The organism is Streptomyces panaciradicis (assembly GCF_023516615.1).
In the GTDB taxonomy this organism is placed as follows: Bacteria; Actinomycetota; Actinomycetes; order Streptomycetales; family Streptomycetaceae; genus Streptomyces; species Streptomyces panaciradicis.
In genome coordinates, this window is record NZ_JAMGBF010000013.1 from 54,879 (window position 1) to 109,788 (window position 54,910).

Here is a 54,910-nt window from a genome sequence, read left to right on the forward strand (position 1 = left end):
GCCAATGAGGAGTAGGCCCTGCGCAAAGCCGGAGCTCAATCGGAGAGCGGAGGCCATAAGCCAGATGACCGCGCCGCGAAGGTGGAGTGTCGCGAGATAGCTCTCGGGGGTCCTGTTCATACCGGGTGGCGAGGTCGCGCCACGCCTTCAACTTGTTGATCACACGCTCCGCCATGGTGCGCTCCCGGTAGAGCACGGCGTCGTGGGCCATAGGCCGCCCGCCGTAACGCCCCCTCTTCCTGCGGTTGGCTACCTGATCAGCTTTCTCCGGGATGACCCCGGCTGTCGGCGGCGTGCCCGGAGGCAAGCACGAAGGACTGCCCACGTCAAAGCCATCTCGCAGAAGCCTGATCGCGGCCAGCGCACTTGGAACCGTCCGGTCGGCTGGCGGCTCGCCCCGAGGCCAGACGAGCTGCCCACCGATCCACACCGTGCGCAGCCCGGCAGCCCGGCAGCCCGGCCCCCTGCAATGTCGTGCTCGGGATCGTCGCCGACCATCCAGCCACCAGCGCCAAGAGCCGTCCCGCACCGTTCGGCGGCCAGTTGGAGAATCCGGACATCCGGCTTGCGGACACCGACTTCACCGGAGACGCAGCAGGCGTCCACCCGCTCACCCAGACCCGAGCGCTGGATCTTCGCCAGCTGGTGGTCAGCCATCCCATTGCTCACCATGCCCACCCGCCAGCCCGAAGCCCGCAGTTGAGACAGACCCTCCAGCACCTCCGGCTCGCATCGAACCAGGTCCGGCATCCGGGCACGGAACCCGGCCCACAACTCCCCAGCGCACTGCGCCAGCCCGAAGTGTTCCCGCACCTCACGAAAGAACTGATCACGAGCCCTGAGGCCCTGCCCGTCCGCGGCGATCAGCCAGCGCACCGCCTCGCGCCCGAGCCCTCGGTCGTCGGCGAACTCCATTGCCCACGCCGATAACGCAAGCTGGCGATCAACCAGAGTGTTGTCAAGATCAAAAAGCGCCAGCCGCTGCACAGATGCCCCCAGAGCCCGCCCGATCAGGCCCTGTCCGTTCGGCGCGAGGTGGGGCCAATTGCCGCTGCCAGATCATGGCATGGAGATCGCCAACTGTGGTCAACTCGCGCTGTCATCCGGGCCACCGAAAGTTGCTGAAGCCAGGTCATAGGGAGCGGTGGGAATCAGAACTCGGGACGCTCGTGCGGGAGGCGCGAGGTGAGGTCGCGGTCGGCGGGGGCTCAAGCCCAGATCCAGTCGGCCGTGTCGTCCTGACCGTCGTCGGGAAGTCCCACGTAGTGGCGCAGGGCCGCCCGGGTGTCGGGCAGCCGGCGGCTTCGAAGGCCTTCTTCGAACTTCTTCCCATACGCGTTCCAGACCTCGGCCTTCGCCAGTGCTTGGAGGAGGCGTTGTTGCCCCTCGGTGAGCTCGACGAAGGGGGGAGTTCTGTCGCGGAAGCTCTCCTTGACGGCCACGGCCAGGGCGGTCCGCGCCGTCCAATCCGTGTGGTGGCGCGGCATCGCCGGCAGGCAGTCGGCCACGCCGCGGATCACGGTCTCCCGGCCGTGATCCGCGAGTGACAGAAGAGAGCGACTGGTGTACCCGGGGAGGTCGCCTTCGTTGAAGTCGACGTCCGGCTTCGGGGGATCGGCCGCGGCCGCAGAGAGTTCACTGATCACACGCCCGGTCAGATCTCTGCCGAGTCCGGTGGTGTCCTCCGCGCTCCCGATACGCGCTAGTGCGGTCGCTGCCGCCCAGCGGATCAAGGGGGCAGAGGCGTCCAGGTGAGGGCCGAGTCGGGCCCTGAGGGTGATGTCGCCGAGCAGGCCGACCGCCACCAGGGTTGTTGCCGTCACCGTCACGGAATCCTCGACCCGTAGGCGGTCAAGGAGACGGGGCAGCACGGCAGCCGCTTCTTCGGGGAACCAGGCCGACAGATAGGCGGCCCGGGTCCTGATGACAGGGTCGGGATCATCCAGGAGGGAGAGGAGGCTGGACAGTTCTGCCCGGACGGCGTCGTAGGAAAGCAGGGCGCTGGCTCGTGAGTCCATCAGGCGCCCGGCGGCCCACTCCGCTCGGATGTTCCTGATCCTGTTGCGCTTCCCCTCGTCCGGTTCGGCGGCTATCTGCTCGTCGTAGAAGGCCAGCGCCTCGTCCAGGCTCACTGCGGCGACCGCCGTGCGCCAGGCCTCGACGTCGATGCCGGCAGGAAGGTCGTATTCGTCGTGCCAGTCGATCGCGAGTCGGGTCAGCAGCGTCAGGACCCTGTCCCGGACCGTGTGGGGTCCCGCCAGGGCGATACGAGCCAGGAATGGCACCGCATGTGGTGACGCGGAGTATCGCGTGCCCTGGTGAAAGATGTTGCCGAACAGGGACGTCATGGCACCTTCGCGGGCGACCTCGTCGTCACCGCACAGTTCGGTGAGCTGTTCGGGGACGTCCTGTGCTCTCCCGTATGCGTGTCCCAGCTCAGCCCAGTCCACCTCGTGCAGGCCTTCCAACAGGCCCCTCTCACTGCTGATCACGCGCCGACTGTCGCACACGCCACTGACATTGAGCTGCTCAGCCCCGGGCCGTCCTCTCACCCGGTCGGCCCTCGCCACGGCCGCAACCCTCGCTGGCTGAGCGTGAGAGATCCCTGCAGTTCTCGGCAGGCTGCGCCTCACTGGTCCTGCGGATCACCCGCTGCCACCCCGAACAGCCCGGCCGCATTCAGGCAGCGGCATCCTCTGCACCGCGGAGGCAACTGGATGGCGCACAGCCTTCCCCTCGATCCCTTCATCTTCGAGACCTCCGAGCATGCCGTCGCCTGATCTCCCTCTCCCACTAGGCCATCTCTTCACCGGGGCCATCGACACCCGAGCCGTCGACACCCGAGCCGTCGACTTCATCCGGCCCAGCGACGCCGACCGGTCGAGCTCGTCCTCGACGATCGAAGGCGGCTCTGACCTGAGCGGACGTAGGCCGGGGCTCTCGGCGGCGGCTCGAGTGCTGTCGGCGACGCACCGATCGCGTTGGCCGGCCGCGAGGCCGTTCCATCGCTCTGGTTGCCCGTTCCCTGGTTGGCTCTATGCGGTCCATCTCCTGCGTCCGGCCTGTTCGGTGAACGCTGTGGCGAGGGGCGGCCGAGTGCCCGGCGCAGGTGTCACGCGTCGCGCAGGGCGGGGCTCCCGAGCAGTGCCGAGGCGACCTGGAGGGGGGTGAGGGTTCTTGGAGCCTGGGGTGCGGCGGCCTCGGGACGGCGGTGGCAGGTGAAGCCGAGGTGGGTCATGGCGCGGGTCACCTCGCCGCCGGTGAAGTCGCGGCGGTCCTGCCGGGTGATCACCTCACCCACCTGCATCACGGGATAGCGACGGCGGCCGATGGTCACGGAGTCGCCGCTGACCGGTTCGGGCCGGACCCCGGCCATGGCGGCCAGCACTCCGTTCCTGGTCAGTTCGAACGGGTACCGGGCGATGACGCAGCGCATGGTGCCTCACAGGGAGAAGGCGGAAGGGGGGACGGCGACCGGGCGCGGAGCGCCGAGGACGTCACGGAGGCGGACGCGGTCGGTGTAGGCCAAGCTGTCGCGGTGCGCGACGAGTTCGGCCCGGGAGACCGAGCCGGTGCGCTCGTCGTCCGCGTCGCACAGGAGCAGGCGCGCCACCCCGGCGCTGACCATGACGGACAGGGCCACCTCGACGGTCATGTCGTCACCGACCCGCAGCTCGGTCGAGTCGAGGTGGTGGGCCCTGGTCGCGGGACCGGAAGCGGGAGCGGTGTGGCTGGGACGGGTCTGAACGGGTGTCACGGCTGCCTCCTGCGGCACGAGTGGATGTGGGGCATGGGATGGCTCCGATCCGGCGGTCGGCGCCGGCCGAGTGGCGGGCCGCCTACCCGTCACGCTGCGCGTCGTGTTCCCGTGGACCGGCCTGGGGCCGACGCCGAGGTGCCCGCCGCGGTCCGGCGGGTGGGTTTCACGGCCGGCGCGGCGATGACAACCGGCACGCCCGACGGGGCCTGGGCGCCCGTGATGCGGCTGAGCGCCGCCTCACCCGAACGCACCGCGGTGATCGTCGGTTTGATGCCGGCCGTCGCCATCATCCGGGCCACTCCCCGGCGTTGGCCGGCGGTGACGAGGGTGACGACACTGCCGGACGCGCCGGCCCGGGCCGTACGGCCGCCGCGGTGCAGGTAGTCCTTGTGGTCACCCGGCGGGTCCACGTTGACGACCAGGTCGACGTCGTCGACGTGGATGCCGCGCGCCGCGACGTTGGTGGCCACCAGCACCGTGACCTGACCGTCCTTGAACTGGGCCAGTGTGCGGGTGAGTTGCGGCTGGGACCTGCCGCCGTGCAGGGCGGCGGCATGAACGCCGTTGCCGAGGAGGTGCTCGGTCAGCTTGTCCACCGCGTGCTTGGTGTCGAGGAACATGATCACTCGGCCGTCTCGCGCCGCGATCTCGGTGGTCGTGCGGTGCTTGTCCGCCTCGTGCACATGGAGGACGTGGTGCTCCATCGTGGTGACGGCGCCCGCCGAGGGGTCGACCGAATGGACCACCGGGTCACTCAGGTAGCGGCGCACGAGCAGGTCGACGTCGCGGTCCAGGGTGGCGGAGAAGAGCATGCGCTGACCGCCGGGACGCACCTGGTCGAGGAGGGCGGAGACCTGGGGCATGAACCCCCTGTCGGTCATCTGGTCCGCTTCGTCCAGGACGGTGACGGCGACGTCGTGCAGGCGGCAGTCACCCCGCTCGATGAGGTCCTTGAGCCGCCCCGGTGTCGCGACGACGACCTCCGCCCCGTCCCGCAGCGCACGCGCCTGCCGGTCGATCGACATCCCGCCGACCACCGTGGCCAGCCGCAGCCGCATGGCGCGGGCGCACGGGGTGAGCGCGTCGGTGACCTGCTGCGCGAGCTCGCGGGTGGGCACGAGAACGAGGGCCAGCGGCTGCCGCGGCTCGGCGCGCCGGCCCGCGGTACGTGCCAGCAGGGGCAGGCCGAAGGCGAGGGTCTTTCCCGAGCCGGTACGGCCACGGCCGAGGATGTCACGGCCGGCCAGGGAGTTCGGCAGAGTGGCCGCCTGGATCGGGAAGGGCACGGTCATGCCCTGGTGGCGGAGCGCGGCCAGCAGGGTTGCAGGCATGGCGAGTTCCGCGAACACCTCGACCGGGGGAAGCGCCGGTTCGATCGTCTTCGGAGGCTCGAACTCGGCGTGTGCAGCGGGAGATGGGACTCCGCGGCCCTGGGGACGGATGCGGGTGTGGGTGCGGCCCGCCGTCGGGTTCACGGAGCGGTCGTACGAAAACGGGGTGCGGGCGGCGAGTGATGAGCGAGCTCGGTTCATGCGGAACCTTCCTCGATGCGGGCGCGTATCAAGGAATTCCCGCAGCACGTTGAACGGTGCAGAGAATCGCCGGAACGTGCCGAAGGCAACGGGGGTGAATCCCCCGTGAAAAAGCAGCGAGCTGGGGCCCGCACCCCAAGGTGCGGGCCCCAGCTGCGAAAGATGCGTCAGAGCCGGTGTCAGGCCGGGACGATATTCTCGGCGGTCGGGCCCTTCTGGCCCTGAGCCACGTCGAACGAGACCGTCTGGCCTTCCTGAAGCTCACGGAAGCCCTGAGTGGCGATGTTCGAGTAGTGCGCGAAGACGTCGGCGCCGCCGCCGTCCTGCGCGATGAAACCGAAGCCCTTTTCGGCGTTGAACCACTTCACAGTGCCGGTGGCCATGTCATTTCTCCTTCGGAAACGGTGCCCGGAGGGGCCTGTGCGCCCTCCGTGTCGCCGTGATGATCAACCCGTCAGAGAATGAACCCTTTTGGCACACCACAACTGCAACTCTGAATCGACAGTAGCACGGCGTGCCCGATCATGGGGTCGGGAATAATTTCGTGAATTTCGTGTTTGAGCGCCGATTTACCGTCCTGCCCCGGCCAAAAGTCGGGCGGCCGTGCCGGCGGGCTCCCTGGGCGGTACGACAAGAAGCACCCAGCGTCCCACGGTCTCGCAGTCCAGGCTGATCAAGCCCGTGTCGTGGACGGCATCGGTCGACTCCACGGTGATCACGCGGCCGGGCGCCATCACGGTGCGGGGTGCGTGCGGCCATTGCGAGGCGTCCACCGTCACCCGCACCGTCGTGCCCCACTCGGGCTCCAACAGGGCCACGAGCGACGGCAGTTCGAGCTCCAGCGCATCGCAGCGCGGCCACCAGTCCCCGTCCAGCGGGCCATGGCCGACGTCCTGTGCGAGAACCAGGCGGGGCAGAGGCATGCGATAGGTGTGGGCGTCGTTCGTGGACATGGCCACGTACGCGGTGCGGCTGGATTCCGTCGTGCGGTCCCGTCCCCGAAGCCGAGTACGGCTGCCCGTCGCGTCACTCGCCGGGAACGGCACCGCATGTCGCGCTGCGCGAAGAGCCCTCGGTGCCCACAGGCTACCCCCGGTGTCCGGAGAAGGCAGCCGAGGAGACCGTCGCCGTGTTCCCGCGTCCGACCGAGTGCCGAGACATGCCGCGACACCCGTTACGACGTCTCGATGATGTGTCGATGTGTCGAACGCATCGGGACGAGCGGGCAGTTCGGCCGACCGGTCTTCGGAACGGGTGCAGGGGACCCCGACACCGCGCGCCTGCCTTCGCCGGGGGGCGCTCAGGCTCGCAGCAGGCGACCGGCGAGCTCCCGGTACTCGCGCAGGGCGAGGCGACATTCGGTGGACTGGGCCTCGGGGTCCAGGTCCGCCCAGCTCGCGCGGAGGGCTCGGCGCCGCTCGGCGAGAGCGTCGACCAACTGGGCCGTGGCTTCGTCGAACGCGCCCTCCGCCTCCTCCAGAGCCGCACGCGGGTTGTCCGCGAAGGCGTTGACGGCGTGACCGAGGCGGCGCACGATCTCTTCCCGCCCGTTCGGGGGGAGCAGCGGCTCCGGGCCCGTGGCACGGCGTCCACTGGGAGCCGAGGCCCCGTCCGCGGGCTGCTGGGCGCGTGTCTGGTCGTACATGGTCGTGTGTACCGCTTCCCTGGAAGTTGGGGCACCGTCCGAAGACGCCGTTCGCCTTCTCGACAGTTCGCTGCAGGCTTGAGGAGACTCTGTCGACGCAGCCCCTCCGGGCCCTGCGCCGTCCGGCCAGTCAACGTGCGACGACCACAGGTGTCAACGTGACGTCCGCCCGGAGGCGCGCCTGCCCAGGGCGCTCATCAGGAACACTGCGGTCTTACCCGCACGGGGAGTAGGGTGGGGACGGTAAAGGTGCGTGTGTCTACCCGACAGGTCGTCCCGAGCACACCACCATCCTCGGCGGCAGTCCGTGACCTCGGCCGCATCTCCGTTCCAGTGGCCTGGCCCGGGCAGGGCCGTTTCCGTGTCAACCAGCCCCAGACCTACGACGGCACCTTTCTCCTCCGCCGGACGGCCCGGCTTCCGCGCGTGAGGGCGGAGAGTGGCGGTGCCACGCCGGGTCGCGACTCACCACGCCCGACCTCGGCCTCTCATTCGTGCAAAGGCAGTTGGCAGGAGCCGTCATGAACACCGCACAACCACCCCCGCCTCCCTTCCCTGCCCCCTTGCGTCTGCGCCTGGTGCCCCAGGGTGCCCTGCCCAGGCCCATCGACGGAGCCTGGTGGCCCCGTTCGTACGACCTGCTCGCCGAACTTCCCAGCCTGCTCGCCGGATTGCCGCGGACGTGGGGTCACGTCACCAGCGTCACCGTCAACGGCGCGGTCTGGCCCACGACGGCGGGCCGGATGCTCGTGTCCAACCAGGTCGTACAACTGCACAGGACGCTTGCCGCGTCCGCCCCGCACACTGTCGTTCTGCTCGCCCCGGGCCAGGGACGCTGGGACCTGCTGGTCGTGCCTCCGGACACGACCGCGGAGGCCGCGGAACCGCTGATGGCGGCCGCGGCGGGCTCACCCACGGGAGGCTGACCATGGACACCGGCCAACGCTCTTCGCAGGCGCCCCAACTCGCGCCGCACGTCCACGGCCATGTGAAACCCGGTACGGCCGTCGTACGTCTGGCAACGACGGATGATCGGCAGGGCGTGCTCGACGGGGCGTGGTGGCCGCGCTCCCACGATTTCGCGGCCGAACTCCCCTCCCTGGTCTCCGCGCTGACCGCGCACCTGGGGCCGGTCACACGGATCGGCCTGGACGCGGCGGCCTGGGAGGAACTGCCGACGCGGCTGATCGTCGACGATCGTGTCGTTCGCGTCGACTCCTTCCCGGTCGGCGACGACACCGTCCTCGTCACCCGGGGCGAGGCGGACTATTTCTCTCTCCTCGTGATCCCGCCGGACGCCACGCCCGAATCGGCGCGTGCCGCCATGGCCGAAGCGGTCCGCGCCGACAATGCCACCCCGGCCGCGCAGATCCTCATCGACACCGGCGTCGGGATGTAAGAGCGGCCAGCCGCCGTGGGCCGGCCCACGGCGACCACCGAATCACACACCCCCGGCGGTCACAGTCGTCACCGTCGCCGTCCCGGTGTCGATGTCGGTGCCCGCCCGTAGCCTGGCGGGTATGTACGAGACCCGGCTCACACGGCACCTCAACGCCTCGCGTACGGCGGTCTACCGTGCGCTCACCGACCCCGAGGCGCTCGCGAAGTGGCGGGTGCCCGACAACATGACCAGCACGGTTCATGAGTTCGAGGCACGAGAAGGTGGTGCGTTTCGGATCTCGCTCACCTACACGACTCCCGGTGACACGGGCAAGTCGTCCGAGCACACCGACACCTACCACGGCCACTTTCGCAGACTCGTCCCGGACGAGATGGTGGTGGAGGTCTTCGCGTTCGAGACGGCCGATCCCGCGCTCTCCGGCGAGATGACGCTGACGACAACGCTCGCGGACGCGCCGGGCGGCGGCACGGAGGTGACCATCCATCACGAAGGCGTCCCGGACGCGGTGCCGCCCGCGGACAACGAACTGGGGCAGCGCATGGCGCTGGACAACCTGGCGAAGCTGGTGGAGAAGCCGGCCTCCTGAGGCCGGCACCGGCCCCTTGGGGCGAGCGAAACGTGGATGCGTCGGCTCAAGGAGCCGGGCAGCATCGCGGGGTGGCCGACCTGCTGTGGGATGACATGAGGTGTTTCTTCGACCCGGACCTGATGGGGTCGCTGCCGGACGTGCGTGTTCCGGGTGCGTCGACCTGCGGGAGCTGCAGGGGCAGGAGCGACTCGATGTGTTCTGCGACCTTCTTCGACAGATCGGGCGGCGGTTGGGCAAGCCGGTGCTGATGGATCCGGAGGGTGGTTACGGGCATCCGGTGCTCGGCTTCGATGTCGCGGCTGACCGCGTCGTTTGCCTCGCGGAGCCACTGGCGACGTGCGCGTCCCGCGCCGACGCCGACCCGTGACCAGGGGCCGGTGGTCAGGAGCTGACGGTCACCCTTCGGCCCGTGTGAACGGGGCCGTGCCAGTCCAGGCACAGGGTGGTGGCGTCGTCTCGTACGAACCCGTCGCAGGCCTCGCTGACCTCGGTCACCAGGGTGCGCACGACCTCGCGCGGGTGCTCGGAGGCGGTGGAACGGATGAGCTCATGCAGGTCGACCTTCGCCGCTTCGCGTTCCTGCATGCCGTCGGTGTAGAGCACCAGGCGGTCACCGGGGCGCAGGTCGAGGTCCTGCACCTGGTACGGGCCCTGCCAACGGACGCCGAACGGCAGGTTGACGGTCAGGCGCAGTTCCTCGACCTGGCCGTTGCGCAGCCGTAGCGGCCATGGATGCCCGGCGTTGACGAGCTGCGCGCGGGTGCCGTCGAGGGCGATGCGCAGGAACTGGCCGGTGGCGAAGGTCCGGCGGCCGTGGTCCAGAAGGGCCTGGTGGGTCAGGCGGGCCTGTTCGGCCAGGTCGACGCCGGAGCGGCGGGCACCCCGAGAGGCGTTGACCAGCAGGGTGGCCATGAGTGAGGCGTCGACGTCGTGGCCCATGGCGTCGGTGATGGACAGGTGCAGGGTGTCCTGGTCGAGGGAGTAGTCGTAAGTGTCACCGGCGATGTCGGAGGCCGGGACGAGAGCGCCCGCGAGCGCGAACTGGGCGGCTTCACAGGACGGGGCCGACGGCAGGAGCTGGCGCTGGATCTCGGCGGCCAGGCTCACCGAGGTGGTGCGGTTGCCCCAGTGGTAGAGGTCGGTGAAGCGGCGATCGGTGACGATGATGTAGGCCAGCGCGTGCCCGGCCTCTTCCACCTGCTTCAGCACGTCCTCCGTGACCTCGGGGAGGAACAGCTCCAGTACGCCGATGGCGTCGCCGCGGTTGGTGACGGGGGCGAGTACACGTTGTCCCTGCTCGCCCTCGGGCGCCAGCACCAGCTTCTGGGTGCGCAGGACCTCGTCGTACACCCCGCTGCCGCTGAGGGGGACCTGATCGGTGCGCTGCCCCAGCCGGGTTTCCGCCTCGTCGCTGACCCGCAGCAGGCGCCGGCCCACGACGTCGACGAACAGGAAGGACACGTACCGCGCGTCGAACCGGTCGCGCAGATTGCGTGCCACGACATCCAGGGAGCCCACCGGCGCGGCGTCTTCCGCCGCCGTGAGCACCTCGGCCAGTCCGATCCGATCGCTTGCCACTCCAGCCTCCCTGGGTCGGTAGTTCTTCTTCCCGCTGAGACGCCGGTATTGCATCCGAGCTGCGGATGAGGACTTCGTCCAGGGCGGTACGGGGCTACGACGCCGTTGGTGACCCCCGGTCCGCTGCCATCGGCCGCCGAGCAGGCCCGCACGCGCGACACTCCCTACGGTGGTCAATCACTGGGTGACCGAGAACTGCCGGAGGCGGATGTGACAGTCAAGCGACTCGGCCTGGTCGTCCACGGTGGGCGTCCCGAGGCCGTGGAGGCGGCCGGCGTGGTCCGTGCGTGGTGCGAGGAGCACTCCGTGCGGTGCGCGGACATCGACGTGTGGCACGACGGCGGGCGGCGCGGCGCCCGTGAGGAGGTCGCGGCCGCGGGCGATCCCGAGCTCGTCGTCACCCTCGGCGGGGACGGCACCTTCCTGCGCGGTGCCCGGCTGGCGGCGAAGAACGACGCCCTCGTCCTGGGGGTCGACCTGGGCCGGGTGGGCTTCCTGACGGAGGTGTCGGCCGCCGGGGTGCGGGAGGCACTGGACGCGGTGCGCGAGGAGCGGATCGGGATCGACAGCCGCATGCTGCTCGCCCTGCGGGCCTCCCGCCGCCTGGAGGTGCCGGAGCACATGGCGCCGTGGGTGCGGTACGGCCGCGGCCCGCTGCTGCCGCCGCCTCAGGTGCGCACCGACTGTGACGTGGATGCCGACTGGGGCATCCCGCTGGACGTCACGGCCCTCAATGACATCGTCCTGGAGAAGCTGGCCAGGGACCGCCAGGTCTCCGTCGGCGTCTACGTCTCCGGCCGCCTCCTGGCCTCCTACTCCGCCGACGCCCTGCTCGTGGCCACCCCGACCGGCTCCACCGCCTACAGCTTCGCCGCGGGCGGCCCCGTCGTCTCGCCCCGTGCCGAGGCCCTGATCTTCACACCGGTCGCCCCGCACATGGCCTTCAACCGCTCCATCGTCACCGCCCCCGACGAGCCGATCGGACTGCGCGTGCTGGAACGTTCGGGACCGGCGGCGGTCAGCATCGACGGCCAGCTGCGGGGCGTACTGGACCCGGGGGACTGGATCGGGGTGTACGCCGCCCCGCGGCGTCTGCGAGCGGTGCGGCTGGGTCCGATGGACTTCTACGGCCGCCTGCGCGAGCGCATGAACCTCACGGACGCCCCGGCCGCGGTGGCCGACGGGTCCCCGCCGCCGCTGTGGTCCGTGACGACGCCTCCGCCCGCGGACCTCGCCCATCTGGCCCTGCTGACCACCCCGGACGGCTCCTCACCGCTGTGGTGAGCGCCGCCACCACCGTTCCCCGTCCGGGTAGGACACCGGGGTGACGGTGACCTCCTTCATGCCCGGCCCCACCGAGACCGACTCCTTCCGGCGGGCCGACATGGAGGAGGACACCCGGATCGGTGCCATGGACAAGGACGACCCCGCCGACGTCGCACGCCAGGTCTTCGAGGCGCTGATGAAGGGCCGCAAGAAGGCCGGCCGTCACCGGATCGCTGAAGACCAAGGCCCAGGGCCTGCCCGACCGTCCCCGCCGGCCGGCGGATCAGCAGGGGAAGGTGCCGCTGTAGAGGGCGTGTCCGTAGGAGGAGCTTCCCGGGCCGAAGCCGTAGCTGCCGTCGTCGCTCCAGACCGCCTCCCGTGACCCGTTGGCGCAGGTCGACGCGGGTGCGATCGCGAAGCCCTCCAGGTTGTCGGTCGGCATGACGGCCGGATTGGTGTAGGTCACGTCCGGCACGATGGCGCCGGAGGCGTCCACCTTCAGGAAGGTGTGGGTCTCGCCGCAGGTGTTGTCGCAGGTCGCGACGATCCGCTGGGTTCCGGCGTCGAAGGTCACATCCATCACTGACGCCTTTCCGGTCGAGATCGTGCCGAACGTGGTGGACGTGCCGTCGGAGTTGAGGCCGTAGACGTGCAGCGTGCCGTCCCATTCCAGGCCGGCGAAGAACAGGCCCGAACCGTGCAGCGGGTAGTCCGCCGGGTCGTAGGCGGCGCCGGTGAGCGGGTCGATCCAGCCGCTGGCGGTGAGCCAGCTGTCCGGCACGTAGCCGACGCCCTCGAAGCCCAGGTTGGCGTCGTCCTTGCTGCCCGTGTCGAGCTGCGGGAACTGCGAGGTCATGTCCCACTGGTGGACCGGCGTCAGCGTCGATCCGGTCGCGGCCGGATCGAACTCCATGATCGTGTCCTTGGGGACGGTGTTGTCGGCGTTGTCCCGCTCGGAGGTCACGTAGAGGTGGCCGTTGGCCCCGACGGTCAGCCCCTCGGAGTCCGGCTGGCCGCTGCCGCCGGCGAAATGGATCTGCTTGCCGGCCGCGCTCCACGACGGGTCAGGGATCCACTTGCCGTTGCTCTTGACCAGCTTGAACAGCCAGTTCTTGTTCTTGGCGGCCCACAGTACCGACGGGTGCGCCGGGTCGAAGGCCAGCCCGCTCAGGTCACGGCCCTCGGGGCCGGTGGACGTGGTGAACGCGCAGACGTCGTCGGCGATCGTGACGTCGAGCCCGCCCGGCCAGGCCAGGGTGCCCGCCGGGGTGGAACCCGTACCGGAGGGCGCCTCGGGCGTGCAGCCGCTGGTCAGCGAGCCGCCGCCTCCCAGCAGGTGACCGCCGGTCCCGCCGCCACCGGTGCCGCCCGAGCAGGAGTTGGCGCTGCCGAGCGTGGCGGTCGTGGAGGTGGTGAACCAGCCGGTGCCGTTGGCGCAGCGCTCGTCCGACGGCTTGGCGCCGTCGGTCGCCCAGGTCACCGAGTCGACGGTGGTGCCGTTGCCGTCGAGGAGGAAGAGCGAGTCGCTCGCGCCCAGACCGAGGGCGGAGTCGAACGTGGCGTAGCCGCCCGCGGGGATGCTGGTCGTGCTCGGCGAGGAGGACGAGATCAGGGCGGGGGAGTGCGCGGTGTCACTGTCGACGTACTTCCAGGACCCGATGCTGACCGCGCTCGTTCCGCCGTTGTACAGCTCCACGGTGTCCGCGCCGTCCGAGGTGACCTCGTTGATCCGTATGCGGCTCGCCGCGGGGGCCGAGGCCGGGCAGCCCGTGGCGTTGGGGGCGCCGAAGGTGGTCACCGTGGTCGTGGTCACCCACGCCCCGGTGCCGTCGCCCCCGCAGCGCGCCATCGCCGGCTTCGCCCTGCCGGTGGCCCAGTCGACGCGGTCGACCACCGTGCCGTCGGCCGTGTAGATCACCAGTTTGTCCGCATCGCCGAGGCCCTTGGGCGAGTTGAACGTGATGAACCCGCCGGGCGCGATGGTACTGGAGGACGGCGAGAACGACTGCGGTGAGAAGCCGTCGTCGGACGTCTTCCAGCCGCTGACACTCACCGCGATCGCACCGGTGTTGTACAGCTCCACCGTGTCGTTGTTCGAGGAGGTGACCTCGTTGATGCGGACGTTCTGGTAGCCCGCCGGGTCCGCGGCGGCCGCGGGCTGAGCGGCCATCAGTCCGGTGGCGAGCAGTCCTGAGAACGTCAGAGCCGCGGCGCACACCGAGGCGGCGCCGACGCGTGAGGGTGAAGTAGGCACGAGGCGGAACTCTGGTGAAACGACGTTGAAACGGCGTGTACTCCGGCTGAATGCCGCCTGCTGGCCGTCGGAACGCCAGGCGATCGCGCCGGCCCCGCCGAACACGGCCACCGGCTGCCGTGAACGCCCGGCGGTGCATGTGGCCTCACCCCGCGCCTGCCTGACGGGCGCGAGCCGGCGTCCCTTCGGCCCGTCGCTGGAAGCCCGGGCCGTACCTGCCCTCCGCGATTCCCTGTACGACGCCGTCCACGGCCGTCCGCCGGGCCGCGTCGTCGGCCAGGGAGAGGGCCTGGTCGAGGTCGTCGCGCAGCCGCCGGGGCGCGTCCCGTTCCGGGCCGCTGGTGGTACGGCGCCACGTCGGCCTGCGCAGCCTGCCTCCCATGCCGTGCCTCCTCGTCTGTCCGTGAGCACGAGCATGACGGGGTGTCATGAGGCGGATGTCAGGGGAGTGTTCAGTGCGTGTAAGGGGCGTCGGGGCGTGACGGGAGCCGAACGGTGAAGCAGGCGCCGCCCTCGGGGGCCCGGCCCGAGGCGGTGATGGTGCCACCGAGCCGGGTGGCCAGACGGTGGGCGATGGCCAGGCCCAGACCGCTGCCGACGGGCCGCACCCCGCGGTAGCGGTCGGTGAGCGCGCCGCGTTCGAAGGCGACCGCGATGTCGGCGTCGGTGAGGCCGGGCCCGCCGTCGCGCACCTCCAGCACAGCGCCCAGTTCCTCCGCCCGAACGGCGAGGACGAGGGGCTTTCCGGCCGGGGTGACGCGCAGGGCGTTCCCGGCGAGACCGTCCACGAGTTGCCGTACCCGGAAACCGTCGGTGATCAGCGGCAGCGGGTGCGCCGGGCGTTCGACGCGGAAGTCCACGGCGTGCTGCGCGCAGCGCACCGACCATGCCTGCGCGGCCTCCGCCACCAGCGCGTCGAGGTCGACCTCGTCGTTGTCGAGCCGGAAGTCGTCGGCCTCCAGGCGGGCCAGGGCCAGCAGGTCGCCGACGAAGCGTTCGAGACGCTCGATCTCGCCGCGCAGGATACGGCCGGCCTCGGGCACCTCGTCGCCGGTGACGACCTCGTCGGCGAGGGCCTCGGCGTAGCCGCGTGCCGTGGTCAGCGGGGTACGGATCTCGTGGGACACGGAGAGCAGGAATTCCCGCTGCCGGTCCTCGCTGTGGGTCAGCGCCGCGTCCAGCAGGTTCAGCGCACCGGCCAGCTCCGCCACCTCCGCCGGGCCCTCGGCCGGCACGGTCAGCCCGCGCTCGCCCTGCGACAGGCGGTGCGCGGTGCGAGCGGCCGACACGAGCGGGCGGGCCAGGCGGCGGGCCAGCAGCGCACCGGCGAGGGCCGCGCCGGTCAGGCCCACGACGAACGGCAGGACGAGGCTGCCGCGCATGCGGTCGGTGGCCTCGTCGACGGCGCTCATCGGCTGGGTGAGGACCAGGCCGCCGCCGGTGGGCGTCGGCGCTCCCTCCACCAGCACCTCGCGGCCGTCGAGCCGTGCCGTCGCGGACAGTTCCTCCCCGGCCAGCAGCGCCTTGCGGCTCTTGGCGTCGACCGCGGCCGCCGCGGGCCCGTCCACCGCACCGGAGGGCCGGACCAGAGCGAGCCGGATGTCGTCGGCGCCGGCGATGCGCTCCTGCCGGTCGAGCATCCAGGCGGCGAGCGGGGGAGTACGGGCGAGGACCTCGGCCTGCCGGGAGAGCTGCCGGCGTTCCTGGGTCTCCGCGTTCGTGCGGATGACGCGCCAGGCGAACAGCCCGGTCAGCACGACGGCCACGGCTGCCACTGCGGTGGTGAGCAGCACGATGCTGCCGGTCAGGGAGCCGCGGCGGCCGGGTCGGCGCAGGGTGATCATCGGCCGTCGGCGTCCGTGACGCTGTAGCCGACCCCGCGGACGGTGCGCAGGGGGCTGGCGGAACCGAGCTTGGCGCGCAGCTGCGAGACGTAGACGTCCATCACGCGCGTGTCCCGGTAGCCGGCGTACCCCCACACCTGGGCGAGCAGCTGCTCGCGGGTGAAGACCTGGCCGGGGTGCCGCATCAGGAAGGCGAGCAGGTTGAACTCGGTCGTCGTCAGCTCCACCGGCCGGCCGTCGACGTGCAGGGTACGGCGGCCGGCGTCCAGCGCGAGACGTCCCACCCGGCGCACCGGGTGCTGCGGCGGTCCGGCGGCACGCCGCAGCAGGGTCTTGACGCGGGCCACCAGCTCCTGCGGCGAGAACGGCTTGGTGAGGTAGTCGTCGCCGCCCAGTTCCAGGCCGAGGATGCGGTCGGTCACCTCGTCCCGGGCCGTCACGAACAGCACGGGCGTCCAGTCGCCCTCCTCGCGCAGCCGTCGGCAGACCTCCATGCCGTCCATGCCGGGCAGTGCGATGTCCAGGACGACCGCGACCGGGCGCATGCGGCGGACGGCGGCCAGAGCGGCGTCACCGGTGCTCTCGACGTGCACGCCGAAGCCTTCCCGGCTGAGGTAGCGCCGCTGGAGGTCGGCGATGTTGCGCTCGTCCTCGACGACCAGGACGAGCCCCTTGCTCTCCGGCATGTGCCTCTCTTTCCGCAGCCCGGCCACCGATGCTAGCCACCTCCGGCCGGCCCGAGCGTCCGCGCGAACGGCCCTTACACACCCCGAACATGCGCCGAACCTCCGGCTCGTACGCCCCGGCCACGCTGGGACCGCCGATCAAGAGACGGCCGGAGGGCGGCCCGCTCGCCGGGCGGCCACGGACCACCGGCAGGGTGTACCCCACCGGTGCGCCACGACCGGGGACAAGGCCGCCGGCGCAGCACCCCGCCCGCACCCGACACCACCACTGACCACCCCCCACACCACCCGACCCAGAGCCATCAGACGTGGCCCGAGAAGGAACGACTGCATGACCGACGCGTCCGCCACCTCCCAGCGACCCGACCACCCGGAAGCGCCCGAACGCGCCGACCGGCTCCACCGGCTCGGCCGGTGGTGCGCACGGCGACCGTGGTGGGTGATCTCCGCCTGGCTGCTGGTGCTGCTCACCGCGCTGGCCGCCGACCGCGCCTGGGGCGGCAGTTACGACGACGATTTCGCCCTCCCCGGCACCTCCGTGCAGACCGGCTCCGATCTGCTGGACGCGCACGGCCCCGCCAGCGTCCGCGGCACCGCCGCCCAGATCGTGCTGCACACCGGCACCGGCTCTCTCGCCGCCCACAGCAGCGCCGTCGACACCGCGGTCACCGAGTTGAAGAAGCTGCCCGAGGTGATCGCGGTGACCGATCCGCTGAGCACGCCCGGCACGGTCTCCACCGATGGCGCCACCGGCATCCTGACGGTCCGCTTCACCGAGAACCCCGCCCGCTTCGCCCCCTCCTACCTGCACGGCGTCGACGACGCGGTGCACGGCCTGCGCGCCGACCGCGTCCAGGTCGAATACGGTGGCCCACTGGGCCAGTTGGCCCGCCCCAAGGCCGCCGACCGGCTGTCGGAGGTGATCGGCCTCGTCACCGCCGTGGTCGTGCTGCTCGCCGGATTCGGCAGCGTGGCCGCCGCCGGACTGCCGCTGCTGACAGCGGTCGTCGGGCTGCTGACCGGGATCTCACTGCTCGGGCTGCTGGCAGCGGCGTTCACCTTCGGCAACGCCGCACCCACGCTGGCCACGATGATGGGCCTGGGCGTCGGCATCGACTACGCCCTGTTCCTGATCACCCGGCACCGCCGGCTGCTGCGCGACGTCGACGATCCGGCGCAGGCCGCCGGCCGGGCCGTCGCCACCAGCGGCCGGGCCGTGATCGTCGCGGCGGCCACCGTCGCCCTCGCCCTCGGCGGCCTGTACGTGTCCGGCGTGACCTTCATCGGCACCCTCGGTGTCGCCGCCGGTCTGACCGTCCTGATCGCCGCCGTCGCGGCGCTCACCCTCGGACCCGCCTTCCTGGGGGTGGCGGGCCGCCGCATCGACCGGTGGCGGGTGCGCACGCCCGTCGACGAGCCGACCGGCACCGGCGACACCTGGCACCGCTGGGCCGCCACCGTGGGCCGCCGTCCCTGGCTGTTCCTCGCCGTCGGCGCACTCGTGCTGGCCGTCCTCGCGATACCGGCCGCCTCCATGCGCCTGGGGCACGTCGACAACGGCGCCGACCCGGCCGACTACACCGACCGCCGCGCCTACGACCTGATCGCCGACGGCTTCGGACCGGGCACCAACGGCCAGTTCACGATCGTCGCCGACCTCACGGACACGCACGTCGACGACGCCACGCTGTCCCGGACCCTGCACGACGCCCTGGCCGCGACCCCCGGCGTCGCCCGCGTCACCACACCTGCCGCCGTCGACACGAGCCTGCTCGTCGCCACGGTCACACCCGACACCGGCCCACAGGAGCGGGGCACCTCCGACCTGATGCACCGCCTCGAGGACCACACGCTCCCCGACGCCCTCGCCGGCTCCGGCGCCCGCGGCTACGTCACCGGCGTCACCGCGGCCCAACTCACCTTCCGCGACGTGGTCCTGGACCGTCTGCCGGTCATCGTCGCGGTGGTGGTCGCGGCGGCCTTCCTGCTCCTGCTCACCGTCTTCCGCAGCCTCCTGGTCGCCTTCAAGGCCGCCCTGCTCAACCTGCTGTCGATCGGGGCCGCCTACGGAGTCGTCGTCGCGGTCTTCCAATGGGGCTGGGGCGGCTCGCTGCTCGGCGTGGACGAACCCGTCCCCGTGGAGTCGTACGTACCGATGATGATGTTCGCGATCGTCTTCGGCCTGTCCATGGACTACGAGGTCTTCCTGCTCTCCCGCATCCGCGAGTCCTGGCTGCACACGAAGGACAACCACGTGAGCGTCGCCGCCGGGCTGGCCGGCACCGCCCGCGTCATCACCTGCGCCGCGCTCATCATGACCAGCGTCTTCCTCGCCTTCCTGCTCTCCACCAACGTGGTGATCAAGATGCTGGCGCTCGGCCTGGGCGTGAGCGTGATCCTCGACGCCACCGTGGTGCGGCTCGTCCTGGTGCCCTCCAGCATGTACCTGCTCGGGCGGGCTAACTGGTGGCTGCCGCGGTGGCTGGACCGGCTTCTGCCCCACCTGGACCCCGAAGGCCCCGCGCCCGCCCAGGTACCGGCCGGCCACACCCTGCCGGCCGTGACGACGGGAGACAACGGATGATCCGCGCCGCGTTCCGGCGACACCGGGCGGCGTCCGTCACCGCCCTCGCCCTGGCCCTCGTCCTGCTGACCGTCACCGCGGCCGAAGCCGCCGCCCGCACGATGCTGCGGGATCGCCTGGCCGCGGCGGCCGGCCGGGCCCTCGGCCAGGACAGCACCGTCGACATCGACGGCGGCCCGGCCCTGCTCGCCCTGCTCGACCGGCACCTCGACGCCGTGACCATCAGCAACGACCACGCCACCCTCGGCCGTATCCCCGACGTGTCCGTCCGCGCCCGCCTTCAGGACGTACGCCTGACCGGGGACCGCTCGGGCACCGTCTCCGCCGTCCACGCCGACGTCGACGTACCCGCGGCGTCCCTGCGGAGCATGACCGGCGCGAACGGGGGCCGGCTGCCCGTCACCGGCGTGCGCCTCGACGAGAAGAGGGGCACCGTCGTCCTGGACCTCGGCCAGGGCGGCCTCGGGCAGGCGACCGTGCGACCTGCCCTCCAGGACGGTCATGTGACGCTGCGTCTTCAGGAGGCCGAGATCCTCGGCCGTCCCGCGCCCAGCCGCCTGGTCGGCCGTATCCAGGACGCACTGACCGCGCGGACCGACGCCGACTACCCCCTGGGACTGAAAGCCACCAGCCTCGACGTCACGGCCTCAGGTCTGTCGATCGGCCTCGAAGCGGGCCGCACCCGGCTGCCGGCGCGGACGAAGACATGACCAAGCAACGCTCGCGTCCGTACCTCGTCAACCGGCGCTGAAAAGATCGCGCATGAATTCGGATGTGCGCTCCCGTGTGACAAGGGCTTTCCAAGATCGTCCGGCTGCTAGCTTCCCGTTTCATGATCCATTCAGCCACCCCCGACGACGACCCCTGTGCGGGCCTGGAACCGACGCGCACGCCGCAGGACACCTACCGGCCTCTGCTCCTCAACCTCATGGAGGCCGAGGGGAGAGCGGCTTTGACGGCACTGCTGGAGTCGGGGGCCGTACGAGAAGTGCACGACCGCATCGACGATCAGCTCGAGGAGCTGGTGCGCTGCCTGCGGCCGGGGGAGTCGCCGGACGCCCGGGCCCTGGCTGCCGCCGCCACCGAGCTGTGCGCCGGGGTGCCGCGTCGGCGCTACGGCACCTGGATCTGGTACCCGTGGTCGGGGCGGCTGGTCCACCTGCTGCCGGCCGAGGAGTTCCGCCTGGTCCGCACCGACCGCAACAGAGACAAGATCACCCGGGTGCAACAGCAGGCACTGCTCGGCCGCCGCATCGGCGTGCTCGGCCTGTCCGTGGGCAACAGCGCGGCGCTGACCTGTGCCATGGAGGGCGTAGGAGGATCGTTCCGCCTGGCGGACTTCGACCGCTTGGGCCTGTCCAACCTCAACCGGTTGCGCGCCGGCGTCCATGACCTGGGGGTGGAGAAGACGGTGCTGTGCGCGCGCCAGATGTACGAGATCGACCCCTATCTCGACATCGAGATCTACCGCGAGGGCGTGTCACCGGAGACCGTCGAGGCGTTCTTCGGCGCCGGTCCCGGCGCGGGACTGGACCTGCTGATCGAGGAATGCGACACCCTGTGGGCCAAGTTCGCGGCCCGGGAGCACGCACGTGACCGCCGTATCCCGGTCCTGATGGACGCCAACGACCGCGGCCTGCTGGATGTGGAACGCTTCGACCTGGAGCCGGACCGGCCCCTCTTCCACGGCCGGGCGGGCGAAAGCACCGCACAGGACGTCCGCGCGCTCGACGCGGCCCAGTCCCTCGACCTCCTCCTGCGGATCGTGGACGCGGACCGGCTCAGCCCGGCCATGACCGACGCCATCGGCAGGATCGGCCGCACCCTGTCCAGCTGGCCGCAGCTGGCGAGCGGCATCATGCTCGGCGCGGCCCTCGTCACCGACACCGCCCGTCGCATCCTGCTGGGAGCCCCGCTTCCCTCAGGACGCCACTACGCGGACCTCGAAGCCCTCGTCCCCGCCGACCACGCCCCCCTCCTCGGAACCGCGCCATGACCCACATCCCCGAACTGCACGGCGATCACCTCTGGCTGCGCGAGCTGCGGGCCACCGACCTCGCGGCCTTCGAACGCATCCACACCCACCGTCTGCTGACCCGCTTCCTCGGCGTCGACCGCATGGACGCCCGCCAGGCACAGGACGCCTTCGCCCAGTGCCTCGCCCAGCCCTACGCCCACCCGCGCCGCAGACACACCCTCGCCATCTGCGCACCCGGTGACGACACCATGGTCGGCAGCATGGGGCTGCTGGTCGAGGACTACGGCAGCAACGCCATGCTCACCGGGCTGGTCCTGCTGCCCGACGCACCCGTGCGCGGCCATGGCCACGAGGCCGGCCGGCTTCTGATGGCCCACGGTTTCGGCCCGCTCGGCCTGCACCGCATCTGGGCCGGGCACCGAGCCGACCACACGCGCATGCGGGACGTCATGCTCGCCGCCGGCCTGCGGCCCGAGGCGACGCTGCGCGAACTGTTCCACACGCAGGGCCTGTGGCACGACGTCACCACCTACGCCGCGCTGGCCCACGAGTGGCGGCGTTCCGCGACCCCCGCGGAACAGGCCGTCCTCACCGGTGACCACACGCTTCAAGCGGTCTGAACGGGCGCCTGCACAGCGGCACACCGCTCTGCAGGCAGCTGGAGCCGGACATCGGCCGGGCGGGAAGTCATCGGAGGCTTCACCCCGACCGCTGAACGCACCGGGCAAGGTGGCCCGTGCGCCGACGAACCGGGAAGTGCCAGAGGTGCGGGTATGGTCCTGGCCCTTCCCGGCCGTCGCCCACATGATCGAGGGTGCGCCCCCCGGTCCCGATAGGGCCGAACAGTCCCTGCGTGAGCCTGTCCATAGGGGCCAACGGCCCTATTTTTGCCAGCGGTTGAGACGTACCAGCGGCTATTGGTCCGCGGGGCCTTCCGGCAGGGGCCGCCCCCCTCATCGGCTTGACGAATTCATTACGAACCCAAGAGGTTTTCCGGGCCTCGGCATACGTATCCCTGGGCGTGCGGGTATCGAATCAGAAGCAGGAGAGACGGTGCTCGTTTCACGGAAAGCGGCGGGAACCCTGTTCGTGGGTGGTGCGCTCGCCACCACCTTGGGGGCCCTCCTCTACCCCAGCATGCTCGGAGTCCAAAGGGTCAGCAGCGAACCAGAACTGGTCATCGCCCACCCGGCTACCGGGCCGCTGACCCAAGCCGACCGGGACTTCGTGGTCAAGGTGCGCTCCGCCGGCCTCTGGGAGTACCCCGTCGGTCAGATGGCGCTGAAGAAGGGTACGACGAAGCCGGTCAAGGCGGTCGCGGAGCAGCTGATCGCCGGTGATGCCACGTTGGACGCCGCGGATCGCAAGGCCGCCGCTCAGCTGGGCATCACGCTGCCCAACCAGCCCTCGCCGCAGCAGCAGGGCTTCGTGACCCGGTTGAACGGGGACAGCGGCAAGCAGTTCGACACCGACCTGGCCACCATCCTGCGGGCGACGAACGGCCAGATGCTCGCCACGATCGCGAGTGTCCGCACCACCACCAGGAACTCACTGGTCCGTGACCTGGCCGACCTGGCGAACGGCACGGTCCTGGACCACCTCACGACCGTGGAGAAGACCGGCCTGGTCGACTTCGACCAGGCCCTGTCCCTGCAGAGCACCGCACCCCAGACCCCGCCGCCCCCGGCGGCGGGCCAGCCCCAGGTCGTCCTCACCCCGCCGGCGCGCAGAACGGTCTCTCCCAGTCCGACGGTGAGGTGAGGCCGCAGGCCGAGCCGCCCACGCCGGCCGTGTTCGGCGCGGGCAGGCGGTCGGCGCACGCTGACGCTCGTGCGCCGACCGCCGTCACGGCTCACGGCGTCCGGAACCCCCGGAAGGTCACCTGTGTGCGGCTTTCGAAGCCGAGCCGGTCGTAGAGGGCGATCGCGGCGGTGTTCGTCTCGGCGACGTGCAGAAAGGGACGTTCGTTCCGGGACAGGACGCCGGAGACCAGTGCGCGCACCAACCGGGCGGCGTGGCCCCGCCCGCGCGCCTCTGGTGCCGTACACACGGCGCTGATCTCGGTCCATCCGGGCGGCCGGAGCCGTTCGCCCGCCATGGCCACCAGGTTTCCGCCCGCACGGATGCCCAGATAGGTGCCGAGTTCGTGGGTGCGCGGCCAGAACGGTCCGGGCTGCGTCCGTGCGGCGAGGTCGAGCATCTCGGGCACGTCGGTCGCGCTCAGCTCGACCAGGTCGCCGCTCGCGGCGCGGGGCTCGACAGGGCGGTCGCCGGTCCAGATCATCTGCCGTCCGTCCAGGGCGAAGACCGGCTCCCAGTCCGGCGGCGGGGTCGCCCGGCAGCTGAACAGGTCCGCGAAGCCGTCCCGGCCGAGCAGCCGGGCGAGGTCGGCCCAGTCCGTCGCGTCCGGATCGCGGGGCACGGCGCAGAAGGTCGCGACTCCTGGCAGGTAGGTGTCGGCCCGGCCGAGCCGACGGGCGAGCGCGGTGTGGTGGCACCGCAGCGACCCGCCCACCGGATCGTCGAGTACGGCGGCGTCCTCGCTCCTCATCGCGCTGCCTTTCTCGGACCGTCACACCCATGCCACGCACCGGGAACCGCCCGAGACGTTCACTGGAATGATGCGGACAGACACCCTATCCCCGTAGCGGTGGACCGCCCCCTCGGGCGTGTACCGGCAGGCTGCACCGGGCCCCCGCGTCCCTGACCACGAAAGAGGCGAAAGCATGCTCCCGGTAGACGCACTGCTGCGCGAGTACGACCGAGCCCGTGCCTACACCGACGATCTGTGGAAGGACCTCACCCCGGACGAGGTGACGTGGCGCCCGCACGAGAACTCCAGCGCCATCGGCTGGCACCTGGGCCACCAGGCCCACGTCGCCCACTTCATGATCCGCAACCTCACCGCGGCCGAGCCCAGCCCCGACCCCGAGCTGGACGCCCTGATGGACTCGGCGAACCCGGAGAAGTTCCGCGGCACGCTGCCCACGGTCGAACGGCTCACCCGGTTCCGCGAGACCGTCGCCGAACGCGTCCACGCCCGCATCGGCGACATCGCCGCCGGCCGCGTCGGTGCCCCCACCCAACTCACCATCGTCGCAACACACTTGATCACCGCGTTGATCAATCACGAATACCAGCACGACCAGTGGATCAGCGAGGTCCGCGCCGACAACCTCGGCCACGCACTCCCGCCCGACCCCGACAGCGAGCACCTGCGCCGCATCGACGGCTATCTCGTCCTGGACCTCCTGCAGCCATAGGGAGACCCGACCCGCCAGCTCCTCAGTAAAGCCGGCCTCGCGGTCAGGAGCAGTCGTAGGTGAAGCGGGCGCTGCTCTCCCGGTGGGTGGGGGAGAGGATGCGCAGTTCGGCCCGGGCCGTGCGATGCCCCTTGCCCCGGTAGGTCCATCGCAGGTGGAGACGCGCGTGCTTCTGGCCCCGGACCATCACTTCGTGGAGCACACCGGAGGCGGTGCCGTCGCTGCGGACCCAGCGATAGGAGAGTGTGCCCGCACGGCCGTTCGTGGTCACCAGACCGACGACATCCGCCGTGCCGTCACACCCCAGAACCGCCGGCCGTGAGGTGACGGCAACTCCGCTGACCTGCACGGACGGTGCTGAGCGCTGCCACAGCAGAAAGGCGAGCACGGCAAGCACCACCAGCGCCGGGAACGCGTGCCTGCGCAGCCTCCGACGCCGGGGCACAGGTGGGGGCGACAGGGGCGCGGCGGCCAGCGTCTGCTGATGACGGTGCTCGACGACGGCGGTCACGCCCGGACCGAACCGCAGCACAGTGCCGTCGATGCGGTCAGGGCGCACCGATGGAGCACTGGTGGGCGACTCCTCCGGCTCCTCCGACTCCTCCGGCTCCTCTGACTCCTCCGACTCCTCGACGAGGGTCCGGTCGAGCTCGGGCCGCTGAATCCAGTGGCTGGCCAGCACAGTGGCGCTGTAGCCGTCGTCCGCGTCGGCGGGAGTGTCGCCCGGGGTTCCGCCGTCGGTGACGTCGAGGTGGACGGTGGCGGCCTGAGCGTCGGCGGGAACGAGCCTTCGGGTCGCCTCTTCTTCCTCCGCGGGCGGGGGAGTGACGTCGTCGTGAGTGGTCATCGAAGCTCGCACTGTCTGGTCAGGATCTGCTGGGAGGAACTGCCGGAGGCGGCTGCCGGGGTCGTCGTGGCCTGTACCGCCCAGTAGCAGCCGGCGTTCTGGAAGGTGTGCTGGACGGCGAGCGTGTAGTGGGTGGCTCCGCTTCGCTCGAAGGTCTGTGACGCGCCGTCCGGGGAGCCGAGCGGGCCGGCGAGGTTGCCCGTGAACCAGGAGACGGTGAGGGTGAGCGGCCCGGTCCCGTCGGTGGTGATGTCGACGGTTGCCGCCGCGGTGGAGGGGCCCGTCTGCTGGAGCGCCGACACGGCGACGTTCTTGACGGCGGCAGCGGCGGGCGAGGTGGGGGAGGACGCCGTCGGTGTGGCCGGCGCGGTCGTCGCGCCGGTCGTCGTGTCCGAGGTGGGTGCGGAGGTGGTGGACGCGGTGGGGTCCGGGGTGCCGGTGCTCGCCGAAGCCGAGGGGGAGAGAGTGGGGGAGGGCGACGCGTCGTCCGACGGGGACGGTGACGTGGGCGGGGCGGTGTCTCCCGGTGACGCGGCTCCGGTGTGGGCGCTGGTGGTGGCCAGTGCCTGGGCGGACCGCTGCGCGGCGGCTCCCGGGGCGGCGTGGATGCCGTAGGTGAGAAGGACGCCCAGGAGCACGGCGGAGCCCGACACGAGCATCCCGGGGCGGCCGGGCAGCCATGCCCGCGCCCCGCCGAGGTGCGGCTTCTGGCTCAAAATCGTGCGCGCGGTGTCGGTGGTGGTCCGGGGAGCGCGGGCCGACGGCAGCAGCATCGCCAGCAGGGCCACCAGGGCGGCGAGGCGGGCGCGGCCGCGTTCCTCCCAGTCGGGGCCGTAGGCGGTGAGGGCGGCCGTCTCCAGTTCCGCGACGAAGGCATCGGCCTGGGACGGCCGTTCGTCCGGTTCCTTGGCCAGACCGCGGCGGACCAGTTCACGTACCGCCTCGGGGACCTCGTCGACCGGGATGGGGGCGTCGACGTGCTGCAGGGCGAGTTCGGCGAGGTTCTCGCCCGTGTACGGCTTGTGGCCCGTCAGGCACTCGAAGAAGGTGGCCGTGGCCGCGTACACGTCCGTGGCGCAGGAGGCGGGTTCACCGGTCCACTGCTCGGGGGCCATGTAGGAGGGGGTTCCGGCCACGCCGGCGCTGGTTCCGGCGTCCACCGCGATGCCGAAGTCGACGAGCTTGGACGATCCGTCCGATGCGACCAGGACGTTCTCGGGCTTGTAGTCGCGGTGGACGACGCCGATGCCGTGCGCGTCGGCCAGGCCGAGCAGCGATCCCTTGAGAAGGACGAGCGCGGCCTCGGGTTCGAGTGGACCCTGGCGTTTCAGCAGGGTCCGCAACGAGACCCCGTCGACCAGTTCCATCACGATGGCGGCGCCGTGCGGGCTCTCCACGTACTCGTAGAAGCCGGTCACGTGCAGGCTTTCCAGGCCGCCCAGGAGGCGTGCCTCGGCCCGGAACTCGTGTACGAAGCCCGGGCGCTCGCGCAGGGTCTCGCTGAGGTACTTGACCGCGACGGGAACGCCCGTGTCCCCGTGCACGGCCGATACGACGCGTCCGCTCGCCCCTGAGCCGAGTTCGTGCGACTCGGTGTATCCGGGCACCACCCAGGTGTTCACATCTTCCCCCCGATCGTCCTGCTGCCGTGCACGGCCACCTCCGAAGCGGCTGCACCACGCGTTGAGAGACACATTTTCAGCCACAGCGGTTGCGGCGCAGCACCCCAGCGGCCTTCCGTCCGTGCGCTGCGCCTCATCGCTCCCGTAAGCCTGGGCTCACGGGGTGAACTCCTCGTCCAGCCGGTCGATCGCCCCGTCGGCGCCCAGGTGGTACTTGAACACCAGCCCGCTGTTCGGGTGCGCTTCCAGCCAGTCGAGGAACTCCTGGACACCGATGTGCTGGTTCTCGGTGCTCTCCACGACGGGGTTGGTGACGGTGATGTACGCCGCCTGGTCCATGGGCATGTACGTCTCCTTGCCCACGGTTTCGAAGGGTGCGCCGTCGGAGTCCGCCGGGGCGCAGCCCCAGTTGCCGTACTTGACGATGAGGCTCAGGGAGCCGCCTTCGGGGGTGTAGCGGTAGACCGCCACCTCGTCGGGGGAGATGGGCATCTTGTGGTCGCAGCCGTCGTCGCCGGCCGTGCCGGAGGCGAGCGGTTTGGCCGGAGCGGGCGCCGAGGGGGCGGGCTTGGTGGCGGCGGACGACGATGCGCCGCTGCCTGCGCCCGTGGGCTCGGCCGCCGGCTTGGCGCCGGTCGTGGGGGCACCGGCCGCCGTGGCCTTGCCGCCCGCTGTCGCCGTCGCGGTCTTCGCGTCGGCGGGGGAGGCCGTCGAAGTCCCGTTTCCGTTGCAGGCCGTGAGTATCACTGAGAGGACGGCGGCCGAGGCGCCGATCACGGTCGTACGGAGAACGGTGCCGGGTCTGTGCCGGTCGGACTTCGTGGAGGTCGTCATGGTGATCCTGTCTGGTGAGTGGCAGTCGAGGGTGACTGTCTCAGGCACAAACGATTTCCAGCCAACCACCGGTTGCTCTGGTCACCGGGTCGTTGCCCGGTCGTGACACAGCTACAAGCCCGCCCGGGTGCTTCAGAATGCTCGGATGGTCATGCTGGAGACTCCCCGTCTGGTCCTGCGCCGCTGGCGCGAGGACGACGTCGCGCCCATGGCGGCGGTCAACGCGGACCCCGAGGTCATGAGATGGATCGGTGACGGCAGCGTCCGCGACGCCCGGCAGACGCGCCTCGGGATCGAGGCGATCGAGCGCGAGTGGGATGCCCAGGGTTTCGGGCTGTTCGCCGTGGAGATCCGCTCGACGGGGGGACTGGCCGGGTTCACCGGTCTTTCGGTCCCTGACTTCATGCCGGAGTTGCTGCCCGCGGTCGAGGTCGGCTGGCGGTTGGGCCGGTCCCACTGGGGGCGGGGGCTGGCCACTGAGGCCGCTCGGGCCGCTGTGCGGTTCGGGTTCGAAGTGCTGAGGCTGGAGCGGATCGTCAGCGTCGCTCAGGTGGGCAACGGCGCATCCGAACGGATCATGGCCAAGCTGGGGATGCATCTGGTTCGGGAGGCCGTCGATCCCAGCTGCGGCCGCCGCGTGCGGGTGTTCAGCCTGGCGTGCGAGGAACGTGTCACGGCCACTGATTGAGACTTACGGAGCCGGAAGCGTCCGGCCTCACGCAGAAGCGGGTCACCGCGGGCTGGGCGAGGGTCGCGTCCGGACGGTGGTGGTGATGCGTGTGACGGCTTCGCTCGTGAGGCGCCGGTCGTGCGGTGCGGTGTCGAGTGCGCGGTGGAGGGCGAGTCCCTCGATGAGGGCGTCGAGTTGGCGGGCCGTGTCGGCGTCGAAGTGGCGTTCCAGGAGCTCTCGGCTGCGGATCATCCAGCGGCGTGTCAGCTCTCGGTACTGGGGGTGCCGGGCCGCGAGGGTGTAGAGCTCGTGGGTGATGATCAGATCGCGCTGCGGTCCGTCGGAGAGTTCGTGGATGAGGTCGGTGACCGCCTCGCGCGCCTCCTTGGCGCTGCCGGCCGCGTTCAGGTGCTGCTCGAAGAGGGCGACGACGTGGTCGGCGAAGCGGGTGAAGGCTTCGTCGAGCAGTTCGCCGATGCCTTCGAAGTGATAGGTCATCGACCCCAGCGGCACTCCGGCCCGGGCGGCGATCTTCCGGTGGGAGACACCGGCGACGCCTTCGTCGGCGATGTGGTCCAGGGTGGCGGTGAGGATGCGCTCGCGGCGCTGCGGGTCGGTGTGTCCGGTGGCCATCGCAGGTGGGTTCAGAGGGTGCGCACGGGGCGGGCGGGGCTGCCGACGGCGACGACGTTCGCGGGGATGTCCTTGGTGACGACCGATCCGGCGCCGATGACGCTGTTGTCGCCGATGCTCACCCCGGGGCAGACGATGACGCCGCCGCCGAGCCAGACGTTGTCCCCGATGGTGATGGGCAGGGCGGCCTCCAGCTTGTCGCGGCGGGGCTGGGGCTCCAGAGGGTGGGTGGGGGTGAGGAGTTGGACGCCCGGGCCGATCTGGCAGTCCTCGCCGACGGTGATCGCCGCCACGTCGAGTGCGGTCAGGTTGTAGTTGACGAAGGTACGGGCCCCGATGGAGATGTTGCTGCCGTAGTCCACGTACAGCGGCGGCCGCACCTCGATCTCCTCGCCCGCGAAGCCGAGCAGATCCTCGAGGAGCGACCGGGCGTCGGCGGAGTCGTCCAGGAACGCAGTCCTGTAGCGCTCGGCGAGGCGCATGGCGCGTCGCTGCCTGGCGGCGATCTCGGGGTCGTCGGCGATGTAGAGATCGCCCGCGAGCATGCGCTGCAAGTTGGTCCGCGGGTCATCGGCAAAGTGGTCCACCGTCATGCGTACGATCGTACGCTCCGGAAGGTACGTTCGTACACTCCTGTGGCCGGCACCGGTGGCTAGACGCGCTTCGTGTCCTCGGGCCGGCGACGTGAGACCTGCTCTCGTGCGGTGCGCCAGCGCAGCCGGGCCTGTTCGATGATGCCGTCCCACTCCTGGCGGATCTCGTGGTCCGAGGGCCGGTCGCCGGCACGGATCCGGGTGAGTTCCTCGTGGACCTCGCGTCCCAGGGCCGCCGACGCCACCGTCACCAGCATGACCCCGAACAGGGCCGAGATCATCGCGAAGACGGCGCCGATCGCTCCGTAGCGGGCGGCATAGGAGTTGAACAGTTTCGGCAGGTACACATTCGCCCCTACGGAGTACACGGCGGTGAGTGTGGCCGTGATGATCCCGAAGGGGAGCAGCCGTATCAGGCTGATCCGTTTGGCGGACAGGACGCGGCCGCTCCACAGGAGGAACACGGCGGTCACCGGTGCCTCGACCAACACGGCCGTGAGGCCGAGCCGGCCGCCGCCGAGTACCGCCTGGATCCAGCCCGAGATCGCCGCGTAGGCGCCGAGACTGACGATCCACACCAGGTCGTTGCGTGTGTTGCGCATGCTGAGGGGCTTGAGTTCCCAGCACTGTTCGAACAGGCGTTGCGCCGCGCGGGCGAAGCTCAGCGCGGAGATCGTCAGGAACACCACGCCCAGGATGCCGACGCTCGCGCCGCTGCCCTCGGCCGGATCGAGGAGCGAGCGGATCGCGTCGGCTCCTTCGCCGGTGAGCCCGTAGCGGTTGATGATGCGTTCGGCCGCGTCGTAGTGCACGAAGTTGCTCAGGACGGCGCCCGCGAGGATCGCGAGGGGAATGAGCGCGGTCAGGGCGCTCGATGCCAGGGCCATCGCCCGGTCGAACCCCACGATCTTCTGGAAGCGGTTGAGGACGCGCAAGGAGAAGGCAGGGCGCAGCCAGAACGTCAGGGTTCTGACAAGGCGCTCGCGCCTGAGTCTTTCGTGGCCGTCGACGTCCGGCATGCCGCGCCTAGTAACGCAGGGCCCTGGCGACTTCGGCGCGGACAGGACCGGAGAGCTTGCGGTTGCTGCGGGCGGTGGCGTTGCCGTCCTTCCCGGCGGCGACGTTGTCGACCGTCACGACGCATGTGTCCAGAAGATTGCCCTTGGTGTCGTTGAAGCTCACCTGGACCACGAACGACTTCGCCGAGTTCGCGGTGTTGTGCACGGTGACGGGGACGGTGATCCGGCCGTCACCGGCCGAGGCCGGGGCTCCGAGGCTGACCTCGTCCTTGGCGTTGATTCCGCTCTTCACCTCGTCCAGCCGGCGCTTGGCCTCCGCCGAGGCCGAGGCCAGCGCGGAAGCTCCTTGAGACGCCAGGGAGGCCACGGCGGAGGAGGCCGCGGACGCCGCCGCGGACGCCGCCGAGGCTGCCTTGCTGCGGGCGGGCGACGTCGTTGACGAACTGTCGGAGCAACTGCTCACGCCGGCCACCGCGCAGGCCATGAGCAGGGCGACCGCGGTGCACCGGCGTTTGCTCTTGCCCATTCGTCCTGCCATGTCTTCTCCCGTGCTGGACCGGCGGTTACGGACTTCCAGTCAAGGACACCCGGCGGGAGGCCGCATGCCGCACGGGGGTGGGCCAGGACGGTTCACCCGTATGGCAGGGCAGGCACCGCGGGTGAGGCCTCAGCGGCCGGGGTCCTGTACCCCGCCCCTGCTGAAACCACCCACCGAGTCTTCCGGCGAGCGGAGCGGGCACGTATCACCCTTTCCGGGTGAGAGACCGCCGGCGCCGTGAAGGGTTCGCGGTCGCGTGGGCGGTGTCAGCGGTGCCCCTTACTGTGCGGGCATGGGCTATGACGTGCACATCACCAGACGGACGCCGTGGTGGGCGGACGGAGGGGACCCGATCACGACGCAGGAGTGGGCGAGAGTGGTCGCTGCCGACCCGGACCTGGACATGGTTCAGGTGGCCAGGGCTTCTCCACGGGACCGGCAGGGGGTGTTGGAGTACCGGCACGAATGGCTGGCCCAGATGGCCACGCACCCCGAACGGGACACCCACGGGGCCTGGTTGGACTGGCAAGAGGGACAGATCGTGGTGAAGAACCCCGACGAGATCCTTCTTGAGAAGATGCGTGCGATCGCTCGGGTGCTGGGGGCGCGCGTCCAGGGCGACGACGACGAGTACTACGACGAGTGAACGGTGGAAGGACCGGCGTCATGAGGGGTGCGTTCGAGTGGGCGGTCGAGCCAGACGCGGTCGCGTAGTTCGATGCCGTCGATGAGGGTGCCTGGGTCGTAGCCGGTGCGGGGAGTGAAGGCGTCCCGTTCGACCGTCCGCATGCGGAACCCCTGGCGCTGGTAGAAGCGCAGGTTGCCGATGTCGGCCGCGGCGGTGGCGACCAGCAGGCGGGTTCCCCTCTCCCGTGAGACCAGGTCGATCGCACCGCGCATCAGACGCCTGCCCACACCGCTGCGCTGCAGGTCCTCGCGCACGGCCATGTTCTTGATCTCGAAGGTATCGGCGCGGTCGGTCGCCACCAGCTGCAGGTGACCGATGGGGGTCGTTCCGCGCAGGGCGACGAGCACACGTCCGTCTTCCATGTAGGAAGCGAGTTGTGCCGGTGAATCCTCGGCCAGTTCGAACAGCGGGCGCAGTTCCTCCCGGGCGCCGTCGTACTGCACCACGCGCACCTCGTCCACGGCTTCGGGCTCCGGACTCCTCGAGGTGACCTCCTTCACCAGGATGGCGCGGGTGTAGAGCAGGTGGAATCCCCGACGCTGCACGTTCTGCTGGGACTTGGAGGCGGGTTGGGTGGTGACGACGGCGATGTCGCAGCCGGCGGCGGCCGCGTCGGCCAGGCGGGTCGCGAGCAGGGCGGTCTGCACACCTCGACGGCGGTGTCGCGGGGTGGTCGCCGCGCCTGTGAGCTGCGCGACGCCGTCCGCGATGCGCAGGCTGCCCCCTCCGGCGACGGTGCCGTCGCACAGGGCGATGTAGTGCACCACGCCGGCCGCGGCGAAGTCCCGTTCGGCGTTGGCGAGCGCCTGACGCGGGAACTCCTCGTGCGAGGGAACGCCCTGGTCGTCGGGGTGGGCGAAGCCGTCGGCCACGGCATCGAGCCAGGCATCGAACGCGTCCTCGCGGCACACCCTCACCTCGATGCCCGGGGGAGTCGCCCGTTCGAACGTGCCGTCGAGGGCGAGCCCGAGGACGTTCTCGAACGATGTCAGCCGGTATCCGCGATCCGTGAGCAGGGCGCCGATGGCCGGGTCGGCCAGATGGGCCACCTCGGCCTGCACGGCGGCACCGCGGTCGGCGAAGGCGCGCTCGATGCGGTCGAGCACGGCGGCGTCGGGCACGCCGTCGAACCCGAGACCGGCGATCTTGTTGAAGGGGGAGTCGTCCTCGGCGAACGTGGCCACTGCGCCGGCCACCCGCAGCACGAACCCCGCGTCGTCTCCTCGGCGCAGGCGTGCGGCCTCCGCGGCAGCGGTCATCAGCTGGGCCTCGGCGCGCTCGATACGCTCCGCCAAGGCCACTTCACAGAAGAGCGGCGATCGATTCATGTCCGACCGCACCCCGTGTCCACGCTCATGGTCCGAGGCTAACCGCGGTCTCACGGCCGAAGCGATCGAGATTCTTACCGTTTCGGAACGGGCCCGCGCAGGGACCGCGTCCGGTGCCGGCACGAGGTCTGGGCTACCGCTTCCCGACGGTGTAGGTCAGGTGGGTGACCCGTGACGACGGGTCGACACGCGTCTGGTCCAGCGTGAGGTGATCGGGGTCGACGCGGTCGAAGAGACGGATGCCGGTGCCGAACAGTACGGGCGCCAGGGTGATCGAGAACTCGTCGATCAGACCGCTGTCGAGGTACTGCTGGATGGTCTCGGCGCCCCCGGCGATACGGACGTCGCGGTCGCCGGCTGCTTCGCGGGCCTGGTCGAGGGCGCTGGAGACGCCGTCGTCGACGAAGTGGAAGGTGGTGCCGCCCGGTCGCTCCCACGGTTCGCGCCTGGTGTGGGTGAGGACGAACACCGGGGTGTGGAACGGCGCTTCCTCCGGCCAGGCCAGCTCGCCGGCGTCGAACATCCGCTTGCCCATGACGCTCGCGCCGGTGCGCTTGTACGTCGCCCGTGCGACGTCGTTGTCGAGGCCCTCCTCGCCGCCCTCGCCGAGCTTGAGGTTCTCGCGGAACCACCGCTGGGGGAACAGCCACGCCTGCAGTTCCGACCACTTGGTCAGCCAGCGCTGCGCCCTGGGGTCGTCTCGGCCTTCGGGCGAGAACACGTGCTCGACGGGCACGGGCTCGGGCGCCATGAAGCCGTCGAGCGACATCGTCACACTGAAGAACACCTTGCCGGCCATCAGCTCGTGGTTCCTTCCTGTCCGGTCTCTTGCTCGGTCGTGGTCTCGCCGGCCGTCGTCGGCTCGTGACCCGTGGAGCGCTCCAGGGCGATGTCGGCGACGTAGGCCGCGAGGTTGGCCAGCGTCTGCTCGCCGCCCTCGACCGCGTGGTACTTCTCCACCGCCTCGTCGCGCAGTTCCCTGGTCGGGAACACCGTGCGCATCACGATCCGGGTCTTGTCGCCTGTGGTCTCGAACGTCAGGACGGACTCGAAGGCGTTCGGGTCGTCGCGGGCCTCGCCGTGCGACAGGGCGATGCGCTCCGGCGGGACGATCTCCCGCCAGGTGATCCACTCCTGGTAGTCGGTGCCGTCGGGCCCGTGCATGACGAAGTCCCACTCGCCGTCCACACGGAACTCGAATGACCGCGTCGTGGTGGTGAAGCCTTCCGGTCCCCACCACCGCGACAGGTGCTGGATGCGCGTGAAGGCTTCGAACACCAGCTCCCGCGGGGCGCCGATCACCCGGGAGATCACGATCTCGCGGTCCGCGGTCGTCCGCGCGGGTTCGCCGCCGTTACCGGTCGTCGTCATCGTGTGGTTCCTCCTGCCTTGCCCGCTCCAACTCCTGCACGTACGCGTCCAGTCGGTCGAAGCTCTCGTTCCAGAACCGTTCGAAGCCGCCCACCCACTCGTGGACCGGCCGGAGGCCGCGGGCGTCCAGGTCGTACAGCCGCTGCTTGCCCGACTCGCGGACCCGCACCAGCCCGACCTCGCGGAGGACCCGCAGGTGCTTGGACGCCTGGGGCTGCGTCATGCCGAGGTCCCGGGCCAGTTCGGTCACGGGCCGTTCGCCGCCTCGCAGCAGCACCAGGATCTGTCGCCGCTGCGGTTCTGCGATCGCGTTGAACGCGTCCGAGGTAGTCGCCGCCCTTGCCATGACATCATCGTATGCCCATATCGGCATGTGTCAACGATGCGTCCGGCGCGTGCCGTCGATCGGGGCGTCGACGAGCCGTTCAGGGAGGTGGTCCGCGGCCGGTCGGCCGACGGGCTCGGTCAGTGATGTACGGCGAGTCCCGGGCGGTGGCGCCGCATCGCGTCCACGATCTCCTCGGGAGATACCGGCAGGGTGTTCGTCGCCATGTTGGCCGGGCCGAAGCCGAGCCGTGCGTTCATGGACGCGGTACTGCGCACGAGCCTGGGTGCCCGCGCCAGGTAGGCCTCCGGGTCGTGCAGCACCAGCTCGATGAACCGCTGCGAGGTGTTGCGTACCCGCTGCTCGCGTATCCGCACGGCGGCTATCTCGTCCCAGCCGAAGCGGCCCAGCCGCACGTGCTCCACACCGGCGTCGTCCAGCACCAGCTCCGGTCGGCCGCGGAACAGACGCTGGCCGATGAGCACGGCGCACAACCCGAAGAAGGGCACGGCCAGTGCTCCCGCGACGGTCATCTTGACGGTGCTGTGGGCGACCAGGAACACGATGCCCAGAGCGACGAAGACCAGAGAACCGACCAGCATGAGCCACACGCGGGTCTTGGCGAGCGGGTAGACCGTCGGGGGCTGTGGAACGCCGTTTGTGATCACGGGCTCAGACGATAGGACCGAAGCGCTCGTCAACGGAAGTCTTGGAAGGACCGCGGAGGTATCCGGCCTCGGAAGCTCGGTGAGCCGTCATGCTCCTGGCAGGGGCCCTCCGTCGGCGGCCCAGGACACGAGCGTCTGCCTGTCGCAGGCGGCCGCCTGTCGGCAGACGGCGTCGTAGTTCCTTTCGCCCATGGCGTCCACGAGCCTGGCCTCGCAGTCGTCGCGCAGGGACGCCAGCTCCGGTGTGCCGCGCTGGGGGTGGCCGACGGTCTCCCACAGGTGCGCCGCCGCACCGAAGGCGTAGGCCGCGGCGCGGTGGTCTCCCGTGTCGGTCAGGGAGATGGCCAGCAGGTCCATGATCATGGCGATCCCGAAGGCGTCCCCGATGTGCCGCTTGGCGGCCAGGGCGGCCCGCGCGTGGCCGACGGCGTCCTGGGTGCGCCCTTCCAGGAAGGAGATCAGGGCGAGTTGGTGCTCGGCGTAGGAGAGCGTCCAGTACTCGTCGGACGCCCTGCAGACGGCGCGTAGCTCAAGGGCCTCGTGGCGGGCCTGCGGCAGGCGTCCGGACCCGGTGAGGGCGAAGACGTGGACGAGACGGCACATGGCTGTCGGGCCGCTCGGCTGCCCGGAACCGGAGACGTCCGTGCCCGACGTCATCGACTCCACGACCTGTGCCGCCGCGAGCGGGCGGCCCTGCAGCAAGTGCAGCAGGCCGGACAGATAGGCCGCGCGTGCCATTCCGTCCCTGTCGAAGACGGCCGCGGCGGCGTCCCGGCAGTCGGCGGCCACCAGTTGCGCCGCCCGGTGTTCGCCCTGCAGCGTCAGGGTCAGCCCCAGGCTCCACAACCCCTGCACCCAGACGTCGTCGTCCTGGCCCTCCTCGACCGCCTCCGTCGCCAGCTCCAGGTAGCGGCGTGCCTCGTACAGGTAGCCCGAGCACACCCAGAAGAGGGTGACGTTGCCGATCAGCTCCAAGGCCGCCGCCGGGTCGGTGGCCAGGAAGTGATCGGCCGCGAGGCGGATGTCCGCGTGGAGGAACTCGATCCGCTGGTACCAGCCGCGCTGGGCGGGCCCGAACCACTCGAGATGGGCCTGGCGGGTCTGGGCGAGCACGTGCTCGGCGTGGCGGCGCGCCAGCTCCTGCTCGCCACCGAGCTCGTGCAGCCACATCCGGCCGTACTGCCGCACGGAGTCCAGCATCCGGTACGTGCCGGTCCGCTGGACCACGACGGACTTGGCGCACAGAGAGGCGAGGGTGTGCGCGACCCGGCTCGGAGAGAGGGGTCCCCCGCTGGCCACCTGCCAGGCGGTGGTGCCGTCGAACGAACCGGGCAGGAAGGACAGCCGGGCCCACAGCAGCCTCTCCAGCGGGGTGCACAGCTCGTGGCTCCAGCCGATCGTGGTACGCAGGGCGGCGTGCCGAGGTGGGTAGGTGTGGGCCGCCGCCGGAGGCAGGTCGATCGCCGAGAGGGGCCCCGCGCAGAGCTCGGGCAGTGACATGCCGTGCAACTGCGCGGCGGCCAGCTCCAGCGCCAGTGGCAGGCGGTCCAGGTGCTCGCACAGGCTCGCGGCCAGGTGGTGGTCGCTCTCACTCTTGAGCGGGCTGCCCGCCGCGGCGGCACGGTCGGCGAACAGCGCGACCGCGTCCTGCGCCGACGCGAAGGGTTCGATCTCGACGACCGTCTCGCCGTGCACACGCAGCGGTTCCCTGCTGGTGGCCAGGATCGTCACGTTCGGGCACGCCGTCAGGAGATCGCCTGCCAGCGCGCGGCACTCGGCCAGCAGGTGCTCACAGGAGTCGAGAACCAACAGGACGGGGTGGTCGCCGATCCAGGAGCAGACCGCCTCTGTGGGCAGCCGCGGTGTGTGGTCGGACAGCCCCAGCGCATCCGCGACGGTGGCCGCCAGGAGCGGGGGGTTGAGCAGGGGCGACAGATCCGCCCAGGCGACGTCCCGCTCGCTCTGCGGCCTGGAGAGAGACGCGACGCGCCCGGCGAGCCGGGTCTTGCCGACCCCGCCCGTCCCGGTGAGCGTCACCAGCCGGCTGCGGCTCATCGCCGCGCGGATCAGACCGAGTTCCTCCGACCGGCCGATGAAAGAGGTCTCTTCGTCCCAGAGCATCCACACCATGGCGGCATTTTCACCAGTGATCTGACGTCTTATCAGCAGATCAGGCAATATCGCACGGACTATGTCCCGAGCTCTTACCATGGAACGGCCACTGCCGCGGGCCTTCGGGGCGCAACGCCTTGCAGGCCGGCCGGGACGGGCATCCCGCGGACCGGGCGGTCCCGTGTGACGAGACCCGCGCCCGATCCGATCACTTCGTACGGCGCGGCGAAGGCCGCCGCGGAGACCGCTGCCGTCGTCCGCACCTCGGTGTGCTGATCGCGCGACGGGACGGACTCGATGCCTCCCGACTGGCCTCCGGACGTCGCTCCGAGAGCACCGTGCCCGGGCCCCTGGACGTCCGACTCGACTGCCGTGCCACCCGGCAGCGCGTTCGCACACGCCTGTGTGGAGCGCGGGAGTTCCTCTGCGGCAGGTGAGTGCGTGAGGGTGGGCCGTCGTTCCCGTACATGATCAGCTCGGCGTGTTCTTGTCGGACGTTCGTGCGCGACGGCTATCTTGGCCCGATCATCCGACAGGCGGAGCGGCAATGCAGGAAACAACAGAACGCATCGAGACGGCCGAGCACGCCGACTCGGACACGACCGTCGATGCCGAGGCCGCTCCCGGCTGGCCACGGTCCTGGCCCCTCATGCTCCTCGGGGCGGCCATCGTGCCCGGCACGGTGCTGTATCTCGTGGGCAAGGGACTGCAGACGCCCGCCATGCAGGCGTGGCGGACCGTCTGCCTCGCCGTGACGGTGCAGGCGCTGCCGTTTCTCCTGCTCGGCACGGCCCTGTCCGGTGCCATCAACGCGTTCGTGCCGGCTCGGGTGTTCAGCCTTGTGCTGCCCCGTCGTCCGGTCCTCGCCGTGCCGGTGGCCGGCATGGCGGGGGTCGTACTGCCGGGCTGCGAGTGCGCGTCGGTACCGGTGGCGAACAGTCTGATCGGCCGGGGAGTCACGCCCGCTGCCGCGTTCGCCTTCCTGCTGTCGGCGCCGGCGATCAACCCGGTGGTGCTGACAGCCACCGCTGTCGCCTTCCCCGGTCAGCCGGCCATGGTCGCCGCCCGACTGCTGGCCTCGCTGGCCACGGCGTCGGTGATGGGCTGGCTGTGGTTGTGGCTGGGGCGGGCCGAATGGCTGCGGCCGACCGCCCGGCACACCGGGCATGAGACGGGCGCCAGTCGGTGGCGCGAGTTCCGGGCCGGCTTCCAGCACGACTTCCTGCACGCGGGCGGTTTCCTGGTGGTGGGGGCGATGGCTGCGGCCACGTTCAACGTGGCGGTGCCCCGTTCCGTGCTGGAGACGTTCTCCGGTTCCGCCTGGTTGTCGGTGCTGTTCCTGGCCGGACTGGCGATCGTGCTGGCGGTGTGTTCGGAGGCCGACGCCTTCGTGGCGGCCTCGCTGACCGGGTTCTCCCCGGTCGCGCGCCTGGCGTTCATGGTGGTCGGCCCGATGGTCGATCTGAAGCTGATCGCCCTGCAGACCGGTACCTTCGGCCGAGCCTTCGCGCTCCGGTTCTCCGCCGCCACGGTCGTCGTCGCCGTCCTGTCCAGCGCGCTGATCGGAGGAGCACTGCTGTGAGACGCCCGCTTCAGATCACCCTGCTCGTCCTCAGCGGGCTCGGCCTTCTGCACATCGCCCTCTTCACCGACCTGTACCTGCGCTACGTCAAGGAGGGGATGCGCCCGCTGCTCGTCGCCTCCGGCGTGCTGCTCGTCCTGCTCGGTGTGGCGGACGCGGTGTCGTACGGGCGGCGGGACAAGCACGAGGAGCACGCTCCTCATGGCGAGAGCGGCCACGGGCACGACCACTCCAGCGCACCCCGCGTCGCATGGCTGCTGTTCCTCCCCGCGCTGAGCCTGCTGCTGTACGCCCCGCCCGCCCTGGGCGCGTACACCGCGTCCCGTGAGCCGGCCAAGGCGGTCACGCATCAGGACGCGTTCGACCCGCTGCCCGCCACCTCGCCGATTCCGATGACCCTCACCGACTTCACCCTGCGCGTGCAGGAGGACCGCACGCGGGCCATCAAGGGACGCACGGTCCAGTTGAGCGGTTTCGTCACGCCCGGCAGACAGCGGGGCAGCTGGTTCCTGACCCGGATCATCATTTCCTGCTGCGCGGCCGACGCCCAGTCCGTGAAGCTCCGCATCTACGGCTCGGCGCCGAAGGCCGACACCTGGGTGTCCGTCACCGGTACCTGGCACCCCGGCGGAACCCTCGGCACCAGCTCCGCCTCCGCCGCGCTCGACGCCCGTTCCGTGGAGGAAGTGGCCAAGCCGGTGAACTCGTACACCGACGACCTCCCGCTGACCCCGACGCGGTAGCCAGACAGAGCGAAGCGCGCGGTCGCTACGCCGTCGATCGGCCGCTGTCGGGCTCGATCAGCCAGGCGACGAGGGTTCTCCCGTGCTCGGGCTGGTCGGTTGCCGCCGCGGACCGACGAGGTAGACCTCCTCGACGAGATCCTGGGACCGCAGGCCGTTGCGGGCGGCGAAGGAGCCCACGGCGCTGTAGGTGATGTCGAGGTCGTCGTGCGGACCGCGATGGGCGGCGACGATCTGCTGTGCCGTCGGATGGCCCGTCTCGTCCGCGGCGCCGGACCCGGTCCGGAGGAAGTCCCGGACGTCCGCCAGCGGGAGGTCGAGTTCCCGCAGCCGCCGGATGGTCAGCGCCGGCTTGATCTGCGCGGAAATTCCGCCGTGCCCTCAGTGGCGGTCGGTGGGGACGAGGTGGGCGAGGAGTACGGCTGCGTCGTCGTTCGGGTGGGCGGTGGTGAGGCAGGCGGTGGTGATCTGGTGCAGGGCGAGGGCGGCCGCGTCGTGCGCGCTGGCCGCGAGCTCTGTGCGGAGCTGCCTTCGGGCGTGGTCGGGGTCGGTGTGCGGGGTGTCGGTGAGCCCGTCGGTGTGCAGGAGGAGTCTGCTCCTGGGCGGAAGGGTCACGCGGGTGGTCGGGTACGACGTGTCGGCGAGGACGCCCAGCGGGAGGCCGGGCGTGACATGAGGGGCCGGCGCGCCGTCCGGGGTGTGGACGAGGGGCGCGGGGTGGGCCGCCGTGGCGCAGTCGAGGCGGCCGGTGTCGGGATCGAGGGCGATGAGGCAGCAGGTCGCCAGGAGGGCTTGCTCGGGGGCGGCGTCGTTTTCGGCGGTGAGCAGGTTGTTGGTGTGGTGGAGGATCGTGGCGGGGTCGGGGGTGAGGGCCGCGTAGGCGCGCAGGGCTGTGCGCAGACGGCCCATGAGGGCGGCGGCCTTGGTGTGGTGGCCTTCGACGTCGCCGATGGTCAGGGCGATGCGTCCGTCGGCCAGGGGGAAGGCGTCGTACCAGTCGCCGCCGGCGTGGGCGTGCGGGGCGGCGGGGTAGTAGGCGGCGGCCAGGTGCAGGCCGGGGTGCTGGGGCAGGTGAGCGGGGAGCAGGCTGCGTTGGAGGCGGACGGCGCGCTCGTGCTCGGCGTCGTAGGTGCGGCAGCGTTCCAGGGCGCGTCCCAGGAGCGCGCCGGCGGCGATGAGCAGGGGCTGGTCGGAGGCGTGGAAGGCGTGGGGGCGGTTGAAGGAGAGCATGCAGGCGGCCGGGATGCCGGGGTCCGCCGACGGCAGCGGCAGAGCGGCCCAGGCGTGGCGTTTGAAGCGGGGCAGAGTGGCGGTGCAGTGGGGGTAGGCGGACAGCAGGTCGTGACGGGAGGGGGAGAACACGGCCTGCTGGTTGCGCAGGGCGTCGGTGAGCGGGGTGCGGGCGGTGAGGCAGACGCGGTCGACGGCGGCGCGGTGTTCGTCGTCGTAGCCGACGGTGGTGACGACGTGGGTGCGGCCGTGGCGTGCCTCCGCGATGACCAGGGCGTCGGCGCCGAAGACGGCCAGGGCCTCGCAGGCGGCGGCCGCCAGTTCCCGTGTTCCGCTCGCGCTGGCGGCGCTGGCCGCGAGGGAGATCATGCGGTCCGCGCGCCGGAGTTGTTCTCGCAGGAGCGCCTCGCGCTGGCCGAGTTGCTCCGCGTCGTCGGTGATGTCGGTGACGTGGCCGGTGACCGTCGTCGACTTGCCGACGTCGTCCAGGTCGCTGGTGCAGTGCGCGCGCAGGTGGCGTATGCGGCCGCCGTCCGTGGTGAGGCGGTAGTTCGCCTCGAAGGTGCCGGGTTGGGCGCGCAGGCGGTGCAGGATCTCCTCGATGGACGCCAGGTCGTGGGCGGGGATCCGGCGCAGGATGTCGGTCAGCGGGTGGCGTCCGGGACCGGGCAGGGCGTGCTGCCGGGCGAAGGTGTCGTCGCACTGCACCTGCTCGTCGGCCAGGTCGAGGCGGAAGGCGCCGGTCGCGCGCGGTGTGAGGCGTGGGAGGGATGCCTCGGTGCGGCTCGTTCCCACCAAGCCGGGGAGGTAACGATCCAGCAGGTTCGCGGCTTCGCGCAGGAAGTCCTGCTCCGTGGTCGGGAAGGAGACGATGCCGGGGCGCAGTGCCACCGCGACTCCGTGGCCCTTGGTCAAGGGCAGCACCATCCAGGCCGTGGCCCCGGCCTTCGCCGGCAGGGGGTAGGGGCCCGGTGTTCCGCACCCGGCACGCTCCTGGCCGAGGGCCGCCCGGCTCACCGGCCACACTTCGCCGGTGGACAGCGGTCGCAGCGGAGGCTGCCAGCGTCCGCCGAGCCCCGCCACCCCGCACGGAAACAGATGCGTGCCGTCCACTTGGAAGAGCATCACGGTCCAGCCCACGCGGCCCATCCACGCACATGCCCGTGCCAGGGCTTCCGTCATGCCTCCCAGATCGGCCGCCACGGCCAGCGACTGCTCCAACTCGCCCAGCCTGGGGGGTGCGTGACGGTCCTCTGCGCTGTCCCCGATGCCCACGGCAGCCGTCTCCTCTCACCGCCTTGCTTGGGAAGAAGACGACCGTATATCTGACATAACGACCTTTCATGTCGCTGTCCGTTGTTGACCGTTAAAGGGGAGTGCTGGCCGTGTGGGCGGCGGAGGCTGGCCTTGTGCGGTGCGAGCACGTGTCGAATCGGCAGGTGCATCGGTTCTGCCTCGTTTGACGGACGGGTCGGTTCGCCACTCCCCGGCCGGGTGGCGGGCTCAGGCGAAGTCTGCTGCCGTGATGCCGTCGGCGTGTCCGGAGGGCCACTCCACCAACTCGATCCGGTAGCCGTCCGGGTCCGTGAGCCACGATGTCTTCGGGCCGTGCGGGCCTCCCGGGTACTGGAGGGGTTCGGGGCTCAGACCGGCCTCGCTCAGCCTGTCCAGCGTGGTGGCGAGGCTCTCCACCTGGATCGCGAGATGGTCGAAGCCACTGCCCACGTCGACTGGATCGTGCCCGGGGCGGTGGACCAGTTCCAGCGAGGCCGCCGGTTCGCCGGGGAACTTGAGGATCAGGAGGCGAGCCCCGTCGCCGGCCTCGACCCTGCCCAGTTCGGCGTAGCCCAACGCGGTGTAGAAGCCGAGCGAGCGGTCCAGGTCGGTGACGGGGTAGGAGACGAACAGCGTCTTCACGCGGCCTCCCCGGACCGACGCACCCGATAGCGCAGATGCGTGACGTCTCGGTCCTCGAGCCGCCGGACGAGGTCGAGTTCGAAGTGTTCGCCGCCCAGACCGTCGAACAGCCGTCGACCGTCTCCGAGGAGGACCGGAACCAGGTGGATCTCCATCTCGTCCAACTGCCCGGCGCGCAGCAGTGCTTGAGCCGCCCCCGCCCCGTGCACCATCACCGGCCGGTCCCCGGCGGCGGCGCGAGCCTGACGGGCGCAGTCCTCGACGTCGGTGACGAAGCATGCGTGGCCGGGCGGCACGTCCCCCTCGTCCACCCGGTGGGTCAGGACGAAGATCTGCACGCCGTCGTGATGGTCGCCCCGCCAGCGCCCGGCGAGTTCGAAGGTCCGCCGGCCGGAGATCAGCGCCCCGGTCGCCAGCGCTTCGCGGTGGACCTGCCCGCTCGGGCCCTCGGATTCCCGGTCGTCGAGCCAGTTGAAGAGCCGTCCGCCGTCGCGTCCGAGCTCTTGCCCCGGCCGATCGTCCGGGCCGGCGATGTAGCCGTCGAGCGACATCGACATGTAGAGCCGAATCGGATTGCTCATCCTGGCCTCCTTCTCCTCCGGGACACCGGAATCCCGCTGGGTCCGCCGATGCGGCCGACCCGTCACAAGGAAGACCTCGGGCGCCCGGCGAACTCATCGCGATGGCGGAGCGGAGGGGTGGCAGACACCATGGGCCTGGTCTGTTTCGATCCTCGGCGGAGTCGGCCCGGGCCGACACAGCAACGAGGGCGGCACAGGTATCGCGAACCGTGTGCCGCCCTCCTGCCGCACTGCGTCAGACGGCGGGCTGAGCGGCCTCCGCGGCCGGGGCGGGCTCCGTCTGTGCCGCGGCGGCCCGGCCGGGCAGGGTGAGCACGGCCAGGAAACCGGCGACCGCCACGGCGGCGAAGAAGTAGAAGCCCCAGGGGTGGCCGATGCCGGCCGCCACGAGGGCGCCGGTGATCGACGGGCCGACGATCGAGCCGATCCGGCCGATGCCGGAGGCCGAGCCGAGGGCGGTGCCGCGGACATCGGCCGGATAGAAGTTCGTCACGTACGCGTAGACCAGCACCTGGGCCGAGAAGACGAACACGCCGGTGAGGAAGACGACGGTGTCGAGCAGCAGGTCGCTGTGCATCCGGATGCTGAGGCAGGCCAGCATGGCCACCGAGACCGCGAACCAGCCGAGCGTGGTGAGCTTGATACCGCGCCGGTCGGCGACGAAGCCGCCCAGGACCAGACCGGCGACACCGCCGATGTTGAGGATCAGCAGCTGGGTGACGGCCGTGGGGACGGGGTAGCCGGCGTCGTTCATCAGCTTGGGCAGCCAGGTGTTGAGGCCGTAGACCAGGAGCAGACCCATGAAGGAGGCGACCCAGATGCCGATGCCGGCGCGCAGGTAGGCGGGTTTGAGGAGTTCGCCGAACGCCACGCGCCGGGAGGCGGGTGCTTCCTTGGCGCGGACGAACGCCTCCGACTCCGGCAGGCGGAACCACTGGATGGCGGCGACGAGGAGTCCGGCGACGCCGAGGACGTAGAACAGGACCTGCCAGTTCTTCGTGACCTGCAGGGCCAGCAGGGACGTGATCACGGCACCGGTGTGGTAGCCGGTCATGGTCAGGGTGCTGGCGCGCGCCCGCCGTGCGGCGGGCATGTGCTCGGCCATCATCGTCAGCGACGCCGGCATGCAGGCGCCGAGGCCGACACCGGCGACGAGCCTGAGCGCGGCGAACATCCCGACGGACGTGGCCAGGGGCACCAGGAGGGTGAAGACGGAGAACTCCACCACCGAGCCGATGAGCAGCAGGCGGCGTCCGAAGCGGTCGGCGAGCGGACCGACCAGGACGGCGCCTATGGCGACGCCGACGAGTGACAGCGTGGCGACCGTGGTGGCGTCCGTGGCCGTCATGCCCAGGTGACGGGTCTTGAGCAGGGTGGGGATGATGGCGCCGAGGACGACGAGGTCGTACCCCTCGAGCATGACGGTGATCCAGCACAGGACCACGGTCCAGACGTTGCGGTCGGAAGCGCCTGCTGTCGACGCTGTGCCCGCGGTGTCGGGCGAGGTGATGGGTGTCATGGCTGCGTTCCCTCTGGAGCGGCTGCGGGGGACGGGCTGGGGACCGGGGTGACGGGCGGGGCTCAGTACGGGTAGTCGGCGATGTCGGGGCGGACGGTGACCCACTGGGTCTCGGTGAAGGCCTCGACGTTGGCGGCGGCTCCGCCGAACCGGGACCCGGTGCCGGAGGCCTTGACGCCGCCGAAGGGTGCGTTGGGCTCGTCGCCGACGGTCTGTTCGTTGATGTGGACCTTGCCGGAGTCGATGCGGTCGGCGAGCTTCATCGCCGTGCCGACGTCGCCGAGGATGCCGACGGACAGGCCGTACTCGCAGTCGCTGACGATCCGCGCGGCCTCCTCCAGCGTGGAGAAGCCGATGACGGGGGCGACGGGGCCGAAGATCTCCTCGCGCCAGGCCGGCATGTCGGTGGTGAGGCCGGTCAGGACGGTGGCCTGGTATCCGGCGCCCTCGATCTCGCCGCCCGCGGCCAGCGTCGCGCCCGCCGCGACGCTGTCGCTGACGATGCCGTGCACGCGCTCCAGTTGCCGTCGGTCGATGATCGGGCCGAGCGCCACGTCCTCGCGGGCGGGGTCGCCGACCGGCAGCGCCCGGGCCTTCGCGGCCAGGACGGCGGTGTACTCGTCGAGCAGCGACTCGTGCACGATGTGGCGGCCGGTCGTCATGCAGATCTGTCCCTGGTGCAGATACGAGCCGAAGGCACCGGCGGAGGCCGCCTTGGGCACGTCGGCTCCCGGCAGCACCACCAGGGCGTTGTTCCCGCCGAGTTCGAGGTGGGCGCGCTTGAGCAGACGGCCGGCCTGCTCGCCGATCGCGCGGCCGACCGGAGTGGAACCGGTGAAGGAGATCACCCGCACCTCGGGTGCCTCGACGACCGCCTGGCCGACCGAGCCGTCTCCCGGCAGCAGGTGCAGCACCCCGGAGGGCAGCCCGGCCTCCTCGAAGACACGGGCGATGACGACCCCGCCGCTGACCGCCGTACGGGGATCGGGCTTCAGCAGGACCGCGTTGCCCAGTGCCAGCGCGGGCGCGACCGAGCGAAGGCCGAGGACGAGCGGGAAGTTGAACGGTGCGATCACGCTCACGACGCCGGCGGGGCGGCGCCGGGCGAACGACCAGCGGGCCTCGTCGGAGGTGAGCACCTCGCCCTGGGGATGCGTGGGCAGCCCCGCGCACTCGAAGCACTCGCCGACCGCCAGCCGCACCTCGAACCCGGCCTTGGCTCGCACCGAGCCCGCCTCGCGTACCAGCCAGTCCTCGATCTCGGAGGCGTGCTCGGTGAACAGTTCGCCCGCGCGGCGCAGTACGGCCGCCCGCTGCTGCGGAGGCGTGGCAGCCCAGGCCCGCTGCGCCGCGGCGGCGCGGGCGGCGGCCCGGCGCACGTCGTCGGGTGCGGCCAGGCCCACGGTGCCGAGCTGCGCGCCGGTCGCCGGCTCCGTGACCGGGTGTTCGCGGGTGGCGTCCTGCCAGCCGTCGCTGAGGAACTTCTTGCTCCAGACGTCGCTGTCCAGGAGGGTCATCGGTCTTCCTTCCGTCATCCGAGGGGGATGAGTGCTGCGAGGAGGGGGTGCGGGATGGGAGGCGTGGCGGGCATGCGGGTCACGACGGTGTCGTGAGCGCCGTGTCGACCTGGATGAGCCGCGGTCCCTCCGGGCGCCGGGACAGCAGCGCCCGCAGTTCGTCCACGCTCCCGGCATGCTGGGCGTGCACCCCGTAGCCCTTGGCAATGCGCGTGAAGTCCAGGCCGGGGATGTCCATGCCCGGTGCGTCGGGGACACCCAGCAGGCCGCTGAACCAGCGCAGCGCTCCGTAGGTTCCGTTGCGCAACAGCACGACGGTCAAGGGGAGGCGTTGCCGGGCGGCCGTCCACAGGGCGGTGATGCCGTAGTTGGCCGAGCCGTCTCCGATGACGCCGACGACCGGCCGGTCCGGCTGGGCCATGGCGACCCCGACCGCGCCGGGCAGGCCGAAGCCGAGTCCGCCCGCTGCCGGGAAGTAGTAGGAGCCGGGCCGCCGCAGGTCCATCTGACGCCACCACGAGGAGTTCGTCGAGGTCGACTCCACCACGTACGCCGTGTCGCCGGGCAGTTCGTCCCGGAGCGAGGCGAACACCTCCTCGGGGTGCAGCCGTGTTCCCTGTCCGGTGGCCGGCGCGGGAGCGGGCCGGAACCCGCCCGCCGGCTCCTTGGCCGCGTCGAGTGCCTTGAGCAGCAGATCGATGACGGCGGCGGGGTCGGCGACCAGTGCCTCGCCCATCGGGGCGCGTGCGGCGGCGGAGGCGTCCTCCGTGACCTGAATCAGCCGGGTGCCCTCGGGCAGATACCGGCCGGGCAGGTACTCGTGATAGCGGAAGACCGGCGCCCCGAGCACCAGCACGAGGTCATGTCCCTCGAACTCCCGGGAAACGGGCTCGATTCCGGCGGGCAGCACACCGTGGAACTGCGGGTGGCGGTTGGGGAAGGGCAGCCGGAACAGCGAGGGTGCCGCCCACACCGGACCGCCGAGCCGCTCGGCCAGGCGCACCGCGTCGTCGAAGAGGCCGGCGGAGTCGATGTCACCGCCGAGCACCAGCGCGGGGCTGCGCGCGGCGGCGACCGCTTCGGCCAGCGAGCGCCCCTGGTCCGCACCGGGCACACCGGCGCGCTGCACCTGCCGGTCCAGTACGGCCGACGCGTTCTCGCCCGCGTCCGCCGCCCAGTCGTCGTAGGGGACGGACAGGTAGGTGGGCCGGCGCTGCAACCGCGCCTCGAAGACGGCCTGGGCCAGGGCCCGGGGCACGTCCTGGGCGCAGGCCGGTTCGGCGGCCCAGCCGACGAGGGGCTTCATCAGCGACGGGGCGTCGACATTGGCGAGGTTGGCCTCCGGCCCGATGGCCGGCCGCACCTGCTGACCCGCGACGACGACGAGGGGCGTGCGCGAGGCGACGGCGTTGGTGAGCGCGCCCATCGCGTTGCCGGAGCCGGAGGCGGCGTGCAGGTTGACGAGCACCGGACGGCCTGTGGCCTGCGCGTAACCGTCGGCCATGCCCACCACGGCACCCTCGTGCAGCCCCAGCACATAGCGAAAACCCTCCGGCAGTTCGGCGAGGAAGGGCAGCTCGTTGGAACCGGGATTGCCGAAGACGGTGGTGAGCTCCTGGCGCTGGAGGAACTCATGGCAGACACGGCGCACGGAGGGCACAGACGTTCCTTTCGCGTTGACGTCGCGTTGACGTCGCGTTGACGTCGTAGTGACGCAGGACACGCTAGGCACCGCACGACATACGGACCAATAAATGTTGGCGCGCCGCGATATAGAGTCCGTCGATATGAGCAGCTTCGATCTCAACCTGGCCCGCGTCTTCGTCCTGCTCTACGAGACCGGCAGCGTCACGGCGACCGCCGAAACGCTGCACGTCACCCAGCCCACGGTGAGCTACAGCCTGGCCAAGCTGCGCCGGCACTTCGACGACGAGCTCTTCCGGCGCACCGGCCGCGGCCTGACCCCGACCGCCGGCGCCCAGCGCCTCTACGAGCCGCTGCAGCGGGCGCTGGCCGGTATGGACGCGGTGATCCGCCAGGACGACGACTTCGACCCGGCCACCATGCCCAGCCGCTTCACCATCGCCCTCTCCGACCTCGGCGAGGCCACCCTGCTGCCCCGGCTGGCCGCCGCGGCCCGCGAACGCGCGCCCCGCGTCTCCTTCACCGTCCGCCCGCTGGACGTGGACGCAGCCGAGAGCCAGCTGCGCCGCGGTGAACTCGACGCCTTCGTCGCCACCCCGGTCCTGACGTCCCACCGCACCGTCCGTATCCCGCTCTTCCACGAGCGCTACGTCGGTATGGTCGCCGCCGACCACCCCCGCGTCCGCGGTGCGTCCGTCACGCTGGCGGATCTCACGGCCGAACACCATGCGACGGTCTACGGCCCCCACGGCCACGTCGTGCCCCGCTCGCTCCTGGCCACCCACGGTCTCCTGGAGCGCGTCGCCGTGGACGCCACGCGCTTCACGATGCTGCCCTACCTGCTGGAGCACACCGATCTCATCGCGATCGTCCCCGAGTACGTCGGCGAGGTCTTCACCGCCTCCCACCGCCTTCGCCTGGTGAGACTCCCGTTCGACACGGAGCCCATCGAGGTGGCGCTGTACGCCCGTCACGAGGCGTCACGCAGTCCGTCCCAGCGGTGGCTGGTGCAGTTCATGGCGGACGTGCTGGGGGAGCTCGTCAGCCCGGCACAACTGCCGCCGAGCGCCCCCTGAGCGCTGAGGGCCTGTCGTCGCCCTCCGCACGCTCGGGGCATGCGCATACCCGTGTCCGATGGCTCGGCCGGCCGCAGCACCAGGGACGATCGCCGGTAAGCTGCGACGGTGCGCACAGTCGAGCTCCTGTTGGACCAGTCGGCGGAGTCGGCGGTCCGCGAAGCGTGGCGGCGGCTCGCGGACGCGGGGCTCCCCAGTCAGGCACGCCACCGGTCACCGACCAACAGCCCCCACCTCACCCTGGCCGCCTGCGCGGAGCTGACCGCCCCGATCCGCTGGGAGCTCGCCGAGGTGGCCGCCTCCCTGCCGCTGCCGGTGCGCTTCACCGGCGTGATCCGCTTCGAGCGGCCCACCTCGGTGCTCGCCTGGGCGCTGGACTGCGATTCCGCACTGGTCTCCCTGCACCGCCGCGTGTGGGACGCGGTGGCCTCGGACAGCGCGCCAGGGACCCTCAACCCCTTTCACGAGCCCGGGCGTTGGAGCCCGCACATCACCCTCGGCCGGACCCGCAGGGCCGGTGCCTTCGCCGACCGGCGCGTGCCCGAACTGCTGCCGACGCCACCGCTGTCGGTCCACCTCACCACCCTGCGCAGCTACGACACCGAGACGGGCGCCCTGGAGGTGCTCCAGCCCCGCCCGTGAGACGGTTCTGCCTCGGAACAGGACTGCCGCGACGCCCACCGGACACCGTCGACCGTCCCACGGCCCCGCGGCCCACTGCCTCGGAAGGCGCAAGCCGTCACCGCGGCTGCGCCGAATATCCTCACGGACGTGATCGACAAGGCGACGACGGACCTGCGCGAAGGCGCTCCCACGACGGCGCGTCTCCGCGATGTCCTCCACCGCGCCGCACGTGTAGTGATCGCCGAACTGGCCTCGCGAGCGTCCTGACCGCATGGGCCTGGGGTGGCCACCAGAGAGTCCATCGGCGGCCTGCAATGGTATGACAGTGCGGTCCAGCGGCAGTTGCTCGCCGAAGATCCCGATCACATCCTCGCCGCGCTCACCGTCCGCCAGCCGAACCCTGCCCAACTCGACCGCGCGGCGCAGCTCTTGGCGTCGTTCGAGTGGACCGGAGCGTACGGGCGTCAATTGCCCGAACCCTTGCGGTCGATGCTGATCGAGCACATCCGGACACACGGTACCGAGCCCATGAAGTTCCGGATGCGCCACGGCTACCACGGTGCTGAGCAGTCCGTCTGACAACGCATCACGCGCATGACGCCCCGTCACCCGGCGGCAGCCATACGTCGTAGAAGCTCCTCCCGCGTCACGTCTTCGACGTGGGTCAGAAACACCCACAGGTGACCGGCAGGGTCCTTGAGAATGACAGTGCGGTCACCGTGGAACATGTCCTTCGGCGGCTGGACGATCTCAGCCCCCGCGGCTTCCGCGCGTGCCGCCAGGGCGTCGACGTCCGGTACGAAGACATGCAGCGTGACGGACGTACCTCCGCCGAGCGAGGCAGGCGCGGCGAAGGAGGCGGCCTCCGCCTCGTCCACGCCGGCGTCGCCCAGCATCAGGGCCGACCGTCCGATGGTGATCTCGGCGTGCAGAATCCCGCCGCCCGGAGCGTCGACCCTGAAGTCCTCACGGGCGCCGAACGCCCGCTGGTAGAAGTCGATCGCCGCGGCGGCGTCGTCGACCATGATGTGGGGGATCACCGCATAGCGGTAGCGATCGGGGATCTCGATGGGGGCAGTGCGCTCGGTCACGTCGAACCTCCAGGACAGGCACCGCCGGTCGGCCCCTGCGGCACTGGAACGAACCTAGAAGCTCGAGCTTGGTTGAGGTCAAGCGTGTGGGTCTCCGCGCGCAATGCGCGCGCTACCAGTCGTGGACGGTTCCGTCGCGCAGCCTGTTCACCGGCAGGTATGCCGGCTGGTAGGGGAACCGGGCCGCCGCCTCGGTGTCGAGGTCGACGCCGAGGCCGGGGGTGTCGGAGGGGTGCAGCAGCCCGTCCTTGAACCAGTACGAGGTGCGGAAGACCTCCAGGGTCCGGCCGGAGTGCTGCATGTACTCCTGGATGCCGAAGTTGTGCACGGCGAGGTCGAGATGGAGGGCGGCGGCCATGCCCACGGGCGAGATGTCGGTGGGGCCGTGCATCCCGGACTTGATGCCGTAGACACCCGCGAGGTCGAGCAGCTTCTTCATCCCGGTGACGCCGCCGGCGTGGGTGACCGCGGAGCGCACGTAGTCGATCAGCCGCTCGTGCAGCAACGTGGTGTAGTCGTAGACCGAGTTGAAGACCTCGCCGATGGCCAGCGGTGTCGTCGTGTGCTGCCGGATCAGGCGCAGCGCCGCCTGGTCCTCGCCCGGTGTGGCGTCCTCCAGCCAGAACAGGTCGTAGGGCTCCAGTGCCTTGCCCAGGCGAGCGGCCTCGATCGGCGTCATCCGGTGGTGCCCGTCGTGGAGCAGGGGCAGTTCGGGGCCGAACTCGGCGCGCACGGCCTCGAAGACGGTGGGCAGGTGCCTCAGATAGGCGCGGGTGTCCCAGGTCTCCACCGCGGGAAGCGGCCGTTCGCTGCCGGCGGTGGCGCGGCGTGCGGGTTCGTAGTCGTAGCGCTCGCCGCCGCCGGCACTGGAGGCGGCGACGCCGTATACGGAGTCCAGGCCGGGTATGCCGGTCTGGATGCGGATGGCGCGGAAGCCCGCCTCCAGGTGTGCGCGGACGGAGTCGAGGAGTTCGGGCACGTCACGGCCGGAGGCGTGGCCGTAGGCGAGCGCTCCGGTGCGGGACGCGCCGCCGAGGAGCTGGTAGAGGGGCATGCCGGCGGCTTTGGCCTTGATGTCCCACAGCGCCGTGTCGACGGCGGAGATGGCGGCCATGGTGACGGGACCGCGCCGCCAGTAGGCGCCGCGGTACAGGTACTGCCAGGTGTCCTCGATGCGGGAGGCGTCGCCGTCGGCGATCAGCGGCAGGACGTGGTCCTCCAGGTAGGACCTGACGGCCAGTTCGCGGCCGTTGAGCGTGGCGTCGCCCAGGCCGACGAGGCCGTCCTCGGTGGTCAGACGCAGGGTGACGAAGTTGCGTCCGGGGCTGGTGACGATCACTTCGGCGGACTTGATGCGCATGGCGGTTCCCCCAGTGTTCGGTCGGTTGGTCGGAGGTCCGGCAACACCCCCAGCGGGGCTGGGAGTCGGGCGTCAGTGGGTGCGGATGCGCCGGGCCAGTTCGGTCTGGACCTCGGCGACGATCCGCTCGGGAGGCAGGGTCGCGTCGATGGTCATGCCGGCCTCGTCCTCCTCCAGCGGTTCGAGGTCGGCGAATTGCGTGGACACCAGGGAGGCGGGCATGAAGTGGTCCTCCCTGCCCGCCACCCGGGATCTGGCCTCGTCCTCGTCGAGTGCGAGGTGGACGAAGAACACGTCGGGGCGGGCGACGCGCAGCAGTTCGCGGTAGATGCGTCTGAGGGCGGAGCAGGTGATCACCAGCCCCTCCTCCGGGGCGGCGGCCCGCATGCGGTCGGCGATGGCGGCCAGCCACGGGCTGCGGCTGCGGTCGTCGAGGGGGATGCCCTTGGTCAACGACTCACGGTTGCGCGGGGGATGGAACAGATCACCCTCCTCGAAGGGCACGCGCAGCGAGTCCGCCAGGTGGCTGCCGACGGTGGTCTTGCCGCACCCGCTGACCCCCATGACGACGACGGGGACGTGCCCGGCGTGGATGACGGCGGCCATGGCTTTTCGGAAGCCCGCACGGTAGGCGGCGGGCAGCCCGTCCACGTCGAACTGGCGCAGCCCGGCGCGCAGTCGGGCGAGGACGACGGGGTCGTGCAGTCGCCCGCGCCGGATCTCGGCCATGATGGCCTCCGCGAAGGCCTCCGCGGCCGTCGCCAGCCCTTGGTCGACGGCGTAGGCCAGTCCCATGTGGAACCACATGGCGATCGGCTGCGGCCGCACCGGATAGCTCTGGACGGTGTCGGCACCGACGGCGGCCGGTACGGGGGCCAGTCTTGGTTCCTCGTCACCGTAGGACCACCGGTCGATGCGGTGGTTGAGGGCCATCACGACCGGGTGCGCCAGGCGCAGGAAGAGTTCGTTGCGCGAGCCGGCGAGGAGGCTGCGGTGGAAGGCCGCGTCGACGTCCCGGAAGCGCTGGCGGACCGCGGCGCCCTCCCGCCGACGCGCGAAGTCCGGGTCCTCGCTGAGCGCGAGCAGGGTGCGCGCGTGGCTGGTCAGGTCGTGGCAGATCTCCGCGGAGCGGCTGACGGCGGCCAGCCTGGCGGCGCGGGGCTCGATCACCTCGCGCAGCTCGGTGAGCGAACGCATCTGGCTGGAGGGCGCCACCTCCAGCCGCCAGGAGATGACGTCGGCGTCCAGCAGGTCCCAGCGTTCCAACGGCTGTACGGTGGCGCCGATCCGGGCCTGCAGATTGACCAGGCCCTTTTGGTGCAGCGCCTGCAGCGCCTCGCGGGCCATGGGCCGGGTGACCCCGAACTCGTGCATCACGGCGTCCACCGTCAGGTGCTGGTCGCGAGGCTTGCCGCCCTCCACGATCTGACACCCCAGCCGGCCGACCAACTTCGCCGTAGAACCCCGCAACGCGTCCTCGGACCCTGCGGGCAGGTCCGGTTCGGGACCAGTCATGGCGTTGATGCTAGGTCACAGCGCTTCTCTGGTCACCGCTGCGGCGGGCCATAGAAGGTGTGCGGGAGCTCTCGGGGGCGCACGGCGGAGCGCATGAGCGGCAACGACTGCTCCCGAGCGACCCGTTGGGAACGTGATGACACATCAGAAGCCTTTTCTGATACCGCTCACATGCGTACCGTGGTCGACATTCGAGTTGCTTCGGTGGCGCCGGAGCGCCGGCCGGGAGTGCGCGTCCGCAGCGACGCCACCGGGCCGGTGCAGGCGCGCGGCAGCCGGCAACGGGCTGCCCCATCCCGTCCTGACGCAGCCGCAGGAGAGCCGCATGCCCGAACCGACCTCGCCCACGCCCCCGCCGGAGCGACTGTCACTGCGCTGGGCCCTGATCCTGCTGGCCTCGGTCGTGGCGGGCCTCCTGGCGGGCCTGCTCACCTACGCCGGGTCGGGCAACTGGCCCGGCTCCCTGCTGGCGGCGCTCGGCGCGAGCGGAGCGGCACTCACGGCACTGCCCCTGCTGCTGTGACACCGCCCGCGACGTACCGGGCCTCACGGACGTGATCCACGAGAGAACCCGCGCTGTCCGCGGCCGCCGATATCGTGGCCGCCGTGAGGGTGGGTACGGAAGAAACGCGGCTGGTCGTGCTGCGCGGCAACAGTGCCTCGGGGAAGTCGGCCGTCGCGGCCGGTCTGCGCGAGCGCTTCGGCCGCGGCCTGGCCCTGGTCGGTCAGGACAACCTTCGCCGCGTCGTACTGAGAGAGCGTGACCGGCCCGGAGCGGCGAACATCGGACTGATCGATCTGACCGCCCGCTACGCCCTGGACGCGGGGTTCCACGTGGTGGTCGAAGGCATTCTCTACGCGGACCACTACGGCGACATGCTC

At 70.9% G+C, this 54,910-nt stretch carries 56 protein-coding genes and 2 pseudogenes (2 of these 58 only partly in view); 22 read left to right on the plus strand and 36 right to left on the minus strand.

Annotated features, from left to right (window positions below):
* Positions 1 to 15 carry the final stretch of an inositol monophosphatase family protein gene (locus tag M8J74_RS05520; protein ID WP_249835313.1) on the plus strand. The gene continues 834 nt to the left of window position 1, outside the view, so the window shows 15 of its 849 coding nt (coding positions 835–849); its start codon lies beyond the left edge, outside the window; the stop codon is at positions 13 to 15.
* A 234-nt stretch (positions 16 to 249) separates the two neighbouring features.
* Here M8J74_RS05520 and M8J74_RS44970 read toward each other — a convergent pair whose 3' ends face one another.
* From M8J74_RS44970 to M8J74_RS05565, 8 genes are all read right to left on the minus strand, one after another.
* Positions 250 to 987, minus strand: a complete 738-nt coding sequence (locus tag M8J74_RS44970; protein ID WP_372500113.1) for an HAD family hydrolase — start codon at positions 985 to 987, stop codon at positions 250 to 252.
* 221 nt (positions 988 to 1,208) lie between these two features.
* Positions 1,209 to 2,492, minus strand: coding sequence for a hypothetical protein (locus M8J74_RS05535; protein ID WP_249835315.1), 1,284 nt, complete (start codon positions 2,490 to 2,492; stop codon positions 1,209 to 1,211).
* A gap of 620 nt (positions 2,493 to 3,112) precedes the next feature.
* Positions 3,113 to 3,436, minus strand: coding sequence for an SCO5918 family protein (locus M8J74_RS05540; RefSeq protein ID WP_249835316.1), 324 nt, complete (start codon positions 3,434 to 3,436; stop codon positions 3,113 to 3,115).
* 6 nt (positions 3,437 to 3,442) lie between these two features.
* Positions 3,443 to 3,757, minus strand: a complete 315-nt coding sequence (locus M8J74_RS05545; protein ID WP_249835317.1) for a CBS domain-containing protein — start codon at positions 3,755 to 3,757, stop codon at positions 3,443 to 3,445.
* Between the two features lie 89 nt (positions 3,758 to 3,846).
* Positions 3,847 to 5,292, minus strand: coding sequence for a DEAD/DEAH box helicase (locus tag M8J74_RS05550; RefSeq protein ID WP_249835318.1), 1,446 nt, complete (start codon positions 5,290 to 5,292; stop codon positions 3,847 to 3,849).
* A gap of 179 nt (positions 5,293 to 5,471) precedes the next feature.
* Positions 5,472 to 5,675, minus strand: coding sequence for a cold-shock protein (locus M8J74_RS05555; protein WP_058927560.1), 204 nt, complete (start codon positions 5,673 to 5,675; stop codon positions 5,472 to 5,474).
* 186 nt (positions 5,676 to 5,861) lie between these two features.
* Positions 5,862 to 6,245, minus strand: a complete 384-nt coding sequence (locus tag M8J74_RS05560; protein ID WP_249835319.1) for a DUF5994 family protein — start codon at positions 6,243 to 6,245, stop codon at positions 5,862 to 5,864.
* A 347-nt stretch (positions 6,246 to 6,592) separates the two neighbouring features.
* The gene (locus M8J74_RS05565) at positions 6,593 to 6,937 is read right to left on the minus strand and encodes a hypothetical protein (protein ID WP_249835320.1); all 345 of its coding nucleotides are present in this window, start codon (positions 6,935 to 6,937) and stop codon (positions 6,593 to 6,595) included.
* 521 nt (positions 6,938 to 7,458) lie between these two features.
* On the opposite strand from M8J74_RS05565, the gene M8J74_RS05570 reads away from it, so the two are divergent.
* The 4 genes and pseudogenes from M8J74_RS05570 (at position 7,459) to M8J74_RS05585 (ending at position 9,295) form a co-directional block, all read left to right on the plus strand.
* Positions 7,459 to 7,863, plus strand: coding sequence for a DUF5994 family protein (locus tag M8J74_RS05570; RefSeq protein WP_249835321.1), 405 nt, complete (start codon positions 7,459 to 7,461; stop codon positions 7,861 to 7,863).
* 2 nt (positions 7,864 to 7,865) lie between these two features.
* Positions 7,866 to 8,336, plus strand: a complete 471-nt coding sequence (locus M8J74_RS05575) for a DUF5994 family protein (RefSeq protein ID WP_249835322.1) — start codon at positions 7,866 to 7,868, stop codon at positions 8,334 to 8,336.
* 121 nt (positions 8,337 to 8,457) lie between these two features.
* Entirely contained in the window at positions 8,458 to 8,925 is a 468-nt protein-coding gene (locus M8J74_RS05580) for an SRPBCC family protein (protein WP_249835323.1), read from the plus strand.
* 71 nt (positions 8,926 to 8,996) lie between these two features.
* Positions 8,997 to 9,295: pseudogene (locus M8J74_RS05585) on the plus strand (hypothetical protein).
* Positions 9,296 to 9,309: 14 nt separating this feature from the next.
* Here M8J74_RS05585 and M8J74_RS05590 read toward each other — a convergent pair.
* Positions 9,310 to 10,506 carry a PP2C family protein-serine/threonine phosphatase gene (locus M8J74_RS05590; protein ID WP_249835324.1) on the minus strand — a complete coding sequence of 399 codons (1,197 nt, stop codon included), beginning with the start codon at positions 10,504 to 10,506 and terminating at the stop codon, positions 9,310 to 9,312.
* 210 nt (positions 10,507 to 10,716) lie between these two features.
* Here M8J74_RS05590 and M8J74_RS05595 point away from each other — a divergent pair, with 210 nt between their 5' ends.
* On the plus strand, positions 10,717 to 11,790 hold the full coding sequence (locus M8J74_RS05595; protein ID WP_249835325.1) for an NAD(+)/NADH kinase: 1,074 nt from the start codon (positions 10,717 to 10,719) through the stop codon (positions 11,788 to 11,790).
* A 31-nt stretch (positions 11,791 to 11,821) separates the two neighbouring features.
* Positions 11,822 to 12,080 (plus strand): annotated as a pseudogene (locus tag M8J74_RS05600) (SDR family NAD(P)-dependent oxidoreductase); the annotation flags it as partial.
* Here M8J74_RS05600 and M8J74_RS05605 read toward each other — a convergent pair.
* The 4 genes from M8J74_RS05605 to M8J74_RS05620 all read right to left on the minus strand — a co-directional run bounded on the left by M8J74_RS05605 (position 12,056) and on the right by M8J74_RS05620 (position 16,556).
* Entirely contained in the window at positions 12,056 to 14,026 is a 1,971-nt protein-coding gene (locus M8J74_RS05605) for a lamin tail domain-containing protein (RefSeq protein WP_249835326.1), read from the minus strand. The pseudogene M8J74_RS05600 and the gene M8J74_RS05605 overlap by 25 nt on opposite strands.
* A gap of 145 nt (positions 14,027 to 14,171) precedes the next feature.
* Positions 14,172 to 14,408: a hypothetical protein gene (locus tag M8J74_RS05610; RefSeq protein WP_249835327.1), complete on the minus strand. Its 237-nt coding sequence runs from the start codon at positions 14,406 to 14,408 to the stop codon at positions 14,172 to 14,174.
* Positions 14,409 to 14,478: 70 nt separating this feature from the next.
* Positions 14,479 to 15,870, minus strand: a complete 1,392-nt coding sequence (locus M8J74_RS05615; protein WP_249835328.1) for a sensor histidine kinase — start codon at positions 15,868 to 15,870, stop codon at positions 14,479 to 14,481.
* Positions 15,867 to 16,556 (minus strand): response regulator transcription factor, encoded by a 690-nt coding sequence (locus M8J74_RS05620; protein WP_249835329.1) that lies wholly within the window; start codon positions 16,554 to 16,556, stop codon positions 15,867 to 15,869. The genes M8J74_RS05615 and M8J74_RS05620 overlap by 4 nt, the downstream gene beginning before the upstream one ends.
* Before the next feature lie 331 nt (positions 16,557 to 16,887).
* Here M8J74_RS05620 and M8J74_RS05625 point away from each other — a divergent pair, with 331 nt between their 5' ends.
* From M8J74_RS05625 to M8J74_RS05645, 5 genes are all read left to right on the plus strand, one after another.
* Positions 16,888 to 19,140 carry an MMPL family transporter gene (locus M8J74_RS05625; protein WP_249835330.1) on the plus strand — a complete coding sequence of 751 codons (2,253 nt, stop codon included), beginning with the start codon at positions 16,888 to 16,890 and terminating at the stop codon, positions 19,138 to 19,140.
* Positions 19,137 to 19,850 carry an LmeA family phospholipid-binding protein gene (locus M8J74_RS05630; protein WP_249835331.1) on the plus strand — a complete coding sequence of 238 codons (714 nt, stop codon included), beginning with the start codon at positions 19,137 to 19,139 and terminating at the stop codon, positions 19,848 to 19,850. Before M8J74_RS05625 ends, M8J74_RS05630 begins: the two co-directional genes overlap by 4 nt.
* A 122-nt stretch (positions 19,851 to 19,972) precedes the next feature.
* Positions 19,973 to 21,136 (plus strand): ThiF family adenylyltransferase, encoded by a 1,164-nt coding sequence (locus M8J74_RS05635; protein WP_249835332.1) that lies wholly within the window; start codon positions 19,973 to 19,975, stop codon positions 21,134 to 21,136.
* Entirely contained in the window at positions 21,133 to 21,738 is a 606-nt protein-coding gene (locus M8J74_RS05640; RefSeq protein ID WP_249835333.1) for a GNAT family N-acetyltransferase, read from the plus strand. Before M8J74_RS05635 ends, M8J74_RS05640 begins: the two co-directional genes overlap by 4 nt.
* Positions 21,739 to 22,207: 469 nt before the next feature.
* A complete protein-coding gene (locus tag M8J74_RS05645; protein WP_249835373.1) occupies positions 22,208 to 22,879 on the plus strand; it encodes a DUF4142 domain-containing protein in 672 nt (223 codons plus the stop codon).
* A gap of 91 nt (positions 22,880 to 22,970) precedes the next feature.
* Here M8J74_RS05645 and M8J74_RS05650 read toward each other — a convergent pair whose 3' ends face one another.
* Positions 22,971 to 23,669, minus strand: a complete 699-nt coding sequence (locus M8J74_RS05650; RefSeq protein WP_249835334.1) for a GNAT family N-acetyltransferase — start codon at positions 23,667 to 23,669, stop codon at positions 22,971 to 22,973.
* Positions 23,670 to 23,844: 175 nt separating this feature from the next.
* On the opposite strand from M8J74_RS05650, the gene M8J74_RS05655 reads away from it, so the two are divergent.
* Positions 23,845 to 24,381 (plus strand): DinB family protein, encoded by a 537-nt coding sequence (locus tag M8J74_RS05655; protein WP_249835335.1) that lies wholly within the window; start codon positions 23,845 to 23,847, stop codon positions 24,379 to 24,381.
* Between the two features lie 43 nt (positions 24,382 to 24,424).
* Here M8J74_RS05655 and M8J74_RS05660 read toward each other — a convergent pair whose 3' ends face one another.
* The 3 genes from M8J74_RS05660 to M8J74_RS44415 all read right to left on the minus strand — a co-directional run bounded on the left by M8J74_RS05660 (position 24,425) and on the right by M8J74_RS44415 (position 27,684).
* Entirely contained in the window at positions 24,425 to 25,228 is an 804-nt protein-coding gene (locus M8J74_RS05660; RefSeq protein WP_249835336.1) for a hypothetical protein, read from the minus strand.
* Positions 25,225 to 26,850, minus strand: coding sequence for a serine/threonine-protein kinase (locus tag M8J74_RS05665; protein WP_249835337.1), 1,626 nt, complete (start codon positions 26,848 to 26,850; stop codon positions 25,225 to 25,227). Before M8J74_RS05665 ends, M8J74_RS05660 begins: the two co-directional genes overlap by 4 nt.
* A 156-nt stretch (positions 26,851 to 27,006) precedes the next feature.
* A complete protein-coding gene (locus M8J74_RS44415; protein ID WP_283947816.1) occupies positions 27,007 to 27,684 on the minus strand; it encodes a hypothetical protein in 678 nt (225 codons plus the stop codon).
* A 151-nt stretch (positions 27,685 to 27,835) separates the two neighbouring features.
* On the opposite strand from M8J74_RS44415, the gene M8J74_RS05680 reads away from it, so the two are divergent.
* Positions 27,836 to 28,372 (plus strand): GNAT family N-acetyltransferase, encoded by a 537-nt coding sequence (locus M8J74_RS05680; RefSeq protein WP_283947833.1) that lies wholly within the window; start codon positions 27,836 to 27,838, stop codon positions 28,370 to 28,372.
* A gap of 42 nt (positions 28,373 to 28,414) precedes the next feature.
* Here M8J74_RS05680 and M8J74_RS05685 read toward each other — a convergent pair whose 3' ends face one another.
* From M8J74_RS05685 to M8J74_RS05700, 4 genes are read right to left on the minus strand one after another with little or no spacing between them, the layout of a single operon-like run.
* Positions 28,415 to 28,987, minus strand: coding sequence for a TetR/AcrR family transcriptional regulator (locus tag M8J74_RS05685; RefSeq protein ID WP_249835338.1), 573 nt, complete (start codon positions 28,985 to 28,987; stop codon positions 28,415 to 28,417).
* Between the two features lie 11 nt (positions 28,988 to 28,998).
* The gene (locus M8J74_RS05690; RefSeq protein WP_249835339.1) at positions 28,999 to 29,580 is read right to left on the minus strand and encodes a sugar O-acetyltransferase; all 582 of its coding nucleotides are present in this window, start codon (positions 29,578 to 29,580) and stop codon (positions 28,999 to 29,001) included.
* 59 nt (positions 29,581 to 29,639) lie between these two features.
* Positions 29,640 to 30,599 carry a YhjD/YihY/BrkB family envelope integrity protein gene (locus tag M8J74_RS05695; RefSeq protein WP_249835340.1) on the minus strand — a complete coding sequence of 320 codons (960 nt, stop codon included), beginning with the start codon at positions 30,597 to 30,599 and terminating at the stop codon, positions 29,640 to 29,642.
* A gap of 7 nt (positions 30,600 to 30,606) precedes the next feature.
* On the minus strand, positions 30,607 to 31,137 hold the full coding sequence (locus tag M8J74_RS05700; RefSeq protein WP_249835341.1) for a hypothetical protein: 531 nt from the start codon (positions 31,135 to 31,137) through the stop codon (positions 30,607 to 30,609).
* Positions 31,138 to 31,429: 292 nt separating this feature from the next.
* Between M8J74_RS05700 and M8J74_RS05705 the strand changes: the two genes are divergently transcribed.
* Positions 31,430 to 31,783: a hypothetical protein gene (locus tag M8J74_RS05705; RefSeq protein ID WP_249835342.1), complete on the plus strand. Its 354-nt coding sequence runs from the start codon at positions 31,430 to 31,432 to the stop codon at positions 31,781 to 31,783.
* Here M8J74_RS05705 and M8J74_RS05710 read toward each other — a convergent pair.
* From M8J74_RS05710 to M8J74_RS44420, 6 genes are all read right to left on the minus strand, one after another.
* Entirely contained in the window at positions 31,771 to 33,126 is a 1,356-nt protein-coding gene (locus M8J74_RS05710) for a GNAT family N-acetyltransferase (protein ID WP_249835375.1), read from the minus strand. The genes M8J74_RS05705 and M8J74_RS05710 overlap by 13 nt on opposite strands.
* 160 nt (positions 33,127 to 33,286) lie before the next feature.
* The gene (locus tag M8J74_RS05715) at positions 33,287 to 33,952 is read right to left on the minus strand and encodes a dihydrofolate reductase family protein (RefSeq protein WP_249835343.1); all 666 of its coding nucleotides are present in this window, start codon (positions 33,950 to 33,952) and stop codon (positions 33,287 to 33,289) included.
* Positions 33,952 to 34,524 carry an SRPBCC family protein gene (locus M8J74_RS05720; protein WP_249835344.1) on the minus strand — a complete coding sequence of 191 codons (573 nt, stop codon included), beginning with the start codon at positions 34,522 to 34,524 and terminating at the stop codon, positions 33,952 to 33,954. Before M8J74_RS05720 ends, M8J74_RS05715 begins: the two co-directional genes overlap by 1 nt.
* Positions 34,508 to 34,870 carry an ArsR/SmtB family transcription factor gene (locus M8J74_RS05725; protein ID WP_249835345.1) on the minus strand — a complete coding sequence of 121 codons (363 nt, stop codon included), beginning with the start codon at positions 34,868 to 34,870 and terminating at the stop codon, positions 34,508 to 34,510. The genes M8J74_RS05720 and M8J74_RS05725 overlap by 17 nt, the downstream gene beginning before the upstream one ends.
* A 119-nt stretch (positions 34,871 to 34,989) precedes the next feature.
* A complete protein-coding gene (locus tag M8J74_RS05730; protein ID WP_249835346.1) occupies positions 34,990 to 35,517 on the minus strand; it encodes an STM3941 family protein in 528 nt (175 codons plus the stop codon).
* A gap of 87 nt (positions 35,518 to 35,604) precedes the next feature.
* The gene (locus M8J74_RS44420) at positions 35,605 to 37,647 is read right to left on the minus strand and encodes an ATP-binding protein (protein WP_283947819.1); all 2,043 of its coding nucleotides are present in this window, start codon (positions 37,645 to 37,647) and stop codon (positions 35,605 to 35,607) included.
* Positions 37,648 to 38,176: 529 nt separating this feature from the next.
* Between M8J74_RS44420 and M8J74_RS05745 the strand changes: the two genes are divergently transcribed.
* Together M8J74_RS05745 and M8J74_RS05750 are read left to right on the plus strand one after the other, a co-directional pair.
* Positions 38,177 to 39,211: a permease gene (locus M8J74_RS05745; RefSeq protein ID WP_249835347.1), complete on the plus strand. Its 1,035-nt coding sequence runs from the start codon at positions 38,177 to 38,179 to the stop codon at positions 39,209 to 39,211.
* Positions 39,208 to 39,954 (plus strand): TIGR03943 family putative permease subunit, encoded by a 747-nt coding sequence (locus M8J74_RS05750; protein ID WP_249835348.1) that lies wholly within the window; start codon positions 39,208 to 39,210, stop codon positions 39,952 to 39,954. The genes M8J74_RS05745 and M8J74_RS05750 overlap by 4 nt, the downstream gene beginning before the upstream one ends.
* Positions 39,955 to 40,335: 381 nt before the next feature.
* On the opposite strand, the gene M8J74_RS44780 is transcribed toward M8J74_RS05750, so the two are convergent.
* The 6 genes from M8J74_RS44780 to mdlC all read right to left on the minus strand — a co-directional run bounded on the left by M8J74_RS44780 (position 40,336) and on the right by mdlC (position 48,378).
* The gene (locus tag M8J74_RS44780; protein WP_249835349.1) at positions 40,336 to 42,459 is read right to left on the minus strand and encodes a SpoIIE family protein phosphatase; all 2,124 of its coding nucleotides are present in this window, start codon (positions 42,457 to 42,459) and stop codon (positions 40,336 to 40,338) included.
* A 228-nt stretch (positions 42,460 to 42,687) separates the two neighbouring features.
* Entirely contained in the window at positions 42,688 to 43,101 is a 414-nt protein-coding gene (locus M8J74_RS05760) for a VOC family protein (protein ID WP_249835350.1), read from the minus strand.
* Positions 43,098 to 43,682: a dihydrofolate reductase family protein gene (locus M8J74_RS05765; RefSeq protein WP_249835351.1), complete on the minus strand. Its 585-nt coding sequence runs from the start codon at positions 43,680 to 43,682 to the stop codon at positions 43,098 to 43,100. The genes M8J74_RS05760 and M8J74_RS05765 overlap by 4 nt, the downstream gene beginning before the upstream one ends.
* 235 nt (positions 43,683 to 43,917) lie before the next feature.
* Complete coding sequence (locus M8J74_RS05770) at positions 43,918 to 45,201, minus strand: MFS transporter (protein WP_249835352.1); 1,284 nt, start codon at positions 45,199 to 45,201, stop codon at positions 43,918 to 43,920.
* Between the two features lie 62 nt (positions 45,202 to 45,263).
* Positions 45,264 to 46,718, minus strand: coding sequence for a benzaldehyde dehydrogenase (locus M8J74_RS05775; protein WP_249835353.1), 1,455 nt, complete (start codon positions 46,716 to 46,718; stop codon positions 45,264 to 45,266).
* Between the two features lie 79 nt (positions 46,719 to 46,797).
* Positions 46,798 to 48,378, minus strand: a complete 1,581-nt coding sequence (gene mdlC, locus M8J74_RS05780) for a benzoylformate decarboxylase (RefSeq protein WP_249835354.1) — start codon at positions 48,376 to 48,378, stop codon at positions 46,798 to 46,800.
* Positions 48,379 to 48,505: 127 nt separating this feature from the next.
* On the opposite strand from mdlC, the gene M8J74_RS05785 reads away from it, so the two are divergent.
* The 3 genes from M8J74_RS05785 (at position 48,506) to M8J74_RS05795 (ending at position 50,641) form a co-directional block, all read left to right on the plus strand.
* Complete coding sequence (locus M8J74_RS05785; protein ID WP_249835355.1) at positions 48,506 to 49,438, plus strand: LysR family transcriptional regulator; 933 nt, start codon at positions 48,506 to 48,508, stop codon at positions 49,436 to 49,438.
* A 108-nt stretch (positions 49,439 to 49,546) separates the two neighbouring features.
* Positions 49,547 to 50,080: a 2'-5' RNA ligase family protein gene (locus tag M8J74_RS05790; RefSeq protein ID WP_249835356.1), complete on the plus strand. Its 534-nt coding sequence runs from the start codon at positions 49,547 to 49,549 to the stop codon at positions 50,078 to 50,080.
* Between the two features lie 264 nt (positions 50,081 to 50,344).
* A complete protein-coding gene (locus M8J74_RS05795; RefSeq protein WP_249835357.1) occupies positions 50,345 to 50,641 on the plus strand; it encodes a hypothetical protein in 297 nt (98 codons plus the stop codon).
* A gap of 26 nt (positions 50,642 to 50,667) precedes the next feature.
* Here M8J74_RS05795 and M8J74_RS05800 read toward each other — a convergent pair whose 3' ends face one another.
* The 3 genes from M8J74_RS05800 to M8J74_RS05810 all read right to left on the minus strand — a co-directional run bounded on the left by M8J74_RS05800 (position 50,668) and on the right by M8J74_RS05810 (position 54,028).
* A complete protein-coding gene (locus M8J74_RS05800; protein WP_249835358.1) occupies positions 50,668 to 51,153 on the minus strand; it encodes a VOC family protein in 486 nt (161 codons plus the stop codon).
* Between the two features lie 112 nt (positions 51,154 to 51,265).
* Positions 51,266 to 52,513, minus strand: coding sequence for a D-mannonate dehydratase ManD (gene manD, locus M8J74_RS05805; RefSeq protein ID WP_249835359.1), 1,248 nt, complete (start codon positions 52,511 to 52,513; stop codon positions 51,266 to 51,268).
* 72 nt (positions 52,514 to 52,585) lie between these two features.
* Entirely contained in the window at positions 52,586 to 54,028 is a 1,443-nt protein-coding gene (locus tag M8J74_RS05810; RefSeq protein WP_249835360.1) for a gluconokinase, GntK/IdnK-type, read from the minus strand.
* A gap of 325 nt (positions 54,029 to 54,353) precedes the next feature.
* Here M8J74_RS05810 and M8J74_RS05815 point away from each other — a divergent pair, with 325 nt between their 5' ends.
* Both M8J74_RS05815 and M8J74_RS05820 read left to right on the plus strand, forming a co-directional pair.
* Positions 54,354 to 54,551, plus strand: coding sequence for a hypothetical protein (locus M8J74_RS05815; RefSeq protein ID WP_249835361.1), 198 nt, complete (start codon positions 54,354 to 54,356; stop codon positions 54,549 to 54,551).
* A 74-nt stretch (positions 54,552 to 54,625) separates the two neighbouring features.
* Positions 54,626 to 54,910, plus strand: the 5' portion of a protein-coding gene (locus tag M8J74_RS05820) for a P-loop NTPase family protein (RefSeq protein WP_249835362.1). Its footprint extends 261 nt past the window's final position; 285 of the gene's 546 nt are visible here — the first part of the coding sequence; it begins with the start codon at positions 54,626 to 54,628; the stop codon falls past the right edge of the window.

What these genes read in the sequence shown, in the direction of transcription:
- M8J74_RS05540 (WP_249835316.1), bottom strand. Translation starts at nt 3,436, where the DNA reads ATGCGCTGCGTCATCGCCCGGTACCCGTTCGAACTGACCAGGAACGGA.
- M8J74_RS05550 (WP_249835318.1), bottom strand. Translation starts at nt 5,292, where the DNA reads ATGAACCGAGCTCGCTCATCACTCGCCGCCCGCACCCCGTTTTCGTAC.
- M8J74_RS05555 (WP_058927560.1), bottom strand. Translation starts at nt 5,675, where the DNA reads ATGGCCACCGGCACTGTGAAGTGGTTCAACGCCGAAAAGGGCTTCGGT.
- M8J74_RS05560 (WP_249835319.1), bottom strand. Translation starts at nt 6,245, where the DNA reads ATGTCCACGAACGACGCCCACACCTATCGCATGCCTCTGCCCCGCCTG.
- M8J74_RS05565 (WP_249835320.1), bottom strand. Translation starts at nt 6,937, where the DNA reads ATGTACGACCAGACACGCGCCCAGCAGCCCGCGGACGGGGCCTCGGCT.
- M8J74_RS05570 (WP_249835321.1), top strand. Translation starts at nt 7,459, where the DNA reads ATGAACACCGCACAACCACCCCCGCCTCCCTTCCCTGCCCCCTTGCGT.
- M8J74_RS05575 (WP_249835322.1), top strand. Translation starts at nt 7,866, where the DNA reads ATGGACACCGGCCAACGCTCTTCGCAGGCGCCCCAACTCGCGCCGCAC.
- M8J74_RS05580 (WP_249835323.1), top strand. Translation starts at nt 8,458, where the DNA reads ATGTACGAGACCCGGCTCACACGGCACCTCAACGCCTCGCGTACGGCG.
- M8J74_RS05610 (WP_249835327.1), bottom strand. Translation starts at nt 14,408, where the DNA reads ATGGGAGGCAGGCTGCGCAGGCCGACGTGGCGCCGTACCACCAGCGGC.
- M8J74_RS05615 (WP_249835328.1), bottom strand. Translation starts at nt 15,870, where the DNA reads ATGATCACCCTGCGCCGACCCGGCCGCCGCGGCTCCCTGACCGGCAGC.
- M8J74_RS05620 (WP_249835329.1), bottom strand. Translation starts at nt 16,556, where the DNA reads ATGCCGGAGAGCAAGGGGCTCGTCCTGGTCGTCGAGGACGAGCGCAAC.
- M8J74_RS05625 (WP_249835330.1), top strand. Translation starts at nt 16,888, where the DNA reads ATGACCGACGCGTCCGCCACCTCCCAGCGACCCGACCACCCGGAAGCG.
- M8J74_RS05630 (WP_249835331.1), top strand. Translation starts at nt 19,137, where the DNA reads ATGATCCGCGCCGCGTTCCGGCGACACCGGGCGGCGTCCGTCACCGCC.
- M8J74_RS05635 (WP_249835332.1), top strand. Translation starts at nt 19,973, where the DNA reads ATGATCCATTCAGCCACCCCCGACGACGACCCCTGTGCGGGCCTGGAA.
- M8J74_RS05640 (WP_249835333.1), top strand. Translation starts at nt 21,133, where the DNA reads ATGACCCACATCCCCGAACTGCACGGCGATCACCTCTGGCTGCGCGAG.
- M8J74_RS05650 (WP_249835334.1), bottom strand. Translation starts at nt 23,669, where the DNA reads ATGAGGAGCGAGGACGCCGCCGTACTCGACGATCCGGTGGGCGGGTCG.
- M8J74_RS05655 (WP_249835335.1), top strand. Translation starts at nt 23,845, where the DNA reads ATGCTCCCGGTAGACGCACTGCTGCGCGAGTACGACCGAGCCCGTGCC.
- M8J74_RS05660 (WP_249835336.1), bottom strand. Translation starts at nt 25,228, where the DNA reads ATGACCACTCACGACGACGTCACTCCCCCGCCCGCGGAGGAAGAAGAG.
- M8J74_RS44415 (WP_283947816.1), bottom strand. Translation starts at nt 27,684, where the DNA reads ATGACGACCTCCACGAAGTCCGACCGGCACAGACCCGGCACCGTTCTC.
- M8J74_RS05680 (WP_283947833.1), top strand. Translation starts at nt 27,836, where the DNA reads ATGCTGGAGACTCCCCGTCTGGTCCTGCGCCGCTGGCGCGAGGACGAC.
- M8J74_RS05685 (WP_249835338.1), bottom strand. Translation starts at nt 28,987, where the DNA reads ATGGCCACCGGACACACCGACCCGCAGCGCCGCGAGCGCATCCTCACC.
- M8J74_RS05690 (WP_249835339.1), bottom strand. Translation starts at nt 29,580, where the DNA reads ATGACGGTGGACCACTTTGCCGATGACCCGCGGACCAACTTGCAGCGC.
- M8J74_RS05695 (WP_249835340.1), bottom strand. Translation starts at nt 30,599, where the DNA reads ATGCCGGACGTCGACGGCCACGAAAGACTCAGGCGCGAGCGCCTTGTC.
- M8J74_RS05700 (WP_249835341.1), bottom strand. Translation starts at nt 31,137, where the DNA reads ATGGCAGGACGAATGGGCAAGAGCAAACGCCGGTGCACCGCGGTCGCC.
- M8J74_RS05705 (WP_249835342.1), top strand. Translation starts at nt 31,430, where the DNA reads ATGGGCTATGACGTGCACATCACCAGACGGACGCCGTGGTGGGCGGAC.
- M8J74_RS05715 (WP_249835343.1), bottom strand. Translation starts at nt 33,952, where the DNA reads ATGGCCGGCAAGGTGTTCTTCAGTGTGACGATGTCGCTCGACGGCTTC.
- M8J74_RS05720 (WP_249835344.1), bottom strand. Translation starts at nt 34,524, where the DNA reads ATGACGACGACCGGTAACGGCGGCGAACCCGCGCGGACGACCGCGGAC.
- M8J74_RS05725 (WP_249835345.1), bottom strand. Translation starts at nt 34,870, where the DNA reads ATGGCAAGGGCGGCGACTACCTCGGACGCGTTCAACGCGATCGCAGAA.
- M8J74_RS44420 (WP_283947819.1), bottom strand. Translation starts at nt 37,647, where the DNA reads ATGGTGTGGATGCTCTGGGACGAAGAGACCTCTTTCATCGGCCGGTCG.
- M8J74_RS05745 (WP_249835347.1), top strand. Translation starts at nt 38,177, where the DNA reads ATGCAGGAAACAACAGAACGCATCGAGACGGCCGAGCACGCCGACTCG.
- M8J74_RS05765 (WP_249835351.1), bottom strand. Translation starts at nt 43,682, where the DNA reads ATGAGCAATCCGATTCGGCTCTACATGTCGATGTCGCTCGACGGCTAC.
- M8J74_RS05770 (WP_249835352.1), bottom strand. Translation starts at nt 45,201, where the DNA reads ATGACACCCATCACCTCGCCCGACACCGCGGGCACAGCGTCGACAGCA.
- M8J74_RS05775 (WP_249835353.1), bottom strand. Translation starts at nt 46,718, where the DNA reads ATGACCCTCCTGGACAGCGACGTCTGGAGCAAGAAGTTCCTCAGCGAC.
- M8J74_RS05785 (WP_249835355.1), top strand. Translation starts at nt 48,506, where the DNA reads ATGAGCAGCTTCGATCTCAACCTGGCCCGCGTCTTCGTCCTGCTCTAC.
- manD (WP_249835359.1), bottom strand. Translation starts at nt 52,513, where the DNA reads ATGCGCATCAAGTCCGCCGAAGTGATCGTCACCAGCCCCGGACGCAAC.
- M8J74_RS05810 (WP_249835360.1), bottom strand. Translation starts at nt 54,028, where the DNA reads ATGACTGGTCCCGAACCGGACCTGCCCGCAGGGTCCGAGGACGCGTTG.
- M8J74_RS05815 (WP_249835361.1), top strand. Translation starts at nt 54,354, where the DNA reads ATGCCCGAACCGACCTCGCCCACGCCCCCGCCGGAGCGACTGTCACTG.